The following is a 57,671-nucleotide window of genomic DNA, read 5'->3' on the forward strand; positions in this document are numbered from 1 at the left end:
CGATAACCGCCAGGGCGCGTTCACGGCTGAGATCAATCTCAGCGGCGCGCCCTCTGTCCTGGAGGTGGGCGATCGGGTTGTCGCCATCAACGGACAGCAACTTGCGCCGGACGGCATCCCACCCTTCCCGCCCGACCTGCGCGCGGGGCAAACGGTGCGTTACACCATCGAGCGCGGCGAGCAGACGCTGGATGTGGACGCGCCTTTACTGCAACTCGATGCCTTAGCCCTGTGGCGCAGCCTGGTGGGACAATTCCGTCTCGAGCCGCGCGAGATGGTCGTATCGCTGGTGGCGTTGCTGGTGGTTGCCTTGGCCTTCTTTCTGCGGCCGGGCAACCTCGGCGCCCGTTACCTGCTGCTTATTTTTGGCTACTATTTTGCCTTAGCCTGGTTCAGTTTCACGGTCTCCTCGCTCTATCGATTCACTTTCCCGGCCGGCGCACAAGCAATCACCCAGATGATGGGCCTCTCCTGGGCGTGGTTCTTCTTCGCAACGCTGATCCAGTTGCCGCTGGCGTTCCCGGTCATCAAGGCGCCGCTGCGTCGCTTCCCCCGCCTGCTACCCGCGCTTTTGTACGGCATTGCCTTCGTCGTCTGCCTTGGGGGCAGCTATCAAACCGTCGTGATCAGCGGTTCGCTGTCGCCCGCTCTGTTCCTGCTGTTCATGCTCTACCTGGTCCTGACGGTGGTCTCCATCTTCGGCTCGCTCATCCACAACTGGCGGACCTTGGTTGAACCGGTGGCGCGGGCGCAGTTGCGCTGGCTGACCCTGGGGATGGGGCTCGGGCTGGGCGTTCCCTTCCTGGGGATGATCGGGGTGTTGGTGACCGGGGGCGACTTCGGCGGCGCCAACCTCAATTGGATGCTGTGGCTGATCCTCCTGTTGCCCGTGTGCATCGCCATCGCCATCACCCGCTATCGCCTGTTCGACATTGACGTCATCATCCGCAAGACGCTGGTTTACGCTGTGCTTAGCGCGCTCTTGGGTCTGGTCTACTTCGGCAGCGTGGTGCTGTTGCAACGGCTGTTCGGGACGCTGACCGGCGTCGAGCAATCGCCGCTGGCGGTGGTGGTCTCGACGCTGGCGATCGCTGCGCTCTTTACGCCCCTGCGCCGCCGTATCCAGGATGGCATTGACCGTCGTTTCTTCCGCAAGAAGTACGACGCCGCCCAGGTGCTGGCCCAGTTCGCGCTCACCGCCCGCGACGAGGTGTCGTTAGAAGCGCTCACGGCCGAATTGACACGCGTGGTGCAGGAGACGATGCAACCGGAGAAGGTCAGTTTGTGGTTGCAGCCGACAGAAAAACCCCGGAGAAACAGCTATGGAGAATAATGCTCCTTACATTTTGAAGGGCAACCAACTCGCCTGGGCACGCTTGACCTGGATGGTGATTGCGCTGGCGATGTTTGGCGTTGTGATGGCAAGCTGGCCACCTTACGTCCGGCTATTAAATATGGTTTGCGAAACGTGCCAGATGACTCCCGTTTATGCGAAAATTTTGCAGGCCAGCGGAATCAGCGTGGAACAGTGGGTAATTTTCCAGATCATCCCTAATATAATACGTGTGATGTGAAATGAGGACTGGACACCACTACCAAAGTTGGGTAAAGTAACGCTGTGATGAAAGTAGCGTTATCTAGGGTAGAGGAGGTGTTTGATGTCCATGTCTATTTGCACGGCAGAGTTGATGCTTGTTACCTACTGTCTGGTCGACGACTGGTATCAGCGCAAAGGCGCACGTCTGCTAGGTCGCACCGTCGGGTCAAAGCCGGAATTCAGCGATAGTGAGGTGCTGACCTGATGCTGGCGATTGACATTTTTCGAGTTCACCAGCGAACGACGTTTTGTCTGCTTCATTCGGGCAGATCACTTGGCGTTGTTTCCCAAGTTGCTCACCCAGAGCCAGTACAATCGTCGTGCGCGCAGTCTGCAATGCTTTGCTCAACGAGTTGCGCAAAGAGTGGGCGACCGAACTGGGGGTGCAGTTCGAGCGGCACTTTCTGCTCGACACCACACCCGTCATCGCCATGGGCTATCGGCGGGACAAGAGCCACAGTGACTTTCGCGGTTCAGCCGAGTACGGCTATTGTGCAGCCCGTCGGTTGAGTAACTCGGCTACAAGTTGGTCATGTTGACCACACTCAATGGCACGCCCTATGCCTTTGAACTCGTGCCCGCCAACACCGATGAGCGCGAGGCTGCCGACGAAATCCTCGATTCACTCCCACCAGACAGCAACGTCTGGTCCGACAAAGGCTTCATCGGTGAAGAGTGGCAAGCCGACTGGTCTCGGCAAGGTGTCCATGTCTGGACGACCAAGCGCGAAAACCAAAAGGTCCAGAATCCCCGCGAATTCGACCGCCTGCTGAACAGCGTCCGTGAACGCATCGAAGGTGCTTTTGACATCTTGAAAGAAGGGGGGCGTTCGGTTGAGCATACGCTCGCCCATACCGTCAAGGGACTCTGCTCTCGCATTATTGCCAAGATCGCTGGTGGCATCCTTCGGTTGTACTTGCGCCGCTTCTTTGCCATTGATGTCCTGACCTACACCGTCAACGCATAGCATTTCACATCACACGTATAATAGTTTTTCTGGGGTGGATGGGGATGGGGACAGTAATTTTCCTGGTCAAATCCAATGACCGGCGTGCTTTGCTGTTCTCTGTGCTGTTGATCATCATCGGGGCCAGTTTTGGGGGAACCATGGGCCTCCTGGCCGATCACATTCCTGCATGGGTTTGGGTGAATAACATCTTCAACTATGCAAGTTTCCCTTGTTTGGTCAGCTTGATCTATCTTTTCCCCAATACCGCTTTCAAGCCACGCGGCCTGGCCTGGCTTTTTGGGCTTATTGTGTGTTCTTTTTATTCCCATCCCATTCGCGAATTCTAATTTTCCAATTGCCTATAACTTCATCTTCGGTTTGTCTTTTGTGGTTTCTTGCATCGTCGTACCCGTCTATCGCTACCGGCGGGTGATGACATTCAACGAACGCCAGCAGACGAAATGGGTGATATTCGGCATTGTGCTGGCGATGGCAGGCATCGCAACGACCCTAGCGCTTGTGGCAAATGGGCCAATTTCTTGTGATCCTCTTGGTGGACCCAAACTCTATTGCGACATCGTGCAGGGTATTGGTTATAGTCTCTCGCCTTTGATGATTCCCATTTTTATCGGGATTGGAATTTTGCGCTCGCGTTTGTGGGACGTTGACATCCTCATCCGCCGCACCTTGCAATACACCCTGCTGACCGGCCTGTTGGCACTTTGTGTATTTCGGGGGATCGTGATCCTCCAGGGAATTCTCGGCCCCTTGACGGGGTCCGCGAGTTCTCCCATCGTCACCGTGGTCACCACGCTGGGGATTGCCGCGTTGTTCACCCCCCTCCGCCATCGCGTGCAGGACTTCATCGACCGCCGCTTCTTCCGCAAGAAGTACGACAGCCAGAGGGTGCTGGCGCAATTCGCTCAGACGGCGCGCGATGAGACCGATCTCGACGCGCTGACCGCGGAGTTGACGCACGTGGTGCAGGAGACGTTGCAGCCGGAGCGGGTGAGCGTGTGGTTGACTCCTTCTGGTCATAAATCGGAGACGGTGTAACGATGATGAACCGAATACCGGGCCGTCGAGACACTGACCGCATCCTCGGCAAACTCGTGCTTGGGCTAATGTTGGCGTATTGGCTTTGGATGTTGTTTGACCTGGTCACTCACCCCGTTACCGCGGGGCCCAATGCGGGTGGTCCTGGTTTTCGCTGGCTCTCGGCACTGACCGGTATCACCACCGTCCTGACAGCTCTTTTTGTGATGCGGCGCGTGCCAGGCAACCTGGTAGGTCCCTTGCTGCTTTTGTGGGGAGTTGGTGCGACCGGCTGGTCGTTGCGCTCGGAATGGGTGAATGTGCAGGTTGGAACCCTGGCATCCACGGCCTTTGGAATAATCTTCTTCTGCATCTCCTGCCCGGCGGCTATCTTGTTGCTATTGTTGTTTCCCGATGGCAAACCATACCCGTCACGGCTGGCACGCTGGCTTCCACTCATGACCGGTCTGGTGGTCGTAGCCGGCATATTTTACTTGTTTGGCTATTATAAACCAGACTCGCCGGGCAACATTCCCAATCTTCTCTACATCCCCTCGCTGAGGGGCACAGGGCTAATGATTTACCTGGTGGCGTATCTGGCGGTAATGACCATCGCTCTGGTCACCCTGCTCTTGCGCTATCGCTCCGGCGACGAGCGCCTGCGGCTGCAGATCCGTTGGCTAGGCTGGTTACTTGGAGTAGGCATCCTGCTTGGTGTTATCCCGTTCGAGAGATTGTTCGGGCCGCAAGTTGCCTACTGGGTAATTCTGATCACCTATATCTTCTGGCAGTCCTTCCTGGCCTTAGGGATCGGTATAGCCGTTCTGCGCCACAACCTGTGGGGAGTTGACGTCGTCATCCGAAAAACGCTGGTCTACGCAGTGTTGACGGCGCTGCTGGCGCTGGTTTACTTCGGCAGCGTGGTGCTCCTCCAGCGGCTGGTCGGGACGCTGACGAGCGTCGAACAATCGCCGCTGGCGGTGGTGGTCTCGACGCTCGCGATCGCCGCGCTGTTTACGCCCCTGCGCCGCCGCATTCAGGACGCGATTGACCGGCGCTTCTTCCGCAAGAAGTACAACGCCCAGCAAGTGCTGGCGCAGTTCGCCATCACCGCGCGCGACGAGACCGATCTCGACGCGCTGACCGCGGAGCTGGCGCGTGTGGTGCAGGAGACGCTGCAGCCGGAGCGGGTGAGCGTTTGGCTGAGAGAAACAAAAAGCCCGAAGGCTGGTTGAAGCCATTCGGGCTGAGAAGGAGCATGATCAGTTTGCACGATCAGGCCAACTGTGGAACCTGCCGGATGTCGGCGTCCCAGTGAATCTGCTGTACGATGCGCACCCGTTTCTGCATCTTGATGTGGATGCGTTCACTGCCAGGCGGCAACGGCGTGGCCTCCGCCAGAGCCAGGTTGGCTTTGTTGAATTCCGGATCATCCACATCGAGCAAGACCAGCGTCGCTTTGTCCGGAATCCTGTCAAGAATCTCGGGATGATCGAAAATGTATCGGTTGAACTGTTCGCTCAACTCGAAGATCTTGTCAGCCATTGTTTGAGCGTTCATTCTGTTTTCCATTGCCAATACCTTTGCATGTAAAAGCGGTAGTTCGTTCGGAGATCCCGCAGCGCAAAGTTGACCGCTTCTTCGTTGTCGGCGAACATCATGGGCGGTGTCTTGACCTGAGAGCCATCGGGCTTAAGATCATCCCGATGCACAAATTGATGCGCATTGTCATAGCGCACGATCGGAGTCCAGTCTTGACCGATCAACGTCTCCAACTGCACAGTAAACCGCAATATCCGGCCACGATCTTTCAGGTATCGGACGCGCGGCGCTGTGGCGTCGGGCAAGGGAATAAAGAACTCGCGTTCGTCCATAATGTGAAAATTATACTACAGCGCGCGGTAATCACCAAGACGCTCAAACCTCGGCCGGGGAATCGGGGTTCCGCCGTCACGGCCCGCGACGAGGCCAACCTGGACGCGTTGACGGGGGAACTGGCCCGCGTGGTGCAGGAGACGCTGCAGCCGGAGAAAGTCAGTGTATGGTTGAAGGAGTCGGCCCCGGTTCAGGGACGACGATAAATGTCGTGGGTGCCGATGTTGCGAAAGACGTAGATGAGTTCCCCGGTCTGAGGATCTTGTTCGATGTGGAAAGTGAAGACGTACTGGAGTGAAATTTCGCCTTACTTCATTGCTGGTCCAGAAAAGCAATCATATCGTCAACCCGATCAAAGGTCTGCACGCGGCCCTCGGCGATGGCCAGGTTTGCGGCGCGCTCCTTTTCCTGCCACTCCGGCGTCCAGAAATAGGTCTGCTCGGCTGCCATGCGCAGGGCATCCAGGATCACTTTCTGGGCGGAAGCGCCTGGCGCCGTGCTGCTTGCCAGCTTTGCCAGCGCCTCGCGGACGCTGTCTGCTTGATCGGGCGGCACAGCCACGACCAACTGTGGCCGTCGGACGTTGGCAGTGTCCAACCGAACGTTTGGCTGGTAACGATAGGACATGCGATCTCACTCCTTTCTCGCACTTCGGGTTCGTACAATCGCAGTGTCATTATAGCATGAAAAGCTAAACGCCGGCCGCGCCGAGCTTATCTTTCAGCAGCGCGAATTTACGGCGAAACATTTCGGGGTCGGCGGTGGGCTGGTAGAATTCGTAATCGGGGAGGATCTGCGCCAGGTAGGCCTCGAGCGTAGACAAGCTGATCAGTTCGGTTTTGACCATGCGCACAACATCGTCGAAGTCCTTTTCGTTGCCACGGTGTACCTTGGCCAGGGCGATGGAGTAGAAATCGAAGTGAAAGACATCCAACGATCCGTACCGGCCGACGAATTGGCAGCGCTCCTGAAATCCCGCCGGAAGCGGGATGAACTGCTCGGGCGATGCCAATTCGACCAGGATGCCCATCTCCCGGCTCACGGTGCGCAAGCAGCGGATGAACTCAGCGTGATGCTCATGGGCAGTGGAGAACTGGACGTCAATGTCGAAGGTGCTTGTCTTGCCCGCGACCAGCAGCAGCGAACTTCCGCCCACCAGGTAAAGCCTGGCATGGAAATGGAAGCAGCGGCCAAGCCGCTGCAAGAAGGCTTCCAACACTTGCGCATTAACCAATGGCTCAGCCATGATGTCTCTGCTCCAGGTTGAGCTGCTGCAAAAAGAGGTTCATCGTTGATTCGTAGACGCTTAGCCAATCGAGGCCGGTCTTGTCCGTGTAGAGCCTGGCAAGGCCGCGCAGTCCCGCCTCGCCAAAGCGATCGTCGGGACCTGGCAGACCATAATGCGCTCGTCCGAAGTAGTCGGGCAGCAGCGGAAAGCCGCCAAGGTGCATGCGCAAGGTGCTCAGCCAGAACCGTTGAAGATAGACCGCCGCTGTGTAGAAATGGCGCAGCACGTTAGCAGCCAACGGCGGCAGACGGTCAACCAGCCCTGGCGTCTGATCAGCCAGCTCAGGTTGGCGCAGAAACAGCGGAATAAGCGCTTCTCGCAGGCGCGGGTCTGGATGGTCGGCCAGATGTGCGATTAAAGATGTGGATTCGACAGCGCTGTAGGGCGCAGCCGGTTCGGCAACCGCGATGTGACGCACACCATGCGCCCTGAGCGCCCCGATCAAGGGCGCGTCTGGCTGGGTGGAGATCGCTGGTTCGGGTGCTGCGAGAGTCATCGTGGTCACCTTTGGATTGAACAACTGCATACAGATTCTGGCGACAGTATATCATTGATTCCCCCTGCATGAAAGCGCACGGCGGTGAGCTGCAGGAAAGAAAAGTCCGTGTTTCGTAACGCTTGCCGTAACGATCTCAGGACGGTCATCCGCTACACTTAAGCTGTCACGTTGTCACAAGGAAGACGGAGCAATTATGCGCAATCTATTTCGTAAACAGTCTCAGGGAGAGGCGACCTTGCCCATCCCCGCCGAGGCGCCGGCCGAGCCGGCCCCGGTGGCAGCCCAGATCCTGCCGCTGGATTTCGCGCCCAACGACCCGCTGAGCGCGTACTTGCTGAGCACCGGCGGCGCGGTGGACCTCGATCGGCTTAAGCTGGACTCGCCCGCGCTGCGTGCGCTGCGCGAGGCCGGGGTCAGGCTGATCGCACCGCTGGCCGGCCAGGGTGAGTTGATCGGCCTGCTGAACCTGGGCCCGCGGCGCAGCGAGCAGGAGTACACGGCCGACGACCGCCAGCTCCTCGCCGACCTGGCGACCCAGGCCGCGCCGGCCGTGCGCGTGGCCCAGCTCGTCCGCCAGCAGCAGATCGAGACGCAGGCCCGTGAGCGGCTGGAACAGGAGCTGCGCGTCGCCCGCGTCGTCCAGCAGACCCTTCTCCCGAAGGAACTGCCCGAGCTGGATGGCTGGCAGGTGGCGGCCTACTGGCAGCCGGCCCAGGCGGTCAGCGGCGACTTCTATGACTTCATCGCCTTGCCCGACGGCAACCTGGGTGTGGTCGAGGCCGACGTGACTGGCAAGGGCGTGCCCGCGGCGCTCGTCATGGCGGCCACGCGCGGTATTCTGCGCGTCGCGGCCGAACAGGATCCCACCTCTCCCGGCAAAGTCCTGGCGCACGTCAACGACCTGCTCTGCCCCGACCTCCCGCCCAGCATGTTCGTGACGTGCCTCTACGGCGTGCTCAATCCCGCGACTGGGCGCTTCGTTTTCGCCAACGCCGGCCACAACCTGCCCACCAAGCGCACTGCGGATGCGGTCGTTGAGCTGCGCGCCACCGGCATGCCACTGGGGCTGCTGCCGGAAATGACCTATGACGAGCACGAGGCGCTGTTGGAGCCTGGCGAGATCATCCTGATCTACTCCGACGGCCTGGTCGAGGCGCACAACCCGCAGGGCGAGATGTTCAGCTTCCCGCGGCTGCGCACCCTGGCTGGCGGTCTGGGCAGCGGCGCTGACCTCATCGAGCAGTTGCGCGGCGCCCTGGCCGACTTCACCGGCCCCGGCTGGGAACAAGAGGACGACGTGACGTTCGTGACGCTGGAGCGCACCTCCCCCCCTCTCCCTTGCAGGGAGAGGGGGTCGGGGGGTGAGGTCCTCGCTGACTTCACGGTCGCCAGCACAACCGACAACGAACGCGAGGCGATGGAACGGGTCGTAGCCGCAGTCGCAGGGCTGGGCTTGTCCGCGGATCGGCTGGAGCGGCTCAAGACCGCGGTGGGCGAGGCGACGATGAACGCCATGGAGCACGGCAACCGTTACGACCCGGAGAAACCGGTCGCTATTCAAGTACGCGCCGATGCCGACGAGCTGATCGTCAGCATCAGCGATCACGGCGGCGGCCAGCCGATTCCCGAGGTTGACACGCCCGACCTGGAGGCCAAGCTGGCGGGGCTGCAATCACCGCGCGGCTGGGGTCTCTTCCTCATCCGCAGCATGGTGGACGACATGCGCGTGACCGAGGACGGCGTCCATCACACCGTCGAACTGGTGATGAACCGATGAAAATCCTTGAGACCGATCGGCTGATTCTCAGGCATCAGACGCCGGCCGACCTTGAGAGCCTGTGGGCGCTGTATTGCGACCCGGATGTGCGCAAATACATCCCTGATGCGCCTCGCACTCGCGATGAAGCGCGCAAGGAACTTGAGTGGCACATGAATGGACATCCACGACGTCCTGAATTGGGACTCTGGGCGACCATTCATAAGGAAACGGGCCGATTCATCGGCCGCTGCGGCCTGCTGCCCTGGACAATTGACCAGCGTGAAGAAGTAGAAGTGGCCTATTTGCTGGCCCAAGCGTATTGGGGGCAAGGATTGGGAACCGAAACCGCGCAGGCGATCGCTCGCTACGGCTTCGAAGAGCTGCACCTGTCGCGGCTGATCTGCATGATAGAACCGGAGAATCACGCTTCGGTCAAAGTAGCCCGGAATATCGGGATGGTCCTGGAGAAAGAAATGGAAGATGAACTGGGGCCATATTTGTTGTTTTCCACTGCGAAAGGAGATCGCAATGCCAGCCAAACCATTTCAAGCTAGTACCCGACACCAGCCCGATGCAGAGATCATTGACCTGCGCGGGGAGATCAACGCCGCGGCCGAAGCGGGCCTGAGCGCCGCCTACACCGAGGCCGAAGGCCGCAACCCGCCAACCATCGTGCTGAACTTCGGCGAGGTCAGCTACATCAACAGCACGGGCATCGCGCTGATCGTCGGCCTGCTGGCCCGTGCCCGCAAAGCCAAGCGCCGCCTGCTCGTCTTCGGCCTCAGCCCGCACTACCAGGAGATCTTCCAGATCACCCGCCTGGCCGATTTCATGACGGTCTTCCAGGACGAGGCCAGCGCGCTCGCCGGGGGCAGATAGCAGATAGCAGATAGCAGATCGGCGAATGAGCGAATCAACGAATAGCAAATTGCGCCGCACGCCACACGCAACACGAGGAGGTCCCATGTCTCTCATTAAACTCGATATCACAACTCGCAAGATCAATACCAAGACCAGCATCCTGGACATCCGGGGCGAGGTCACCGGCACGGCCGAGAGCATCCTGATGGAGGCCTACACGCGGGCCACGGCGGCCGGCGCCCACGCGGTCATCTTGAACTTCGACGGGCTGGAGTACATGAACAGCTCCGGCATCGGCCTGCTCGTGACGCTGCTGATCCGCATCCAGCGCCAGAAGCAGCGGCTGCTCGCCTTCGGGCTGAGCGACCACTACCGGCAGATCTTCGACCTGACCCAACTCGACAAGGCCATCGGCATCCACCCGACAGAAGCCGCCGCGCTGGCCGCCGCCGGATGACAGGTACGCAGTGCGCAATACACTAAGGAGATCACATGTCCGAATCAACTAACCAACCAGCCGCCCAACTGCCGTCCCGCGACGCGGCCAACTGGGCCAAGCCGGTAGACGGGCTTCGGGTCGGCGACATTTCGCCGGAAGCCACCAATCTGAACGTCGAGGGCAAGCAGCTCTCCGGCCCCCTCGCGGGATTCGGCCAGATGTGGCAGAAGACCTATCGCATCCGCCTCAGCGGCGCGGACGTCACGCCTGAGCAGGTCATCAAGCTCTGGAAGGAGAACTTCGCCACGTTCTGGCCCAAGGGCAACCGCTTCTTCGGCGGTGTGGGGATCGAGCCTGGCCAGGTGGCTGTGCTCAACCTTGCCGGCCCCGGCGGGATGAACGCGCCCGGCGGCGGGCCGCTCATCTCCACCGGCATCATGGTCATCTACGCCGACGACGAGTCCTTCTCGTTCATGACGCCGCAGGGTCACATGTTCGCCGGCATGATCACGTTCAGCGCGGAGCGGGAGACAAATCCTGACAGCGAAGCCGAGCAGACCGCCCTGACCACCTGCGCTCAAGTGCAAGCCCTGGTGCGCGCCAGCGATCCCATCTATGAGATCGGGTTCCGCCTGGGGCTGCTGAAGGAGGAGGACATCTTCTGGAAGTACACGCTCACTGCGCTGGCCGACTTTTTCGGCGTACACGGTGAGGAGCCTGACCTGAAGATCGTGCTCGTAGATCCAAAGGTGCAGTGGGCGCAAGCGAAGAACGTGTGGCATAATTCGGCGGTGCGCACCGGGCTTTACACACTGGCCGCGCCCGTGCGCTGGCTCCGCAGTCAGGCGAATTAGCATCTGGGGCGCTGCATGGCTTCGAAACAATCCTACGATGCCGTCATCGTCGGCTCAGGCCCCAACGGCCTGGCGGCCGCCATCACCCTGGCGACCGCCGGCCGCCGCGTCCTGGTGATCGAGGGCAGCGAGACGATCGGGGGGGGCACGCGCTCCGCAGCGCTGACGCTGCCGGGCTTCGTGCATGACGTCTGTTCCGCGATCCATCCGCTGGGCGTAGCCTCACCGTTTTTCCGCGATCTGCCGCTGGCAAAACACGGCCTGGCGTGGGTTTTCCCGCCCGCGGCCATCGCACATCCCCTGGATGACGGCAGCGCGGTCCTGGTCGAACGGTCGGTCGAGACCACCGCCGCGCAGCTCGGCCCTGATGCGGGCGCCTATCGGCGGCTGATAGGGCCGCTGGCCGCGGACTGGCGCAACGTGCTCGCGGAGCTGCTCGGCCCACTGCGCTTCCCGCGGCATCCGATCAGCCTCGTGCGCTTCGGCCTGCCGGCCCTGTTGCCCGCCGCAAGCCTGACCCGGCTGTTGTTCCGCGGCGAGCGCGCCCGCGCCCTGTTCGCGGGGATGGCCGCGCACCCGATCATGCCGCTGGAATGGCCGGCGACCGCTGCATTCGGGCTGATGCTGGGCACCCTGGCGCACGCGGTCGGTTGGCCCATGGCGCGCGGCGGCTCGCAGCGGATCGCCGACAGCCTGGCCGCGCACCTGCGCAGCCTGGGGGGGGAGATCGTGACGGGGCAGTGGGTGGCGCGCATGGATGACTTGCCGCCTGCGGCCGCGACCCTCTTCGACGTCACGCCGCGCCAACTGGAGAGCATCGCGGGCGACCGCCTGCCTGCGTCCTACCGGCGCAAGCTCCGTGGCTACCGTTATGGTCCAGGCGTCTTCAAGGTGGACTATGCGCTCGACGGGCCGGCGCCGTGGCAGGCAGCAGAATGTCTGCGGGCCGGCACCGTTCACCTCGGCGGCACGCTGGACGAGATCGCCGCGTCCGAACGCGCGATCTGGCGCGGGGAACACGCCGCCCATCCCTATGTCCTCTTCGTGCAGCAGACCCCCTTCGATCCGACGCGCGCCCCCGCGGGCAAGCACACAGCCTGGGCCTACTGTCACGTGCCGCATGGCTCAACCGTGGACATGACCGGCGCGATCGAGGCGCAGATCGAACGCTTTGCGCCCGGCTTTCGGGACCGCATCCTGGCCCGCAGCACGCGCAACGCCGCGGAGATGGCCGCGTACAACCCCAACTACATCGGCGGCGACATCAACGGCGGCGTGCAGGACCTGCGCCAGCTCTTCACGCGGCCCGTAGCCAGCCTGAATCCCTACACGACACCGGCCAGCGGCATCTACCTCTGTTCCTCGTCCACCCCACCCGGCGGCGGCGTGCATGGCATGTGCGGTTACTTCGCCGCGCAGGCCGCGCTCAGAACCAGGTAACCAAGTGAGGGAATAGCATGATCAGGGTTCAAGAGATTCGTGAGGCGATTCAGCGCGCACGTGAACGACTTCCCCGGAACAAGCTAATCGGGAAGCGTCAGTCCGGACCACGTCCCCCCCTCACAAACGCCACCACGCTGCCCCATGACACGGTCTGCCCCAACAACTGTCGCTCGATCAGGGCGCGCACGTAGGCCAACGCGTCGCCATCCATCTGCTGCGCCAGGCGCTGCATGTAGCTGGGGCGCCCGCCATCCTCGCTCTCGGCAAACCAATGCGCCAGCAGCGCGGGGGTGATGCGCACCGCGCTCGTTTCGGCGACCGTCTCCACGCTCACCTCGTACAGGCCGGCCGCCAGCGCCATGTGCCGCAAATCCTCCGCCTGCCAGTTGACCAGGGCATCGTCCGCATCCGCGTAGATCGCCTCTTCCGCGGCCTGCCAGGCCTGCGCGAGGTCACCGGGCAGGCCGCTGCGGTCCAGCAGCGCGTAGATGCGCTGCGTGGCCGCGGGCACGGTCTGCGCCAGGGCCAGGCGACCGCCGGGCCGCAGGAACGCCAGCAGGCTGTGGAACACGGCCGTCTTGTCAGGCTGCGCGGTCAGCGCGCTGCGCCCCACAATCACGTCGAAGCGCGTGGCGGCATCCACCGTCGCCACCAACGCCGGCAGATCGTTGACTGCGCCGGTCAGGATCACCGGCCGTTCTGCCTGATCGAGTTGGGTTGCCATCTGCTGCAGGGCCTGGGCCTCGCGTGCCGTTGAGGCCAGCGCCCACACGCCGCCGACCGGCGCACGGCGCACGGCCTCCCAGGTGAGCAGCCCATTGCCCGCGTTGAGGTCCAACACCAGGCTGTGCCGTTCGATCTGCGCCAGCGCCATCACGCGCTCGCGCAGCCGTGCCAACTGCTCGCCCAGGTTGCTCAGGGTGCGCTGCAGCCACAGGTTGGACGCGGGCGGTCCCTGGTAAGTCCGATCTCCGCCCCAGGTGTCGCGGCCTGGCGCCGGCGCGGCCTCCTCGCCTTCGAGCATGGCGGCCAACTGCGCCTCGCGGCGGCGCGCCACGTCATCCCGAATCTGGCGCTCATAGCCCAGGCTGCCCGGCTGGTAGAAGACGCGGCCTTGCAGGCTGGTCGGCAGATACTGCTGCGCGACCCAATGATCGCGGTAAGCGTGCGGATAGAGATAGCCCTTGCCATGCCCCATGTCTTCGGCGTCGCGGCTGGCGTCCTTGAGATGATCGGGCGCCTCGGCCTCCCGCTCCCCCTCCACCACGCCCAGCGCATCGAAGAAGGCGAAGGCGCTGTTGCTCTTGGGCGCGGTCGCCAGGTAAAGGCAGGCGGTCGCCAGGTGAAAGCGCCCCTCCGGCAGTCCCACGTAATCGAACGCCTGCGCCGCGGCCACCACCACCTGCAAGGCGTGCGGATCGGCCAGGCCCACATCTTCGCCGGCAAAGATCAACATGCGCCGAAAGATGAAGCGCGGGTCTTCGCCCGCGTAAACCATTTTCGCCATCCAGTAGAGCGCGGCGTCCGCATCGGACCCGCGCAAGGACTTGATGAACGCGCTGATCGTGTCGAAATGGGCGTCGCCATCCTTGTCGTAGAGCACCGCGCGGCGCTGAATGGACTCTGCGGCGATGTCACGTGTGATGTGGATCAACGGCCGCTCGGTGTCCGGCGCCGCCTCGGCGCCGGGCTGGGTGGTTTCCACGGCCAACTCCAGCGCGTTGAGCACGCTGCGCGCATCGCCATTGGCCACGCTGACCAGGTGATCGAGCGCGTCGTCATCGAGCAGCACGCCCAGCGCGCCATAGCCCCGCACCGGATCAGCCAGCGCCTGCCGCGCGACCGCGCGCAGATCGTCCTCCGTCAGGCTGCGCAGTTGAAAGATGCGGCTGCGGCTGACCAGCGCCTTGTTGACCTCGAAGTAGGGATTTTCCGTGGTCGCGCCGATCAGGATGACGGTGCCGTTCTCCACCCAGGGCAGGAGCGCATCCTGCTGCGCCTTGTTGAAGCGATGAACTTCGTCCACGAACAGGATCGTCTTCTGACCATGCAGCCCGCGGCGCTCCTGCGCCACCGCCACCGCGTCGCGAATGTCCTTGACCCCGGCCAGCACCGCGTTGATGGCGATGAAATGGGCGCGCGTGGTGTTGGCGATGATGCGTGCGAGGGTGGTCTTGCCGCTGCCGGGCGGTCCCCAAAAGATGACCGACGACAACTGGTCGGCCTGAATCGCGCGGCGCAGCAGCCGGCCCGGCCCCACGATATGCTCCTGGCCGATGAACTCGTCCAGCGTGCGCGGGCGCATGCGCGCGGCCAGCGGCGCCTCGGCATCAGTCGCCTGCTGCCGGCGCAGATCGAACAGGGTCGTGCTGGTGGTTGATGCGGGCATGACAGCCTCTGGTCGAAAAAAAACGTAATGTCACGGGGCGCCGCTCATTGTAGCGCAAAGCCGCCCGCGCGCCAAGCGCGAACCAGGCGCGTCGCATCTCTTGACTGAGATTTGCGCCAGGACAAGGATGCGATTAACCACGCGCCTCACACATGGGCTTCACACGGCCTTCATTTGGCTAGGGCATAATAGGCGTGCCGAGGCATTGATCTGGCTCAGAGCGCCAATCTCGCCAGGCGAAACAGAATCACAACGATGTCGAAAGGAATGGGCTTGTATGAAAAGCAAACGAGTAATGACAATGATCGCCGTGGTGTTGGCCCTGAGCCTGGTGGCCGTCTTTGCCACCGGCGCGCTGGCGCAAAGCGGAACGGTGTGGAATATGATGCGGGGCGTGATGGGCGGCGCGGTTGATGCCGAATCTATGCAGGCCATGTTTGCCCAGATGCACCCCAACGGCGCCATGCCCGTCGGCATGAACGCGATGATGGGGCAGATGTGGAACCAGGACGGCACGGTCAATGCCGAAGCCATGCAGGCCATGCATGCGCAAATGCAGAATGGCGAGGCCATGTCGGCCATGCATGCGCAAATGCAGAATGGCGGGGCCATGTCGGCCATGCATGCGCAAATGCACAATGGCGAGGCCATGCCGGCGGACTGTACCGAGATGATGAACGACCCTGAGCATCAGGCGCTCATGCAGGAGCACATGGCCAATCCCCAGATGATGCAGATGATGCATGGGCCTGACGGTTTCGATCCCCAGGCTTGCCAGGACTTCATGGCTGCCAACCCTGGTGTAGCGCCGGCCGAAGTGCATGCGCAGTGCCTGGACGCCATGCAAAATCTGGCCCCTGCCGAGTCAACCGTTAAGTAACAGCGCACTCACCCCTGTGTCCTGCTGGTGCAGGCATGAAACCGGGTTTCACCACCGTCGCCACCGAACCGGATTGCGGTTCGGGCAGGCCGCTACGGTGTTGAAACCCGGTTCTTGTTTGTAATCCACTCCCCTGCTGTGCTATACTGCAAGCGGGAACTGACTTCACTCCTCCGCCGAAAGAAACAGGCGCAGCTCGTGCCCGCTTGCAGTAAACAATGGGCGCGCTGCCATGCCGCTCGACTAAGGAGCCGTCACGAAACAAGTGTTACACCTGCGCCCCTTTGGCAAGCGTGAGAGTTGCGACCATTATTTCACCTACTGTTATTTCATGACGGCTCCTAACTCATGCAAACGATTGTCATCATCGAAGACGAACGTGACATTGCCCATGTCCTGCGCAGCTATCTGACCCAGGCCGGTTTCCGCGCCCTGGTTGCGCACGATGGGCGCCTGGGGCTTGACCTGACGCGACGGGAGAAGCCCGCGCTGGTCATTCTTGACCTGATGTTGCCGGGCCTGGATGGCCTGGATATCTGCCGCGCCTTGCGTCGCGACCCTGATCCTGCCATCAGCGAGACCGCCATTTTGATCCTGACCGCGCGCGTCGAAGAAACGGACCGCCTGATTGGCCTGGAATTGGGCGCCGATGATTACGTCAGCAAGCCCTTCAGCCCGCGTGAAGTCGTCGCCCGTGTGCGCACGATTTTGCGTCGCACCCAGCCCCGGCCAGACGCCGCGCCGGCTCGCCCCCTGGTCATCGGCGACGTGCGCCTGGATCCCACCCGCCGTGACGTGAGCGTGGCCGGCGCCGCCGTCGAATTGACCCCCACTGAATTCGATCTGCTCTACCTGCTGATGAATGATGCCGGGCGCCCCTTCACACGCATGGAGTTGCTGGAGAAACTGCAAGGGGACGCGTACGAGGGCTACGAGCGCACAATTGACGTACACGTCAAGAACCTGCGCCGTAAACTGGGCGACGCCAGCCGCAATCCCCGCTTTCTCTTGACCATACTCAACTACGGCTATAAATTTGCCGATCACTGACGGTTTAGCGCCTTCCGCATGGGGTCAATTCTGACAATGCATTCACTGGCAACCAAACTCCTGCTGACCTTCATGGCCGTGATCGTCCTCAGCCTGACCGCAGTGACCATCACTGCCAACCGGGTAACGCAGCGCGAGTTCGAACACCTGCTTTTTCGCGGGCAGATGGTCACGCCGGCCGAGATTCAGACCCTCCTCAGCAGCCACTACCAACACATCGGCTCCTGGGACGGTGTACAAGCCCTGGTCATCGCCGAAGGCAGCAGCGCGGCGGGGGGGCACATGGGCCTAATGGGCAACTCACGCGTGCGGGTCGTGGACAGCACCAGCGGCCTCATCGTGGGCGACAGCCTGGGGGAAACGATCGGCCAATCGCCGGCCCTGGGCGCCTTACGCTTGGGGCTGCCGTTGCAGGTGGATGGTCGCGTCGTCGGCACGTTGCTCATCGAGGGGGTCATGTCCATGCCGATGCCGGGCACGCCCGATGCCAACGTGGTGAGTCGGGTCAGGCAAGGCGTGCTCGTCGCAGCCCTGTTCGCGGGGCTGGCGGCGCTCTTGCTCAGCCTGCTCTTCGTGCGCCAAATCACACGGCCGCTCAATCAATTGGCTGCCGCCTCTCAGTCTGTGGCCCAGGGCGACCTCGGCGCCCGCGTGCCCGTGCATGGTGACGATGAACTGGCGCAAGTCGGGGCCGCGTTCAATCGCATGGCCGAAAGCCTGCAAACCCAGGAAACCCTGCGCCGCAACCTGGTGAGCGATGTCGCGCATGAGTTACGCACCCCGTTGAGCGTCATTCAGGGCCAGGTGGAAGCGCTGCAAGATGGCGTCTTTCCCCTCACCCTCGCCGCCCTGACGCCCATCGAGACCAACACGCACCTGCTGACCCGCCTGGTAGAAGACCTGCATACTCTGGCCAGCGCTGAAGCCGGTCAACTGCCGCTCGATCGGCAGCCGCTGGCCCTCGAGGAACTGGCCGCTGACGTCGTTGGCGGTCTGCAAGCGCAGGCTGCCGCCGCAGGCATCGTGCTGCGCATGGATGTCGCGCCGGCGCTGCCGCTCATCGCCGGCGACGCCCAGCGCTTGCGCCAGGTCATTCTTAACTTGCTCAGCAACGCCCTGCGCCACACGCCGGCCGGCGGCGCCATCACCGTGCGCGTGCGTCCCGTGGCTGCGCCGACCGCCGCGGTCATGCTTTCGGTCGTGGACAGCGGCCCTGGCATCGCGGCAGAAGATTTGCCCCACCTGTTCGAACGTTTCTACCGCAGCGACCACTCCCGCAGCCGGGACAGCGGCGGCAGTGGGCTGGGCCTGACCATTGCTCGCCATCTGGCCCGCGGGCATGGCGGCGAGCTGGTGGCCGAAAGCCCGCTGAGCGCCGTCGGCGGCGCCGCTTTTCATCTGACCATTCCGCTGGCGAGTTAGGGAGGTTGCCGATCACAATGCACGAGATGACGATTCAAGAACTACAGGCGCGCATGGCGGCAGGGACGCTCACAAGCCGCGGCCTGGTGGAGATGTACCTGGCGCGCATCGCGGCCATTGACCGCCAGGGGCCAACCCTCAACGCGATCATCGAGATCAACCCGGACGCCCTGGCCATCGCGGCCGCGCTGGACGCTGAACGCAGGCAAAGCGGCGCCCGCGGCCCGCTGCACGGCATCCCCATCCTGCTCAAGGACAACATTGACACAGGCGATCAGATGCAGACCACGGCCGGCTCGTTGGCGCTGGTCGGTCCGCCCGCACCGGCCGACGCCCCTCTCGTCAGCCAACTGCGCCAGGCCGGCGCGGTCATCCTGGGCAAGACCAACCTGAGCGAATGGGCCAACTTCCGCTCGTCCCACTCCACCAGCGGCTGGAGCAGCCGCGGCGGGCAGACGCGTAATCCCTACGCATTGGATCGCAACCCGTCCGGCTCCAGTTCCGGCTCAGCCGTGGCGGTGACGGCCAACCTGTGCGCGGTGGCCGTGGGCACCGAAACAGACGGCTCGATCACCTCGCCCGCGTCGGTCAACGGCGTGGTAGGCATCAAGCCCACCGTGGGGCTGGTCAGCCGCCGCGGCATCATCCCCATTGCGCACAGCCAGGACACGGCCGGCCCCCTGGCGCGCTGCGTGGCCGACGCGGCCATCCTGTTGGGCAGCCTGACCGCCCCCGATCCTGGGGACCCCGCCACGCTCGACCGCGCCGGCCCCGTCTTCCAGGACTACACGCCGTTTCTGGACCGCGGCGGTCTGGCCGGCGCGCGCATTGGCGTGGCGCGCAACTTCTTCGGCTTCAATGAACGGGTGGATCGCCTGCTGGAGACCTGTCTGGAGGTGCTGCGGCGTGAGGGCGCCGAGGTGGTGGACCCCGCGCCGGTGTTGACGGCCGGCCAGTTCGAGGAAAGCGAAGCGCTGGTGCTCCTGGTCGAGTTCAAGGCCGATTTGAACGCCTACCTCGCGCAGCGCGGCCCGACGACGCCCGTGCAATCGCTGGCCGAGATCATCGAGTTCAACGAACGCCACGCGGAGCAGACCATGCCCTTTTTCGGGCAGGATTTGCTGCACAGAGCGCAAGCGCAAGGGCCGTTGACAGGTCATACCTACCAACAGGCCCTGGCGATCAATCAACAGATGGCGCGTGACGAGGGCATTGATGCCACCCTGCGCACGCATCGCCTGGATGCCATCGTGGCCGCCACCTGCACGTTGGCCTGGCTCACCGACCCGATCAATGGCGATCATTACCAGGGTAGTTGCACCTCGCCAGCAGCCGTGGCCGGGTATCCGCACATCACCGTGCCGGCCGGGCTGATCAGCGGCCTGCCCATTGGCCTCTCGTTCTTTGGCGGCGCGTATCAGGAGCCGACCCTGATCCGCCTGGCCTACGCCTTCGAGCAGGCGACGTTGGCGCGGAGGAGGCCGGAGATTGGAGATTGGAGTAAGATTGATGAGGTTTGTGTTGTCTGCGCGGCCGCCGTTTAGCCTGGCGGCGGTGGTCAATTCGCACGGTTGGGTGCAATTGGCGCCGTTCAGCCATGACAAGGAAACGGATGGCTTCGATTATGTGCTGGAACTGAGCAGCGGCCGGGCGATTGATCTGTGCGTCCGGCCGGCGGGCGCGAGCGATGTGCAAGTGGACACCTCGGCCACGCTGACGCAGGTTGAGCAGGAGGACCTGACCGGCCGCGTCACCTGGATGTTGGGGCTGGATCAGGACCTGACGCCGTTCTACGAACGGGCGCGCTTGGAGCCGAAGCTGGCGCACGTCGCCGCGGAGGGGCGAGGGCGCATCCTGCGTTCGGCGACGCTGTTCGAGGATGCCATCAAGACGATGTGTACGGTCAACACCACCTGGGGCGGCACGAAGCGCATGGTGCGCGGCCTGGTGGAGAACTACGGCGCGACGCTGGCCGGCGCCGCGCAGCGGGCTTTTCCCAGCGCGGCGCGGTTGGCCGCGGCCAGCGAGCAAGAGTTACGCGCCGACGCCAGACTGGGCTTCCGCGCGCCCTACGTGCTGGGGCTGGCGCGGGCGGCAGCCGCGGGCGACGTTGACCTGGAGACGCTCAAGCACTCTCCCGCGTCAACGCTGGAGGTGCGCAAGCAGTTGCTCGCCATCAAGGGCATCGGCGACTACGCGGCCGCCAATCTGCTCATGATCCTGGGGCGCGGCGATTTCATCCCCGTGGATTCGTGGGCGTTGAAGGTGGTGTCGAAGGAATGGCACAACGGTCAGCCCATCGGCCGGCCCCAAGTGGAAGCGGCCTTTGCGACCTGGGGTGAGTGGAAGGGCCTGGCGTACTGGTTCTGGAATTACGCCTGATTGGTGTGCAACCTTGCGAGCCTGTAGGTCCGGCCTCCTGGCCGGACGGCGCTGGAAGAGGAAAGCAAGCTCTGCAACAGACGGCATCGTCACGCCGGAGACGTGACCTACGGCTGGAGCTTGTCACGCGATAGAGACGGCGGCGTCACGCCGGAGACGTGACCTACGGTTCAAGCTGCGGCGGCCAGGCCATGCAGCGCGGCCCGCGCAGCAAGGCGCTGATATCGCGTTCGGGGCGGGGCGCCGGGCCAAACAGGTCCTGAATGACCGCCTGGCGATCCTGCAGCAGCCAGAGGGTGTTGTTGACGCCATGTGCAAGTACGTCCAGGTTGTAGCCGCCTTCAAGAGCAAAGACGATCTTGCCTGCGCACAGTTCAGCGGCCATGTCCAGCAGTTCGCTGACCAGGTGCGCGTAACCGGTCAGGGATAAGGTCATGCCGGCCAGCGGATCGTCCCAATGCGCATCGTAGCCGGCCGACACCAGGATGAGCTGCGGCTGGAAACGTCGCGCCAGCGGCCACAGAATCTGCGCGTAGATCGCGGCGTAGCCCTGGTCGCCCACGCCTGGCGGCAGCGGCACGTTGGCGGTCGTACCTATGCCGGCGCCAGCGCCTGTCTCATTGATGGCGCCGCTGCCGGGATAGTACGGGTACTGATGCGTGGAGAAGAAGAGGACGCCTGCATCGTGGTAAAAAATATCCTGCGTACCATTGCCATGATGCACGTCGAAGTCCACAATCAGGATACGACTCAGGTTGCGCTCCACCTGCGCCGTGGCCGCGGCCAGGGCCACGTTGCTGTAGAGACAAAAGCCCATGGCCTCCGCGGCGGTGGCATGATGCCCCGGCGGTCGCAGCAAGGCAAAGCCGTTGCCGGCCTGACCATCGAGCACGGCCAGGGTCAGATTGACTAAACCGCCGGCCGCCAATCGAGCGGCCAGGGCGGAGCCAGGGCGCACGTAGGTGTCTGGATCGAGATAACCGCCGCCTTGCTGGGCCAGGGTCTCGATGCGCTGTACATGCTGCTGTGGATGAACGCGCAGCAGGCGCTCGTCACTCAACGGTGTGCAGGGCACGGCCTGCACCTGACGCAAACAGCCGGTCTGCGTCAGCAGGGCCAGTGTGCTCTCCAGACGATGACGATTTTCGGGGTGCCCCGGCAAATCATGGCTGCGTTCGGCCGCGTCGTAACAATAGGCTGTGGTTGGCATAGTCTCCCGTCCGCATCGCAGGGGGCAAATTCATTGGCTGCCTGAACTTTAGCACAACTCTTTATTCCAGGAAAAATGGAGAACCCATGTTTCAATCTGTCGAAAAACCACGCACCGTCACCGTCAACCGCCAGGCAGGTCTGCTGGTGATTGACTGGCAGGACAGTCATCACAGCGAGTATCCCCTCAGCGGCATCCGGGCGGTCTGTCCGTGCGTCTCGTGCCGCGGCGGCCATGCCGAGATGGCTAAGCCAATCGCCCGTGCCCAGTTGTTTGCTCAGCCCAACGGCTCCAGCGAGGTGCAAGGCGCTGAGTTCGTCGGCGCCTACGCCATCAGCTTTACCTGGGCCGACGGCCACAACACCGGCATCTACACCTGGAGTCTGCTGCGCAGTTTGTGCCCCTGTGCAGCGTGTGATTAGGGGCGCGAGCCGCAAGCTCATGCCCGCGGCGCAGATGGCCCGCCCTCACCTTGACCGCTGCCCTCCCTCGCTCGTCATACTCGGTGAGAGGTGCATGAGCAACAACCGTGAAGGCCGTGTCCATGCCAGGTAGATCAGGCCAGCTTACCCAAGCCCAGGCGCTCAGTTCCAGCAGCGACCTCGATCAGCGCTTCGAGGCGTTGTTTCGCGACCTGCGCCAGCCGGTGCTGAACTATCTTTTTCGCCTGCTGGGCGACGCCGAGCAAGCCGAGGATGTCTCCCAGGATTCGTTCGTGAAAATCTATCGTGCGCTGTCCGGTCTGCCGGCCGATGCCAACGCACGCGCCTGGGTCTACCGTATTGCCACCAACGCGGCCTACGACGCCCTGCGGCGCCGGCGCTTGATCCGCTGGCTGCCCCTGCTGCGTCAGGCCGATGAGGATGACGGCTATGAGCGCCGCGAAATCGGGCTACCTGAGGCGGCCAATGAGATGGCGCAGTTGGAACAGCACCTCGACGTTCAGGCCGCGCTGAACCGTCTGCCGACGGACCTGCGGACGCCTCTGCTGCTCTACAGCTACCAGGGGCTGAACACGGCCGAAATCGCCGAGATCATGCAGATTTCACGTTCGGCGGTCAAGATGCGGCTGCAGCGAGCGCGCCAGCTACTTGGGGAGCACTATACCAGGGAAAGCCTGGTCAGAGAGGAGGTCCAGCCGTGAATGCCCACCACGTGTTGGAAATGGTGACCGTCTACCGCGAACTCACGGTGGCCGAGCGCCGCCATGTGCAAGAGCATGTGGCCGACTGCACACCCTGCGCGCTGGCTCTGACGCAGGCGCAGCGCGTCGACGCGCTGCTGCAAACTCTGCCACTGCTGCGCAGTACGCCCGCGCAGGATGCCGCCCTGCGCCGGCGGCTATACGCTGGCCGCCCCATCGCTCCCCGCACCTCGGCCGGCTGGTATTGGCGCCCGCAGATGGCCTGGCTGGTCATCGTGATCGTCATCGCCGCTCTGATCGGCAGCACCGGCGCGGTCGCCGGCCAGAGTCTGCCAGACATGCCGCTCTACCCACTCAAACTGGCGGGCGAACAGGCCCGCGGCTGGCTCATTTGGGACGCGACCGGGCAGGCGGAATGGCAACTGGCCCGCGCCCGCACGCGCCTGGACGAGATCAACCTGCTGGTGGCGCAAGGACGCCTGCCTTCCGAGCAGACCCTGGCGCGCTTGCAGCAGCAGTTGGCCTCGGTTCTTGCCAGCACAAGCCGCACACCGCTATCCGACACCGTGCGCCTGTTACAGCAGGCCGACACCCTCACCGGCGACGCCCTCACGCAGGTGGAGGCCTGGCCGCAGCAGGCGCCGGATGACCTGGCCGAGCTGCGCGCCAGCCTGCGCCAGCAACAGCGGGTGATTGCCGCGGGCCTGGCCGCGCCAGAGCAGTTCCGCCAAACGCCCACGCCGGCACCCACAGCGACGCCCACGAGCAGCGCGGGCCAGCGTGCTGCGGCAACCACCGCCCCGCACGACTTGCCTGCCCCGGTTTGTCCTCCAGCCTGCAGCCCAACGCCAACCGCCAGCCCGCTGCCGACAACTCTCCCACCGCCCGCCGCGACGGCTACGCCGTCGGCGCCGCCCACGGCCACGCCCAGCGCGCCTCCGACAGCCACGCCAACAGCGACCCCGCCGCCCAGCGCCACTCCATCGCCAACGCCGTCCGCTACGCCAACGCGGCCGCACATCCTGCCGCCGCGGCCCTCCGGCACGCCACGGCCGCGGCCCACATTACCGCGACCGCCGCAGCGCACCGCGACAGCTTCGCCGGCAGGCACCGCCACGGACGGTCCGGCCCCGACCGCCACCCCCACGGGCAATCACACCCTACCGCCGGCGACGCGTACGCCGCGACCACCGCCGCCCCGCTGGACGCCGCCGCGCCTACCGCCGCGCTCTACCGCCACTCCGGCGGCTTCCCCCGTGCAGCTCGCTACGGAGACGCCAACGGCCGCGCCCCCGGCAACCCCGACCCCAGAAGCTGCACCGGACGATACGGTCACCCCGTTGCCCTCGCCATCGCCAACGCCCGCCGGTGGGGCGTCCGGGCGACGCCGGCCGTAGCGCACACCTCCGGCTTGCACGTTGGCGCACCGAAGCATGATATGCCGCGGACAGCGCCGTCACGCCGGAGACGTGACCTACGGTTGAAGCATGACCTACGGTTGAAGTTAGCCGGACGATGTCACGCCGCGACGCCCACTGATACATCAAACCCGCTCAAGCGGGTTGCGCCGGTGGGAACCCGTCTTGACAGATTCTGGTGGTTCAGACCGTGAATTCATTCACGGGCGGGCGTTGGCGCGCAACCTTGCGAAGGCCCGCCGGGCAAGGGGCTTTTGTGGGTGAGATCGTTTTCGGCTTGCCCAACGCCGGATGGTGCAGCCAGCCTTCGCAAGGGGTGACGGGCGTCACGCCGGGGGCTGCCGGATGAATCCGGCGTTATGGTGGACGCCGATTCTAAAAACCGGGTTGACCGCGCAGCCCAGTGCATCGTCATACTGACCAGAAGCCGCCAACATCGCCTCTGCGCCGATTCGACCCGCAGCGTCGCCAGATCGAATCGAGGCTGTTTCGAAAACCGCTTCCCCACTTCTATTTTTCGGAGGATTCGCACATGAAAAAGACGTTTGTATTCCTGTTCCTGGTTCTGCTCCTGGCCTTGAGCGCCATCCCGGCGCTGGCTGAGGAGCCGACACCGCCGATGCCGCCGTCCCGCTTCACTCTGTGGGGCACTGTCACCGCCGTTGACGCCACCAACCACACCTTCAGTGTCAACGTGCTGATCTATCGCGGCGGTCGAGGCGCACCGCCCACCACGGCCACCCTGCACACCAACCAGCGCACCCGCTTCGCCATCCACACCGACACCGGCAACGTCCCCGGCGCCTTTGCCGATGTGGCGGTCGGCCAGACGCTCATGGTCAATGGCGTGCGCGCCCAGGGCAACTTCCATGCCCAGATGGTCTTGATCAACGCGCCGCTGCCGCCGCAGCTCTTCGCCATCGGCGGCAAGATCACCGCGCTGGACGGCACAGCCCACACCCTGACCCTGGAAGTGGTACGCGCCATGCCGCCTTCCCTGGGCATCCTGCCCGGCGACAGCGTGGTGATTACCACGGACGCCAACACGCACTTCTGTGCGGCCACGCCAGGACAGCCCTGCACGCCCATCACCTTTGCCGACCTGGCCGTGGATGACCATGTCATGACCAACGGCGCGGTGGTGAACAGCGCCTTCCTGGCCCGCCAGGTGACCAAACTGCCGCCCCCGCCGCAGTAATCTGCCGCAAGCGGAACAAACAAACGGGCCGAGTTTCTGATGAAACTCGGCCCGTTTTTGTCTGCCTTACATGACTCCCACTCATTCAGGCCACCGCATACTGCGTGAATGGTCGAACCTCAGGAGATTGGAAACCCAAGACGATCTGTTTCTTGGGGTTCTAACTGGCCGGTGCGCCGAAGAGGGAGCCGATGAAGTATCCGGCCAGCGCGGACGCGATGCCGATCACCATCATCTGCAGGCCGCTGCGGGCCGGCACCCCTACCGTGATGCGGGCCTTGAAATAGCCTACGGCAAACAGCGCCAGCGCCGACAGCACGAGGGCAACGATCATCCCCTGCGCCGGCGCCAGGAAAAAGAAGGGAGAGAGCGGGATCAGGGAGCCGATGACGGCCGAGAAGCCGACCCACAGCGCGGTCTTCAGCAGCCCCTTGTTCTTCACCGGCTGCAGTTCCAGCTCGTGCGCCATCATGATGTCAACCCAGTGTGCTTCATGCTGGCTGACATGCTCCACCACTTTGTCCAGCAGCTCGCCCTCGAAACTCCAGCCCTGGAAAATCTCGCGAATCTCCTGGCGCTCCAGATCGGGCATTTCTTTGATCTCGCGCCGCTCGCGCGCCATCTGCGCATGATAGAAATCGGCATTGGCCAGTGACGAGGTGTACGCGACCGCGCCCATGGAGATGGACTCCGCAAAAGTAGCCGCCAACCCGCCCGCAATGATGATGCGGATGTCCTGCGAAGCGGCGGCAACACCCAGGATGACGCCCAGCGTGTTGACCAGGCCATCCTGTCCCCCCAAAATAATCTCACTCAAACGCGCGCCCAGGCCGTGACTTTCACGTGCCGGGACTAACGCACTGCCTGCTGCTGCCATACCAACCTCCTACAAACTGGTCAAATACGGATAGAAATAGAATTTCATCATTCACGCCCCAGCACTGCCCGATCGAGTGGAGCCAGGTGCGCCAGCATCTCTACTGGCAACTCCTGCCCCAGACGCTGGGTGAACAGTTCCTGCCAGATGTACTCGCGCGCCACAAACACCAGGTGGGGGTTGGTGGTCCAGGCCGCGCTGGCTGCTTCTGTCGTACCGCCGATCAAGGCGGCCTGCCGATCCGCCACCACGATGACGATGCCGCGGCCCACCCGATGCACCGCGGTCTCGGCCTGCGGGTGATGGCGCACCTCTCCGACCGTCAGCGTATTTTCGCCAAACAACAACGCATGAACCGCAACCCCCCGCTGCTGCGCGGCCGTTAGGGCGCCCTGCAGCGGGGCCAGCGTGCGATCGTGCAAACCGACATAGAGTTCGGCGCTGGCTGCATCAATCATGGCCTGCGCCCGCTGCACGATCTGCGCATCGCCGCTGATGTTCCAGATCTGGGCCGGCTCGGCCGGCACGGCCAGGGCGGTCAGGTCCGCGGCCAGACCATCCACGCAGGTCTCGAACTGCTGTCGCATCTGCGCCACCAATTCGTGCGGCGGCAGCGGCGCATAGCGCACCCCTTTCGCGTCCTCGGGCAGCGTCAGGATGGCGCCGCGCTGCGCCAGGCGTCCCAGCGCTTCGTATACCATGCTGCGCGGCACGCCTGACGCCTTGCTCAACTGATAGCCGCTGGCCGCGTGATGTTGCAGCAGCGCCAGATAGACGCGGGCTTCATATTCGGTAAATCCCAGGGCGCCCAACTGGCGCTGCAGTCGCTCACTCATGTTCATCATCTATAGTAGTTCACTTCCAAACTACTACAAGTATCTCATACCCAGGGCGAATTGTCAACTGTTGGCAGTTCAACCAATCGGTAGTAAAATAAGCGCTATCTTGCGCATGATGTTCCCCGTGGATGATCCTGCCGAGCAGCAGAGACGCCGCTTGCAGCAGCAAAGAATCAGCTTGAACGAAAGGAACCAACCGTGCAAACCAGAGCCTTCGCACCACGAGGACACCGCACCATCAGTGGGAGCATCTCGCTTCTGCTCAGCGTCCTTGCCGCCAGTCTCCTCATCCTGGCCGCCGCCGTTTTGGCTTCTGCCAACGCCCACACCGAGGCTCCAGAGGCCAACGACCTGCGCGTCAGCCAGGTCTACGGCGGCGGCGGCAACGCCGGCGCCACGTATACGAACGATTTTATCGAGTTGTTCAATGCGGGCGCCGGCTCGATCAATCTGAGCGGTTGGAGCGTTCAGTACGCTTCGGCCACCGGCACATCCTGGCAGGTCACCAACCTGAGCGGGAGCCTGGTCGCAGGGCATTACTACCTGATCCAGGAAGCGCAAGGCGCCGGCGGCACCACGCCCTTGCCAACGCCGGACGCCACCGGCACAATTGCGATGAGTGGCTCTACCGGCAAGGTGGCCCTGGTCAATAGCACGACGGCGCTCACTGGCGCTTGTCCAACCGGTGCCAGCATCATTGACTTTGTTGGTTACGGTCCTACGGCCAACTGCTACGAAGGGGCTGGTCCGACGGCGGTCTTGAGCAATACCACCGCAGCCCTGCGTAATGGCAACGGTTGTACGGATACTGACAACAATAGTGCCGACTTTACTGCAGGCGCGCCCACCCCGCGTAACACGGCTTCAGCGATCAACACCTGCGGGCCGGACACCACACCGCCCACCGTGCTCAGCACGATCCCCATCAGCAACGCCACCAATGTGCTGCTCAACAGCACGGTGCAGGTCACGTTCAGCGAAGCCGTGAGCAACGTCACCAGCAGCACCTTCACCGTGGTCAGCGCCGGCGGCCCGGTCACCGGTACAATCAGCGGCAGCGGCGCCAACCGCACCTTCACGCCGGGCGCGCTGCTGGCGCCAACCACCCTTTTCACCGCCACGCTGACCACCGCCATCACCGACCTGGCCGGCAACCCCATGCTGAGCAACTATGTCTGGAGCTTTACGAGCGGCGCGGTGTCCGTGTGCGGCGCGCCGGCCACGCTGATCAGCGCCATCCAGGGCAGCGGCACGGCCAGCCCGCTCGTGGGGACAACGCTGACGATCGAGGGCGTGGTCAAGGGTGATTTCCAGTCTACGACGACCGAGCTGAGCGGATTCTTCGTGCAAGAGGAAGACAGCGAAAGCGACGGCAATCCGGCCACGTCTGAGGGCATCTTCGTCTACGACAACGGCTTTGGCGTGGATGTCAGCGTCGGTCAAGTGGTGCGCGTGACTGGAACCGTGGCCGAATACTACACGCTGACCGAGTTGAACGCGGTCGGCGCGGTCAGCCCTTGTCCGGGCAGCCCCACAACCACGCCGGCCGCAATCACCCTGCCGGTCAGCAGCCTGACCGACTGGGAGCGCAACGAGGGCATGGCGGTCCAAATTCCATCCACCCTCTACGTCACCGAGCACTACGACCTGGGCCAATACGGCCAGGTATCGCTTTCGGTCAGCGATCGCCTGTATCAGCCGACCGCGCTGGTCGCGCCCGGCGGTGTCGGCAGCCCGCGTGACCTGCTGCAGGACTTGAACAATCGCAGTCGCATCCAGTTGGATGACGCCAACCTGCAGCAAAACCGGGACCCCATCGTCTACCCGCCACCCGCGCTGACGGCCGCGAACACGCTGCGCACCGGCGACACCGTGAGCGGCCTGACCGGCGTGCTGTTTTACTACGGTTCCGCGTACATGATCGAGCCGACACTGCCGCTGAGCATCACGCACAGCAACCCGCGCAGCGCAGCCCCTGCGGCCGTGGGCGGCAACGTGCGCGTCGCCAGCTTCAACGTGTTGAACTACTTCAACGGTGACGGCCTGGGCGGCGGCTTCCCCACCTCGCGCGGGGCCGACACCCTGGCGGAGTTCAACCGCCAGCGCGCCAAGACCATCGCCGCCATCGTGGGCCTGAACGCGGATGTCATCGGCCTGATGGAAATGGAAAACGACGGCTACGGCGCCACCAGCGCCATTCAAGATCTGGTCAACGGGCTGAACGCGGCCACGACGCCCGGCGCCTACGCCTTCATCAACCCCGGCGTCGCCACCTTTGGCGGCGACGAGATCGCGGTTGGGATCATCTACCGTCCGGCAAAGGCCACGCCGGCGGGCGCCGCCGTCACCCTGAGCACCGGCGCGTTCGATCAAAGCCCGGCTGTGCGGCGCAACCGCCAGCCGATGGTGCAGACCTTCGCGGATGCCACCTATGGCGAGAAGTTCACCGTGGTTGTCAATCACCTCAAGTCCAAAGGCTCCGCCTGCAACACACCCGTCGGCGTCTTTCCGCCCGACCCGGACACCGGCGATGGGCAGGGTAACTGCAACATCACCCGCACGATGGCCGCCAACGAATTGACCGCCTGGCTGGCGACCGACCCCACCGCCAGCGGCGATCAGGACTTCCTCATCATGGGCGACCTGAACGCGTACACCAAAGAGGACCCGATCACGGCCATCACCGGCGCCGGTTACACCAACCTGGTGGCGAGCGGCCTGGGCGCCCATGCCTATTCCTACGTGTTCGACGGGCAGAGCGGCTATCTGGACCATGCGCTGTCCACCGCGCACCTGGCCGCCGCGATCTCTGCTGTAGACGAGTGGCACATCAACGCCGACGAGCCGCGTTCGCTCGACTACAACCAGGAATTCAAGACCCCCGGCCAGATCATCAGCCTCTACGCACCAGACGCCTATCGCTCATCGGATCATGACCCGGTGGTCGTGGGCATCAAGTCATGCGCGTGGTACGATACCAACTGCAGTTGCGGCGGCGCCAGCGACATCACCGACGTGATCTTCACGGCCAACGACTGGGGCAAGACCAGCGGCTTTGCTCCGCGCAACGATGTGGCCGGCGGGGCCGGCGCGTTCCCCGCGCCCGATGGCATGGTCAACATCCAGGATGTGCAAGCCGTCGCCAGCCGCTTCACCGGCGCGACCTGCTCATGACCAGCAGTTCCAACGGTCTTACTTGGACGACCGGCACGTCGGGAACATAGTACACTTGACGGCGGGAGGAGACTCACAAATGATTGGCCAACTTAAAGTCAAGAACTACCGTAGCCTGGCCGATGTCACGGTCAGCTTCGATGTGTTGACCGTTCTGGTGGGGCTGAATGGTTCCGGCAAAAGCAACCTGGTAGATGTGCTGCGGTTCGTTTCCGAGGCGCTCACGCATGGGCTGGACTCCGCTGTGATCAAGCGTCATGGCATGAGCGCGCTGCGTCGTTGGTCGGGCAAAGGCCGGCCTTACGATGTGGAGATCGGGCTTTCGGTAAGCGGCAATGGAACCTTAGCCGCCGACTACCAATTCACACTCGGCAGCGAACTGCGGGGCGGGTACCGCGTCAAGTCCGAGCGCTGTGAAGTGCGCGACCTATCCGGCCAGTCCTCGAAGCTGATCAGCAAGTTCGAAACCCTCAATGGCGAGTGGGGCGCGTCACCGCTAGAGACTGCGCCAGCCCTTCAACAAACCGCGCTGGCGCTGCCGCTGCTGACAGGACTCGAGCCGTTCCGGCAGGTGTATGACCTGCTCACGAGCATGAGTTTCTACAACATCGTACCCAATGATTTGACGGAGCCGCAAAAACCAGCGAATGTTCACCCCTTGACCGAACGGGGCGATAACCTCGCCAGCCTACTCAGAGAACTGAGGCGGAGCCACTCCACCGTTTCCAAGGAGCTTGAAAGCGCCTTGAACAGCGTCATGGGCGATGTCCTGGGCTATCAAGTCGCTCAGGTGGGCGGGTACCTGGTGACGAAGCTGCGTCACACCGGCGCAGGCAAAGACCAGCAACCGTTGTTCGAGTTGTCCCAAGAATCTGATGGCACCTTGCGTATGCTTGGTATTTTGTCGGCGCTCTACCAAACACCCCCCCGGGGATTGATTGCACTGGAGGAGCCGGAACTAACCATACATCCTGGGGCGATGAGCCTGTTGTGGGAGGAGATTCTTGAGGCAACTCGACGGCGTGATGGACAAATGCAGGTTGTCCTGACAACGCACAGCCCCGATCTGCTCGACATGTGTGAAGCCGACCAGATTCGAGTCGTAGAAAAAATCAACGGCATCACACACGTCGGGCCGGTGGCGGAAGACCAAAAGCAGATCATCCAGCAGAAATTGTTCGCCCCTGGGCAGTTGCTGCAGGCCCAGGGCCTGATTCGAAGAGCTGATTGCTGCGCGCGCGATATCTCAGCCAACGGTGACGCCTCGGCCAGGCGCAGGAGCGTTGAGTGTAAGCCATGAGGCTTATCTATGAACTGACTCGCCCCCTGGCGATCCGCTCCTGTAGATGCGGCGGCCATTGGGAGGGGTCTTCCGAGGGATAGATGCGCAGCTCCGGCCCGTTCATCCGCAGCAGGTCCGCGGTGCGGCAGTGAAGAAGGCGGCGCGCCGCGGCCAGACCGCTGGCGGTGACTCCCGCCACGCCGTGACTCAATGTGCTTGCGCCCACCATCAGCAGCCCCTCGATCTCAGTGCGGATCGGAAACGCGCCTGGGCCCACCTGGCTGCGGCTCTTGGCGATGCCGTACAGATTGCCGGCCGTGGCGTTGATGTAATGCTCGTTGGTCAGGGGCGTGCCCAGGCTCCAGTAGACCACATGCTTGCTCAGGCCGGGAATGCGCCGCTCCAACCCCTGGATCATGCGCCAGGAAAAATCCTCCTTCAGCGCCAGGTAATCCGTGGAGCGCTGGCCCGTGGTGTCGCCGGCCCACTGCTTGAACGCATCATAGCCCACAAAAGTGAAAGCCTCGCAGGTGTGATGGCCGCCATGCATCTTGGAGGGGTCCTTCAAGGTGGTGACGGTGAGGAACATGGCCGGGGGCGTCTCCGCTTCCAACACCGCCGCGGTCAGGCCCTGACGATAGAGCCGATCCACGTCCGCATGATCGTAGAACCAGAAGTTGCCCGAATCCAGCCCGGCCGCGGCCAGGTCCATGTCCACCGCAAAGAAGAGGCTCAGCGCCGACCCGGAATAGACGACGCGGTCGAGTTTGCGGCGCAGACCGCTGCTGAGGTGTTCCCGGCCCACGAGTTGACCAAAGGTCACTTCGGGGTCCGCGTTGCTGATCACGGTGGGGGCGCGCAGCTCAGTGCCATCGGCCAGCCTCACGCCCACCGCGCGGCGGCCCTCCAGCAGGATGCGGCTGACCGCGGTGTTCAGGCGAATCTCGCCGCCGGCCCGCTTCAAGGCCCGCACAAAGGCGCGGGGAATGGCAAAACCACCGCCGCGCGGATAGTAGCCGCCGTCCAGATAGTGGCTGGCGACGCCGGCATGGATAAAAGCCGACACCTGCGAAGGCGGCAGCCCGTGATCGCCCGACTGCCCGGCCAGGATCGCCTTGAGCAAAGGGTCGGACACGTAATGGTCAATCAAATCCTGACCGCTGCGCCGGCTCCACTGCAGCACCGAGGCCGCCGGCCCGGCCGCGGCCAGCGCGCTGCCCACGCTGCGCACCCGCCCCAGGCGGGCGAGATCGTCCATGAGCGCGGGCAGGGCATTCAGGTAGCCTTCGATGCCCCGCGCCTCGCGCGGGAAGCGCTGCTTGAGGCGTTCGGCGAAGCGATCCTTGCCCTTGGGAATATCGAACCGCTCCTCCCCCACCACGATGTGGTCGTAGCCATCCGGGTTGAGCTCACAGAACTCCAGGTCTTGCGAGACGCCCAAGCCCTGGTAGACCTGGCGCAGCCCGCCGCCCGGCTGCAAATCACCGAGGTAGTGTACGCCGGGGCTGAAGCGATAGCCCTGCAGCGTGAACGAATGGCACCAACCGCCGGGCACCTCGTGCCGCTCGCAGACCAGCACCTTCAACCCGGCCTGGGCCAGGGGCAGCGCCGCGGCCAGCCCCCCGGCGCCGGAACCGATCACAATTACATCATAGTCGTTGTTATCGTCGTTGTTCATCGTCGTTGTTCATCGTCGTTGTTCATCGTCAATGCTCATGGTTTCACTTGGAGTCACTTCTGGGTGAGCGCAACACGTTGGGGACAAGGATAAAATAAGCCAACCTAGCATAGTTGGTACATAATGGCACCTTGCACGAAACACAACCAAGGAAAGGTTGGCTCAGATGCAAGATACCACAAGAGACGGATATTATCAACTAGCGCTAGTACAACCAGCCTGTGACGCTCTCGAATCTGTCAATCTGTCAATCTGTCCAACCTATGTTATAATCTGCCCGCTCGATCAAGTCCGCGCATTTTCTGAGATGATGTAGTGACCAATAAATCACCGATACCGGCGTCAGCCGCCGCGGCGCGTTGGCGGCGCCCTGGTTGTTTGTTGCTGCTGACCCTGGCGGCTCTCCTGGCCCTCTGGCTGGGATGGACAGGTTGGCAAGTTTATGGCTATGCACGCCGTTTACAGGCCAGTGTCAGCAGCCTGCAGGCCCTGGCTGCCCCCAATGCCCTTGACACCATTCAGCCGGCCGATCTCCTGGCCCTGCAGCCGCAGATCGCGGCGCTGGATGATGACATCCAGGGACTGGCGCGGACGGTGCGGCCGTTCATGTTCATCACGCCCGCGCTAGGCTGGCTGCCCAGGGTGGGGCCAGAAGCGACGCAGGCGCGGCCCCTGCTCGACCTGGCGACCCACACCAGCGCAGCGGGGCGCCTGGCGTTCGACAGCCTGATGCCGGTGCTCAGCGCCTGGCAGGACAAACAAGCGCCCGGCAGCCTGACCGAGCGCATTATTCCGGTGCTGGCCGCGGCCGCGCCCCAGTTCGAACAGGTTGCAGCCCGGCTGCAGCAGGCGGCGGCCGCGCGCAGCCAGATCAACACAACCGGCTTTTCAACGCGGCCGCAGGGCCTGCTCGACCGCTTCGACGCCGCGCTGCCGTTGCTGCAAACACTCGTGCGCGGCGCAACGCTGGCGCCCGCCCTGCTGGGCGCCGATGCGCCGCGCAGCTATCTCCTGGTGGCGCAGAACAACGATGAACTGCGCGCCACCGGCGGCTTCATCAGCGGCATCGGCATTCTGCATCTCGACAAGGGCCAAATCTCGGCCGATCTGCAAGACGCGTACAGTGTGGACAACTGGGCGATTCCGCACCCGGACGCGCCCGCGCCGCTGGCGCGCTTCATGCAAGCCGATGTGCTGGCGCTGCGCGATGCCAACTGGTCGCCCGATTTTCCCACCAGTGCGCGGGTCATCCAGGGGCTTTACCAACTGAACAAGAACGTGGCCGCCGATGGGGTCATCGCCTTCGATCTGAACTTCGTGCAGGCGCTGGTTGGCGCCTTGGAGCCGTTGAACATGCCGGGCTATCAGCGACCGCTGACCGGCGGCAACGTCATTACCGCCATGCGCACCATCTGGGCGCAGCCGCTTGACTCGGAGGCTTCCGTCACGCCCACCAGCGGCGGCGGCAGCGATTGGTGGAAGCACCGCAAAGATTTCATGGGCGATCTGATGCGCGCCACGCTGGATAAAGCCCAGGGCGGCGACATTCGCCCGGAGTCCCTGCTCTTCGCCATCAAAGAGGCCCTCGATCGGCGCCATCTGCTGATCTCGGTCAACGATCCGAGTGTGCAAGCCTTACTCGATCAGAGCGGCTGGAACGGCGCCTTGCAGCCCGGCAGCGGCGACTTCCTCGCCCTGGTAGACAGCAACCTGGGTTGGAATAAGGTCAATGGCCGCGTGGAGCAAACCCTGACCTACACCGTTACCCTGCCGGCCAACGGTCCGGCCCAGGCCGAACTGGTGGTGCAGTATCACCACCCATCCACGACCGCGCTCACGTCGTGTATTCACGAGGCGCGCTACGGCAACACCTACGAAGACATGATGGATCGCTGCTATTTCAACTATGTGCGCCTGTTGGTGCCTGAAGGAGCCGTACTGCGCACAGCCGATGGTCTGGAGTCGGGCACGCTGGGCACAGCGCCAGGCGAACGGGGAACTACCGAGATGCACGGTTACTTCGTCATGCTCCCTGGCAGCACCCATACCGTACGTTTTGTGTACGATCTGCCGCAGCAGGTGTTCCAGCAGGGCCGCTACACCCTGCGAATTCAGAAGCAGCCTGGCACGCGGGCCTGGCCTTTGCAGGTGACTGTCAAGCTGCCCGCTGACGGTCCGTGGCAGGCCACCCCAACCGACGCACAGGTGCAAGCGGGCCTGGTGACCTGGCAAACCACCCTCGCGCAAGATCGGTCGCTGGTGGTGAATTAACCAGGCTTCCGTAACGGCAAGCCTTGCGCACCAACTTGAACAGGATGAACAGAATGAACAGGATGAACAGGATTTTCGCCCTGCGCTGGGCGCAGCATTCGGCACGGAGAACCAAATATCCTCTCTTTTTTGTGCTGCTCCTGCTGACCATGTTGCTCGCCGGCTGCACGGCGCAGGCCGCGCCGATCATCATTCAGTGGTCCACAGAGACTGAGGTCAATACCGCCGGCTTCAATGTCTACCGCAGCGACAGCCGGGACGGTGAGTACGACCAGATCAACGACCAACTCATTCCCAGTTCGCCTGACCCGCTGCTGGGCGGCCGCTATGCCTTTACCGACGCGCAGGTCGAAGCAGAGAAGACCTATTATTACAAACTCGAAGAATTGGAGAGCACCGGCAATCGCATCACCTATGATCGCATCGTGGAGGCCACCGCGTACGCCCAGGGTTTCTTGGGCCTCAGCTACACCGTGTGGGCAGGAGCCGTCGTGGCCGTGATCGCCCTGTTCGGCATCAGCATGGCCCTGAGCCGCCGCCGACGGACGCACGACGATGCCACTGTTTAGCCAGGCAGGCGAGCCTCATTCTGAACAAAAGAGGAAACAACACCCATGATCAACTGGTCGAACTGGACGCAACAGCAGAAATTGCTGGCCGTGGCCGGCATCATTCTGCTGCTGGCGGCACTCATCTATACGGAAACCATCGAAGCCCGCTCCATCATGGCGCGCCTGCTGATCGTGCTGATTGCCTTTCCCCTGCACGAACTGGCGCATGCGGTGGCGGCCGATCGCCTGGGCGACCCCACCCCGCGGCAGTATGGACGCATCACCCTCAACCCGCTGGCCCACATTGACCCCATGGGCAGCCTGTTGATGCTCCTGTTCGGCTTTGGCTGGGCCACCACGCCGGTCAATCCAAACCTGCTGCGCGGCAATCGCCAGGTTGGCTCCATCATCGTGTCAGCGGCCGGTCCATTGTCCAATCTATTCCTGGCCGCGTTGATTGCCATCCCGTTTCGCGCCGAAATCTACTCAGCCTCGCTGTTCTGGGAGATTCTCTATTACTTCGGCATCATCAACCTGTTCCTGTTTGTGTTCAACCTGCTGCCCATTCCGCCGCTGGACGGTTTCAACATCCTGGCGAACCTGCTGCCGACGTCCATGCGCAATCCGCTCATGGTGCTATCGCAGTACGGCTCCCTGCTGCTCCTGCTAGTGCTGATCCTGCCTGGCGACCTTTTTTGGGGCCTCATCAACCCACCGGTGAATTTTCTAAGTGAACTACTCTTCGGTTTCTGATCCCCATCGTGCAGACCCCGCGCCCGGCAGTTGGCCGCGGCGTGCGGCACGCGCCCGCTATCGGATCGCCCAGTTCCGGTCGGCCCTGCAAGCCCAGGTGACGCCGTCCGAGCTGGACATGGCGCGCGGGATTTTGCCGGCGCCGGCGTGGGCGCTCTTTGCCGCCATGCCGCGGCCGGACCAACGGCACAGCCTGAACGTCCTGCTTGCCTTGCAGGCCCAGGGCTATCGTCCCCCGGCCGATCGCGATTTACTGGCGGCCGCCCTATTGCACGATGCGGCCAAATCCGGTCATTTGCGCTTGTGGCATCGCGTGGCGCTGGTCCTGCTCAATCTGACACCGCCAGGGCGGCGCCTCTTGCGTTGGCTGGCGCGACCCGCGACGCCCGCTCACTGGCGTTACTCTTTTTACGTGATCGTTCACCATGCGGCGCTGGGCGCCGCACAGGTGTTGGCCGCCGGCTGTTCGACCACAACGGCCTGGCTCATCGAACACCACCAGGCGCCCCTGGTCACCCATGCGGCAGCGCGCAGTCAACACGACGCGTGGCTGCTGGCTTTGCAGAAAGCAGATAACGAATCATGACTCAGCAAACGAACGCTTCGCCTTCATCAGCTTCATCAGTTTCATCAGTTTCATCAGTTTCATCAGTTTCATCAGCTTCATCGCCATTGGCATCCTCGCCCCAGGTCACCATCGTGGGCCTGGGACTGATCGGCATTTCGATCGGCCTGGCCCTCAAGCAGAGCGTCGGCCAACAGTCTTTTCTGATTGTCGGCCACGACAAGAACATCGCCGCGGCCGAGTATGCACGCAAGGTCAAGGCGGTTGATCGCACCGACTCGAACCTGGTATCCGCCATCGCGGCCGCCGACCTGGTCATCCTCGACCTGCCCTTGCCGGAGATTCGGCCCACGCTGGCCGCCATCGCCGCGGCACTGAAACCAGGCTGCGTCGTCACCGATACTGCCAACCTCAAGCGACCGGTGCTGCAGGCGGCCGCCGAGTTGCTGCCGGTGCACGTATTCTTTGTGGGCGGCCACCCGGTCATCACCGCCGCCGACACCAGTTTCTACAAAGCCACCGCCACCCTCTTTGCCAAACGCCCCTACTGCCTGACGATCGCGCCGGCGACAGCGGCCGCCGCGGCCCAGGTCGTTTCCGATCTGGCGGAGCGCCTGGGCGCCGCGGTCCTCTACCTCGACCCGGCCGAGCACGACGGCGTGATGGCCGGTGTTGAGACGCTGCCGGCGATCATGGCAGCGGCCCTGTTGGCCACAGCACGCCAGGGCGCCTGGAAAGAGGAGATCAAAATGGCCGGCGCGCAGCTCGAAACCTCGACACGGCTGACCGCCGAAAGCGCCTCGCTGCTGGCGCAGGCCACTGCCGGCAACCGTGACAACGTCTTGTCCTGCTTGAACGCCCTGGGCCAGCAGTTGGACACCTGGCGCGACCTCGTCTCCAGTGGTGAGACCGCCGCGCTCGAAGAGGCCTTCAGCCGCGCATTGGCCGTGCGTGGAGACTGGATGCTCGACCGCACCCGGCCCGCGCTCGGTGTGGAAACAGCGGCGTTGCCTGCGCACCCCAATATCTGGATGCGCATGTTGGGCCTGGGCGGCCGCCAACTGCGCGGGGAAGATGAGAGGACGTCCCAAAAGGATTAGATCTGCTGATTTGGAGATGCTTCAACGCAGAGACGCCAGGGCGCAAAGGCTCTTGGGGCTAAAAATTGAGCAAACAATGGAGTTCTTATTCAGTGCCTAGTATTTCTGTTTGTATGCCTGCGTATAACGAAGAGCAAAACCTGCCCGGTATGATTGCGGATGTCATCAGTGTGATGCGCGGCCGCGGGGATGAATTCGAAATCGTCGTCACCAACGACGGCAGCAAGGACCGCACCGGCGCCGTGTTGCAGGAATTGGCGCAAACCTACCCTGAATTGCGTCCCGTGGAGCATCCGGTCAACCGCGGCTACGGCGCCGCTGTCTTCACCGCGATCACCAGTGCGCGCAAAGACCTGGTTTTCTTCACCGACTCCGATCGCCAGTTCAAGCTGGATGAGTTGGACCGCCTGCTGCCGCACATCGCCGGTGCGGACATGGTCGTCGGCTACCGCGCACCGCGACGTGACCCACCGCTGCGCGTCCTGTTTGGCAAGGGTTGGAGCGCCCTGGTGACCCTCCTCTTCGGCTACACCGCGCGCGACATTGACTGCGCGTTCAAGCTGTTCCGCCGCGAGGTGATCGAAAAGGTTGGCCCCCAGATCCAATCGCGCGGCGCCACCTTCAGCGCCGAATTCCTGGTGCGCACCAAGCGCGACGGGTTCCGCATCAAGGAGGTACCCGTCAGTCACCTGCCACGCACGGCTGGCAACCCCACGGGCGCCAAACTGCACGTCATCCTGCGCGCGTTTCGCGAGCTGTGGCAGTTCCGCCGTGAGCTGTGGCGCGAGGCCTGAGCGCGGCGCGCGGCACGCCATCATCCTACCGGGTGTTGATGATTGCACCCACCGGCTTTTTTGCTGACTACGGCTGTCACGTGCGCATTCAGGGCCACGCGCAGGCGCTGCAGGCGTGTGGCCACCAGGTGCGCATCGTCACCTATCCTGGTGGCCGTGAGGTGCCCGGCTTGACCATCGTGCGCCCGCCGTGGCCCCCTGGCGCGCGCGGCCGCGACATGCCGGTCGGTTCCTCCTGGCGCAAACTTGCGCTCGACCTGCTGCTGGCCTCCGCGGTCTGGCAAACGGCCGGGCGCTGGCAACCGCACCTGGTTCATGCCTACCTGCACGAAGGCGCCCTGCTCGGCGCCCTGTTGTCTGCCCGTCAGCGCCTGCCGCTCGTGTTCGATTTCCAGGGCAGTCTCGTTGGCGAGATGCTCGATCATCGCTTCCTGGCGCCGCACTCGCCGCTGCTGCCCGCCTGGCAACGCCTGGAGCGCTGGATTGATCAGCAGCCCGCGGCCATTCTCGCCAGTTCGCAGCACGCCCACGACCTGCTTGTGACCACCTTCGGCGTACCCGCCGCCCGTGTCACCACCCTGCCGGACAGTGTGGATCCGGCCCAATTTCGCCCTGCATCCATGTTTGCAGCGCACGAGTTGGCCGCGCTGCGCGCCCAGCTTGGCCTGCCCTCCGGCCGTCCGCTGGTCGTCTACCTCGGTCTGCTGGCGCCTTACCAGGGCATTGACTTGCTCCTACAGGCCGCGCGGGCGCTGCAGCGTTCCCCGCCAACCGCAGCCGGCCGGCCATTCTTCCTCATCATGGGCTTCCCGTTTGTGGAGCACTACCGGCGCCTGGCGCAGCGCCTGGGCCTGGCCGCGGACGTGCTCTTCACCGGCATGGTGCCCTTTGCCGACGCCCCGCGCCATGTGGCCCTGGGCGATGTCGCGGTCGCGCCCAAGCTCTCGGCCACGGAGGGCAGCGGAAAACTGTTGACCTACATGGCGAGCGCACTGCCGGTGGTTGCGTTCGACACTCCCGTGCATCGCGAATACCTGGGTGATCTCGGTTTCTACGCAGCGCCTGCCGACAGCCACGCCTTGGCCGCGGCCCTGACCGCAGCGCTGCACGATCCACTTGCCGCCCGCACCCGCGGCGCAGCCCTGCGCGCCCGCGCCGTGCAACACTACACCTGGCCCCACGCCGCCGCCGCCATCGAAGAAATCTACCACCGCGTCAGCCTCCTGGCTGAACAACGTCGTCACGCCGGAGGCAACTAAACGCCTCGTTGGTTCACTTTGCGATCCCCGATCTCCACTTCATCTCCTGGTTTTTACCACAGAGAACAAAAAACGCAGAGAGTTGCCTTTGCGTCTATCTGCCGTTTCTTTGTGTTCTCTGTGCTCTTTGTGGTTGATGTCGCGCCTTCGTGGACCTTCGCCTCTGATCTCCAACGCCTTCGCGCCTTCGTATCCCTTCGCGCCTTCGTATCCCTTCGCGCCTTCGCGCTCCAAACGCCTTCGCGCTCCAAACGCCTTCCACTTTCCACTTTGCGCCATCCCTGCCAGGGTGTTATAATCGCCGTTGTGCCGCAGCCCTTTTGGGCTGCCCAATCTGAATCGCAACCCCTCGGGTGATATGTCCCGATCGAGTGAGTCATGACCCAAGAACTGAATCTCGCGAATCTTTTGCAGACCCTGAGCCGTCGCTGGCTGTTGATTGCCCTGGTGCTATCGGTAACCGTCGGCGCCACGTTGCTCTATGGCCTGCTGCGGCCGCCCACCTACCAGGCACGCGCCGTGCTGCGGGTGCGCGTTCCGCAGTTTCAATGGAACATTGACCCCGCGGTGCAGCGCATCATTGACACGAAGCGCGATTGGCGCCGCGAGTTCATGCTGCTCGGCCAGACCAAAACCGTGGCCGAACGCGCCGTGGCCGGACTGAACCTGACGGTGAACAGCGACCTGTTGGCACGCGTCACCCTGCGCGCCGAATCCACCGATAGTATTCTGCTGGACGCTTCCGGGCCGACGGCCACTGACGCCGCACAGTTGGCGAACGCCTGGGCCGATGCCTTGCAAAAGGTGGTGGCCGAACAGTACGGCACCGAGCTGATGTACCAGGAAATCGCCGATCTGGGCCAGGAATTCAAGACCCGCATGGACAGCAGCCAGCAGGCGCTTGAAGCGTTCAAGGCCGAGACAGGACAGGGGGTGGGCAGCGCCGAAACGTTCGAAGCGGGCGGCCTGGAGCCAGACCAGAAGGAACTCGACGCCCGTGCCGGCCTACTGGCCGATTACCGGGTGGCGCTCGATGCCGCCAACCGCCTGTTGACCCAGATTGACGAAGCCCAGGCCGGTCAACGCGCGCCGACCGCCATCGCCTGGGAAATGTTGGCGAACGGCATCATGCAGGCACGCGCCGATCTGCAAGGCGCGCCGCCGGCTTTCAGCGACCTGGCCGCGTGGAAAACCCGGCTGCAAGCCGAGGCCGTCACCCTGCAAGAATCGGTGGACTGGTTCAACAGCGATGTCCTGAAGCTGCAAGCCAAGCTGGCGACCGAGGACTCGCAGCTCTACTGGCTGACGCAGCAGCGCAACCTGGCGGCCGATCCCTACCTGGCCGTGCGGCGTCAACTGCACGAGATCGAGTACCAGACGCCCATTGATCCACTTTCGGTTGAAATCCTGGAGCAAGCCGCAGCCGAGACCGCTTCCCGTTCCTGGTCTGTCCTGCTGCGCCTGGTCATCGCCGCTGTGGCCGGTCTGATTGCCGGTGTTTGGCTGGCGCTGCTGTGGGACTTTGTCTTTGCGCGGCAACCGCAGGCGCTGGGTGCCCGCGCCGCGCGCTAGCCCGGGCCTGCGCTGGCTGTTGATTTGGGCCGGCCTGCACGCGCTGGCTTACGGTCTGCTGACGCCGTTGTGGCAGGCGCCCGATGAACCGGCCCATGTGGAGATGGCCTGTTTGCTGGCGCAGCGCAGCGACCTGCGCGCCGGCGATGCGGACCCTGCGCTGCAGCAGCGCTTGATTGCGGCGCTGGCGGACGCCGATTTTTGGCGCCTGGTACGCCAGCCGACGCCTGACCCTCTGCCCAGTCGTTTTGCGGATGATCCATTCTTGCGCAACGCCGGTCGGCAGGTGGGCGATGAATCCCCCATTTACTATTGGCTGCCGGCGCTAATCTGCCGCCTGCCCCTGGCCCTGCCTGTCCAGGTTCGCCTGATGCGGCTGGTGTCGGGGCTATTTTTTGTCATGGCCGTGCTGGCGATGTGGTGGGCCACCGGGCCGCTCTGGCGACAGGCGCCCGGCGCCCGCCTGGCCGCGACCGCTGCGGTGGCCGGCCTGCCGATGCTGGCCTTCCTGGCCGGCGGCGTCAACAACGACAGCCTGGCCGTGCTCGCCGGCACGTTGATGTTCGGCAGCCTGCTGCGCTGGGTCTTGCCTGCCCGCGCCGAATGGCGCCCGGCCCTGGCGCTGCTGGCCGCGGCGTTGTTCGCGGCCTGGGTGAAGAAGACAGCGCTCTTTGCACTGCCCCTGGCGCTGATTGCCGTCGCCTGGCGTTGCGGCGTGCGCGGCACGCGTCGTCAGCGCAGCGCCTTGATCGGGCTGACCGCGCTGCTTGGTCTGCTGGCGCTGCTGCCCAGCCGGCAACCAACCGCCTGGGGCGGGCGCGGACAGCCCTGGGGCGCGGGCCTGACGCCGGCCGCGGCGCACAGCGGGCGCTGGGGCATGGCCGTGCGCGACGACACGGCGCAGGGTTGGGGACGTCTCACCCAGGCGCAGATGACCGGAGGCCTGGCCGGCCAAACCATCGGCTTTGGCGCCTGGGTGCGCAGTCCCGACGGCCGGCAGGTGGCCCGCCTGACCATCAAAGATGATGCGGGCCTCGACCGGCTGGTGGCGCCGGTGACCGCCGAGTGGACCTGGCTGGTCGTGACGCGTACCCTCAGCGTCACCACGACCCAGGTGCTGCTGGGCATTGCGCCTGGCGCCGGTGAGTTGCCGAGCGAGACCGGCACGCTGTGGGTGGATGACGCGGGCGTGCAGGGCGCGCCGGGCCTGGTCAACGACGATTTCGAGCAGGCCGTCACCTGGGGCAGTCTGCTGGCGCAGCCGCTCCTGCGACCGCTGCAAGGCGTTTGGGCGACCAGTGCGGACGCCGGCCCGGCCAGCGCGGCGCAGATCGTGCTCTACCTGGCCCTGCTCTTCCCCGGCTTTTGGGGGAATTTTGGCTGGCTGCAGGCGCCGCTACCGCTGCCGGTTTACGTGGGCCTGGCGCTGGTGTGCCTGCTGGCGCTCTTGGGCCTGGGCGGCCTGTGGCGGCAGCGCCGCACCAATCGTTTGGCCGCCGCGGCCATCGGCTGGAGCGCGGCGGCGGTCATCTTGTCGTTTACGCTGGCGACCGCGCCGATGTGGTTCTTCGCCTGGCAGCCGCAGGGGCGCTATCTGCTGCCGGCGCTGGCGCCCTGGATGATCTTGCTGGTCAGCGGCCTGCGCTTCTGGAGCCAGCGCTGGCGTCTGCCGCGGGCCAGACTGTGGTTCATGGTCGGTTTTGGCCTGCTCGACCTGGTGGCGCTGTGGGTCAATTTATAGCAAATTGAGGTTTGTTGTGACATTATTACCGGATGAGGTTCTGAGCTAAGCATGGCCGTCATTGATCAACGCCCGCGGCGCATTGCCGTCAATTCAGGCTATCTGCTGATCGCCTACATCGTAGAGGCCTTGCTCAGCATCATCGTTCTCTCGCTGGCCGCGCGCTACCTGAGCCAGGCCGGGTTTGGTCGCTACGGCTACGTCATCTCGTTCATCGAACTGTTCATCATGCTCACCGAGCTGAGCAACTCGCGTGTGCTGGTGCGCGAGATAGCCAGCGATCAGGCTCACGCACGCCAGCACCTGGCCGGGGTGTGGACCTTGCGCTGGGTGCTTTCGCTGGTGATGGTCGTTGCTGTGCTGATCGCGGCGCAGGGTCATTATGCGAACCCCCAGTTGTGGTGGGCCATTCTCTTTTTTGCGGTCGGCCAGGTTTTCTCCAACCTGACCGAGGTGTTCACCGCCGTCTTCCGCGCCTACCAGCAGATGCAATACCAGGCCTTCACCGTCATCTTTGGCCAGGCGCTCATCGTGCTCTTTACTTTCGTCGCCATCGGGCTGGACTGGGGATTGGCCGGGTTGTTTGGGGCGCGTCTTGTCGCCAACCTGCTGCGCCTGGTGGCCGGCTGGTATCTCAGCCGCAGGCGGTTCATCAGAGAAGCGGTCAGTACCGACTGGCGCAGCATGTGGTATCTGCTGAAGGAGTCTTTTCCGCTCGGTATCAACATGTTCGTGCGTCGTTTCATCTGGCGCGGCGGCATCGTCATGCTGACCACCATCCTCAATGCGCAGGCGCCGGGGCAAGGCGATCTGGCTGCCGGCCTGCTCTATGGCCCGATTCGCCTGGTGGAGCAGATGCGCATCGTGCCGGCGGCCCTCATCGGCGCTATTCTACCGGTTTTTGCTCAGCAGGCGCGCCTGCAGCCGCAGAAGTTTAGAAAGACACTCGCGCAGAGCCTCAAGCTCTTCATCGCGATCAGTCTCTTGCTGGCGGTGCTGATGACCACCCTGGCGCAGCAGATTACCGACCTGGTGTTGGGGCGCGGTCTGGCCGGCGCCTCCGCCATTCTGGCCGTCTTCGGCTGGATCATCCTTTTCACCTTCTCCAATCAGTTCTACGAAGCCGCGCTGTTAGCCGTTGGCCGCCAGTGGGTGGTGGCAATCGGCCTCGGCATCGGCTTTGCCCTGGGCGCCGCCGCCACCTGGTTCTACCTGGTGCCCATGTTTGCCGCGGTGGGCGTGGCCTACGGCATCATGCTCTCCGAAGGCGTCGTCTTCGTCATCAGCACGATCGCCCTGCTGCCTTACCTGGACAAGCGGGAGATGGGCCTGGTCACGCTCAAGATCGCCCTGGCCGGCGCCATGACCGGCGCTTCTCTCTCATTCTTCCAGCACGGGTCCATGTTCTTCACGGCTCCTCTCGGCGCGCTGGTCTACATCGTGACGCTGCTCGTGCTGCGCACCTTCAGCCCCCAGGAACTGGAAGCCGCCGTCGCCATGGTGACGTTCCACAAGCGCCTGCGCTGGATTCGCCGCCGGCTGTTCAAGCTCGATGCGCAGGGGATGATGCAGGGGGGAGAGGTCAGAGATCAGGGATCAGAGATCAGAGATCAGGTGTTCGTGGAAGGCGAACAATCTCCGGTCTCCGGTCTCCAATCTCCGGTCTCCGGTCCCCAATCTCCGGTCTCCGGTCCCCAATCTCCGGTCTCCGGTCCCCAATCTCCGGTCTCCGGTCCCCAATCTCCGGTCTCCGTCCTCGTCATCGGCCTGGACGGGGCGACGTGGGATTTGCTCAATCCGATGATCGCGGCCGGGTGGCTGCCGAACCTGGCGCGGCTGGTGGCTGAAGGAACCAGCGCGCCGCTGCGGTCTACGCTGCCGCCGTTGACCGCGCCGGCCTGGAGCAGTTTCATGACCGGGCTGAATCCGGGTCGGCATGGCGTTTTTGCCTTTCAGCGCGCGCTCAACCGTGACCTGGAGCGCACTTTTGTCAACGCCACCGCCATTCAGGCGCCGCTGCTGTGGGAACGGCTGAGCGGCCACGGCCTGCGCGTGGGCGTGCTCAACGTGCCGCTGACCTACCCTGTGCGTCCGGTCAACGGCTGGCTGGTCAGCGGCATGATGACGCCATCCGAAGAGAGCGACTTTACCTATCCGCCTGAGTTGGCGCCCCTGCTGCGCGCCCGCCATTATGTCATTGACCTGCGCGTGCTCAAGCAGGAACGAGATTACCGGGCGCCAGAGCAGCGCCTGGCCCTGGTCAACGACCTGCGCCGCACGCTGGAGGATCGTCAGGCTGCGCTGGAAGAGGTGCTTCTGCCCCAGGGCGGCGATTTCATCATGGTGGTGTACGAGACGCCAGACCGCTTGCAGCATTGGACCTGGCGCTACCTTGACGATCTGCTGAGCCTGTCCGGGCCGCAACCGTTCGAGCGCACGCCGATTCATGACGCGGTGGAGGAGGCTTACCGGGCCGTTGATGCCGCGCTTGGGCGCACCCTGGCGAGGGCTGCCGGGCCGGAGACGCGGGTCTTCATGCTGTCGGATCATGGTTTTGGCTCGCGTCACACCCGCGTGCATGTAGATCAATGGCTGGCGAACCAGGGCTGGCTGACTTATGCCAGCGGCAAGGCCGATGTGCGCAAGCAGTTGAAGCAGTACATGGGCTGGATCAAGCGTTTTCTGCCGCGCGGTCTGCTGTTGCGCGGACGCCGCGCGTTTGCCGTCAACCGCATCATTGATTGGGCGCACACGCGGGCCTACTCCGGCGTCGCCTCCGAGTACGCTATCTACATCAACCGCCGCGACCGTGAACCCTACGGCATCGTGGCCGACGCCGATGTGGCTGCCCTGCGCCGCGAGATCAAGGCGCGCCTGCTCGAGCTGGTTGATCCGCGGCAGGGGCAGCGCGTGGTTCGGGCGGTGTACGATCGCGAGGAGTTCTATCAAGGGCCGTTCACCGACCAGGCCCCGGACATCGTCTACGAGCTGGCGCCCGGCTATGAGCCAACGTCGGAAGTGTCGCCGGGGCGCCTCTTCACCGACGTGACCGCCGAGGGCGAGGGTATGCACCAGCCGGACGGCATCTTCCTGGCCTGGGGGCCGGACATTGCAGCGCAGCGGCTAGGCCCTGAGCTGGGACTGGCCGACCTGACGCCCACCATTTTGTACAGCCTGGGCCTGCCCGTGCCGCAGGGGCTGGATGGCCGTGTGGTGAGGGAGATTTTCACCGCGGCGTACCAGGCCGAACATCCCATCAACCTGGGCGCGGAGACCGAGACGGCAATCGAACCGCGCCAGCAGGTCTATTCTGCGGGCGATGAAGCGCTGATCGCAGAAAAACTAAAAAGTCTAGGATACCTGGACTAATGTGGAGGCGTGGTATGAGTACTTCAAGCGATAACGGTCAGGTGACTCCTCAGGCAACAGGTGTTCGTATTGCCGGCAATCTACTACGGATTGGCCTGAATGACGGGCGTGAGTTGAAGGTATGGGTAGACCAGGCGCCCTGGTTGAAATGGTTGTCTGGTGCCACTCCCGATCAACAAGAGCGCTGGTCAATTGAGCCGCAAGGATTCGCTGTTTATTGGGAAGACCTGGATGACGGCGTTGAGATAAGCCATTTACTGGAGATGGCATCCGCAAATAACGCAACCATCGAACTTTCATTGCCTCCTGGAAGCCGATTCGACCCGTTTCTTGTCGGGCCTGGCGAAGCGCTCTCATCAGCGGCGCTGGAGAGCCGGGCGCGTGAGGCTGAGTATGAGCGACATGTTTCGTCTTGATGCCGGGCGTGTGCAGACCGGACGCCTGCGCCGCCTGGGCCGCTTGGCCGGGCCGCTGGCGCGCTACCAGCGCTGGAATTGGGCCTGGCGCCTGGAGATCGCCCTGCGCTACCAGCCGATCGCCGACGCGCTGGCTGACCGGCCGGCGGGGCTGCGCATCCTGGATGTCGGCTGCGGCAGCAAGGGCGGCGTCACGTCCTATGTACCTCGTCCGGCGTTCGGCGTGGATGTCACCTTCGACCGCGAACGCCTGCAAGACCACCCCCTGCTGACCGCGGTCGTGGCTTCGGGCGCGGCCCTGCCCTTTGCCGATGACAGCCTGGATGTCGTGCTTTGCCTGGATACGCTGGAACATCTGACGCCCGCTGACCGCCGCGCGGTGGTGATGGAGATGGCGCGCGTGGTGGCCGCGAACGGCCTGCTGATCGTGGGCGCGCCGTGCGGCGAAGCGGCGCGCGCGGCCGAGGAGGAAATTGCGCTGGCATTCACCCGCCAGACCGGCCGCGTTCATCCGAAGCTGGGCGAGCACCTGGAGCACGCCATGTGGTCCGCGGCCGACTTGCAGGCGCTGGTTGAAGAGGCCGCCGCCGCGCATTTCGACGCGTTTCGGCTGCGCGTCGTGCCCAATGTCAACATCCAGGCCTGGCTCTTCTTACGGCGGCTGTTCGACCTGGGACGGCCGCTGCCAGGACTGACCCATGTGCAGCGCCTCGCCTTGCAGCCAGTTTATCCCTGGCTGGCGTCGCGCCTGCATCAGGCGCCGACCTACCGGAAGATCGTTTTCTGCCAGCCTGGCCGCTGATGGCCTGGCGGCTGACCTTTGATTGTGCAAACGATGAATAGCTTAACTTTGTCAACAACTGCAAGCAGCGCCCGTCGGGTCGTCGTGATCGGACTCGACGGCGCCACCTTTGATCTGATTCAACCCTGGGTCGCGCAAGGCCATTTGCCCACGTTGGCCCGACTGCTGCGCACAAGCGCCTGGGCGCCGCTGGAATCGGTGCTGCACCCTTTCACCGCGCAGGCCTGGACTTCGATGGTCACCGGCGCCAACCAGGGTAAGCATCGCATCTTTGATTTTTGGGAGCGCGACTTCAGCACCTACGGCTTTCGCCTGACCAATGCCAGCTTCCGCGCCTTGCCCGCGCTGTGGACGCTGCTCAGCCAGGCGGGGCGCCGAGTCATCGTGCTCAACGTGCCCATGACCTATCCGCCGGAAAAGGTCAACGGCGTGCTGGTCTCCGGCTGGGATACGCCGGGCATGGGCGCGGCCTTCACCTACCCGTTGGCGCTCAAGGCCGAGTTGCCCGCGCTTTCCGGCGGGCAGCCCTACGTGATCGTGCCGGACGACTGGAAATACAGCACGGCTCAGCGCGGGGACATGGTCATGGCCGAGCTGCTGCGCGAGATTGACGTGCGCTTTACCGTTGTCACCAACCTGATGGCGCGTGAGCCGTGGGACTTGACCTTCTTCGTGGTCAGCGCGCTCGATGGCGCGGCCCATTTCCTGTGGAAATACCACGACCCCAGCCATCCGCTCTACGATCCGGCGGTCAACGCACAGATGTTCACTGAAGACCCGCTGCTGCAAGTTTACCAGCGCGCCGATCAACGCCTGGGCGAATTCCTGGCAACCCTGCCCCCCGATGTGCATGTGCTGGTCGTCTCCGACCACGGCGAGGGCGCGCTGGAGGATGTCGAGATTCATCTGAACCTGTGGCTGGCGCAGCAGGGCTTGCTGACGCTGCGCACGCGGGGCAGCCACCGTTCGCCGGGCGGCACGCTCAAATGGCTGGCCGCCAAGTTGGTGGATCGTGGCAAACACGCGCTGTACGGCCGCGTGTCGTTCAGCACCTTGTCCCGGCTGCGCCATCTGTGGCCGGACAAGCTGCGCGTCACGCTGGGCGAAGAGTCGTTTTTCCCTGGGGTGGACTGGGCGCACACGCTGGCCTATTCGGAAGAGGTGCGCGGCAATATCTGGATCAACCTCAAGGGGCGTGATCCGCAGGGCGTTGTCACGCCGGGCGCCGAGTATGAGGCTCTGCGCTCGCGCATCATCAGCGAGCTGCAAGACCTGCGCGATCCAGCCACGGGTCAGCGCCTGGTACACCGCGTCTGGCGCCGCGAGGAGCGCTTCAGCGGGCCGTTCAGCGAACGCCTGCCCGACCTGCTGGTGGAGGCCGCGTACCCTGACCTGTTCCGTCCCCGCGGCGCCTATACCGGCCGCGAACCGGTGCGTCATCTGACTGTGGAGGAGATGAGCCGCCGGCGCATCACCGGCTGTCACCGCGCCAACGGCATCTTTTTTGCCCACGGGCCGGCCGTGCAACCGGATCTGCCCCTGGCGCCGGCCAGCATCCTGGATGTAGCGCCCACCGTGCTCTACCTGCTGGGCGAGCCGGTGCCAGGCTGGATGGATGGCCGCGTGCTGACGGAGATGCTGACGCCGGCAGCGCTGGCTGCACAACCGGTCGAAACCAGGCCACAGGCGCCACCGCCGGTCAACCCCGCTGACAGCGCCGGCGGCGCAGTGCAAGGCTACGACGAAGCCGAAGCCCAGGAAGTGACCGACCGCCTGGCGGGATTGGGGTATCTGTGAGGGGTCTCCGGTCTCCGGTCTCCGATCTCCAATCTCCGGTGTGAGGGATGAAGAGTGATCAAAGCATACCGATCTGAAGCGCCGCTCTTTTACATTGGCGGGCTGGTGCTGGCGATGGGGCTGGCAGGGTTGATGCTGGTTTCGCCGTTCGCGGGGCTGGCGTTGGTGTTTGCCGCGCTGATGATTACGCTGGCCTGGCTGCGGCCGTTCTATCTGCTGGTGCTGCTGATCCTGGGCTTGCCGTTTCACGTCTTCGCCAGCCGCGCAATGGTCGGCTTGTTCAACGTGTCGCAGGGCGCCGTGGAACTGTTCGCCTTCTGGAAAGAAGGCGTGATGGCGCTGCTGATCGGCGTCCTGCTCCTGCGGCGCCTGTTCGGCCAGGATCGCTTCAAGGTCAGGCTCTATCCGTTCGATCTGGGCCTGGCGTGCATTGCGTTGCTGATGGGCGCGTATATCCTGGTCGGCCCGCTCTTGAACGTGGGCATCTATGGCTTCCGCAACTACCTGGAACCGCTGGTGATCTTCTATCTCCTGCGCACCGTGCCGGTCAGCCCGCGGCAGTTGCGCTTCCTGGTGCTGGCGATGCTCGCTGTCTTGGTCGTGATGGCGCTGGTAGGCATCTACCAGGTGGCCTTCTGGAATTTCAATGACCTTTACAACTGGGGCTTTCGCGAGGCCGACGGTACCATCCCAAATGCGTTCTATACCGCCGAGGTGGAACGCCAGCCACACTTGCGCGCCATTGGCACCGTGACCAGCCCCAACGAGCTGGGCTTGATGTTGGTGCTGGCCATTGCCCTCGCCCTGGTGTTCGCCCTGCAGTCGCAGCGCCCCCTGTGGCAGCGCGCCGCCTTGCTGACGATCAGCGCGGTCTGCGGCGTGGCGGTGCTCCTCACCTACTCGCGCAGTTCACTGGTGGGCCTGCTGAGCATGGTGGCCGCGCTGGCCGTGCTGGAAATCGGCCTGCGCAACCTGGCGCCGGCGCTGCGCTATGCCTTGCGCAGTCCTGGCACGATCCTTGCGCTCATCGCCCTCGCGGCGCTCCTGGTCATCGGCGCCGAACGGGTGGGTTTGGCGGCGCGCATCACCCGCGGCATCAACCTGAACGACCCCTCAGCCGTCGGCCACCTGGCCTCGTACGAGGCTTCGATCCCCTTCATCCTCGATCATCCCCTCGGCATCGGCACCGGCATGGCCGGCCCGCGCGCGCTCAAGTTTTCGGACAAGATCAAAATCGAGCACGTGGAAAGCTCATGGCTGCAGATGATGATGGAGATTGGCATTCCCGGCGCCTTGTTTACCCTGACCATCTATCTCATGATGGTCTGGACCCTGCGCGCCGAACGCCGGCGTTGGGGCGGCGCGTACGATTCGTCAGTCCTGGCGCGGGCGCTGCCTGGCATGAGCCATCCGGCTGTCGTTGCCGCGGACAACCGCGGCCCAACAGCGCCGGCGCTCGATCCCTTCTTCGCCGCGGTCAGCATCGCCGGCCAGGCCACCTGGCTGGGCGCGATGGTGGCCTTCACCTTCTTGCCCCTCATGCAGGAGCTGCAGTTGATGGGCTATTTGTGGATTGTGGCCGCCATCCCGCTGGTGGCGGTGCGCGAACGGTGAGCGCGGCCATGCCTGACACGAGCGCGATCGCAACCGTCATTCTCAACTGGAATGGCCGTGACACCACGCTGACCTGCGTGCAAACCCTGCTCGACTGCGGCCAGTCGGCGGCCAGCGTGATCGTCGTGGACAACGGCTCGACCGATGACTCGGTGGCCGCGCTGCGGGCGCGCTTTCCCAGCCTGACCGTGTTGGCCGCTGGCGAAAACCTGGGCTTTGCCCGCGGCAACAACCTGGGCGTGCGTCATGCGCTGAGCACCCTGGCGCCGGAACTGATCTTCCTGCTCAACAACGACGCCCTCATCAACACCGATACGCTGCCGCGCCTGCACGCGGCCCTGGCCCTCGATGCGCAGGCCGGCGCGGCCGTGCCCAAGATCTACTTTGGCGATGGCCGGCGCCTGTGGTATGCCGGCGGTCACATGGATTGGGGGATCGGCACGGGCGTGCATCAGCACAAGGGCGCGTCCGACCACGGTCAGGCGGACACCGCGGGTGTGGTTGACTTTGCGCCGGGCTGTGCGCTGCTCCTGCGCCGCGAGGTCATCGAACCAGCGGGCGTGTTCGATGAGCGCTATTTCTTCATGGGCGAGGATGTGGACCTCAGCCTGCGCCTGACGCGGGCCGGGCGTCCGCTGCGCTACGTGCCCGGCGCGACCGTCGTACACCAGGTTGGCGCCAGTTCATCACGCCAGGGCCAGCCCTTCATCTGGTATCACATGACCCGCAACCGCCTGCTGACCGTCAGCAAACACGCGACGCCAGGGCAGAAACTGCGCTTTTTCAGCTATTGGCCGCTGCTGTGGGCTTTCAAGGCCGGCCAATTCGCCCTGGCTGGCAACCCCGCCATTGCCCAGGCCATCGGCCGCGGCGTGCGCGACTTCCAGCGCGGGACGTTCGGGCGGGGATGAAGGAATAAGGAATGCTTGACGCTTCTCTTGAGCGGTGATAGAATCGAGCCAGAAACGCTGATCGGCTGTACTTCCAGGAGATTTCGACATGACTGTGCGAACACTTGACCGCGTACCACGACCTTCCCCATCGCCCCTGCGCCCTTTGCGGGGGCCGGCAATGATACCGCCGCTGAATGCCGGCGATCGTTTGACGCGACCGGAATTCGAGCGCCGTTACCAGGCCCATCCCGAACTCAACAAGGCTGAACTCATCGAAGGAGTCGTCCATATGCCATCGCCTGTTCATTTCGCTCTACACGGCAAACCCCATGTGGCTATTATTGCCTGGCTGGCGCTCTACTGTGCCGCAACCCCCGGTGTGGTCGGCGCCGACAATACGACGGTGCGGCTGGACTACGAGAATGTCGTTCAGCCTGACGCGCTCTTGCGCCTGGAGTCGGCCCTGGGCGGCCGCTCGCACGTGACCGAAGATGACTATCTCGCCGGCCCCCCGGAACTGGTGGTGGAGATTGCCGCCAGCAGCGCTTCGTACGATTTGCACAACAAACACCGCGTCTACGCGGCCAACGCCGTGCCCGAATACCTGGTGGCTCAGGCCTACGAACAGCGTGTAGACTGGTTCATATTGCGCGAAGGCGTCTACGAGCCGTTGCAGCCCGACGCCGATGGCATCCTGCGCAGCGAGGTGTTTCCAGGACTCTGGTTGCCCGCGGATGCGCTGTGGGCCGGCGACCTGGCGACGATGCTGGCAGTCGTGCAGCAGGGCCTGGCTTCCCCGGAGCATGCAAGTTACGTCGCCGGCCTGCGTGCGCGCCAACCCAGGCCATAATCTGCAAGTTTTCCAGCACTGAGTCTGTATTCCTCCCGAGAAACAACAATGACCACTACACGTCGTACAACTGGCAATGATGCGGGCAAAGTCATTATCACGCCTGCCTTCGACGAACCCTTGCCGGAGTTCAATGAACTAATCATGTCATCTTCACCAAACCGTATTCTGATCATCGGCCTCGACGCGGCCACATTCTGGTTGATTGACCCCTGGATGCAGGAGCAGAAGCTGCCCACCCTGGCCCGTATCCAGGCGCAAGGCGCACGCGCGGAGCTGCGTTCCAGCATCCCCTACGTCAGCGGGCCGGCCTGGGTCTCCTTTGCCACCGGCAAAAACCCCGGCAAGCATGGCTACTTCGATTTTGCGCGGCGCAAGCCCGGCGACTATGGCGTCGAACTGGTCAACGCCGCCCATGTCATGGCGCCCACCCTCTGGCAGCTCCTGAGTGAGGCCGGTCAGCGCGTGGCGGTTATGAACTGCCCGGTAACCTATCCACCCAAACCGGTCAACGGTGTGCTGGTCGGCGACATGCTGACGCCCAGCCCCAAGAGCCAGTTCACCTACCCGCCGGAGTTGCGCGAGGAGCTGTACGCGGCCGTGCCCGACTATCTGATCGAATCGGCCGAGGCCAGCGCCGACCGCGTGGCGACTAAAGCGACAGTCGCGGCCAATGTGCGCCAGGGCACCACCAACCGTGCGCTGGCGACGCGCTTTCTGATGGAAAAAGTACCGGATTGGGACTTCATGCACGTGGTCTACTCCGAGACCGACCGCATCATGACCTACCTCTGGGATGACATGGACTCCAGCCATCCCCGACACGACCCCGCGCTGGCCGGCCGCTTTGGCGGCGAGATCGAGCACCACTACCGCCAGGCAGACGCCATCCTGGGCGACCTGCTGCGTGATGTGGTGGAGCCTGGCGGCAACACCCTCCTCTTCGTCATGTCCGATCACGGCTTTGGCGGCGTTCATCGCTTTTTCTATCCCAACGTCTGGCTGCAGCAGGAAGGCTACCTGGCGCTCAAGGGCGGGCGCGGCAGCGCGGGCGCGCAGGCCATCCGCGGCGTGCGCAGCCTGCTCAAGTCGCTGGGCCTGGCCCACCTGGCGCGCCAGACCCTGCGCCGCCTGCTGCCCGGTTGGGGCACGGCCGGCAAACTGCGCGAATTCGCCTTCACCAGCTCCGTGGACTGGAGCCAGACGCGCGCGTTCTGGGCGTCGGACAACGGCGTCACCCTCAACGTGCGCGGGCGTGAGCCGGCCGGCATCGTCGCGCCCGGCGCGGAATATGAGGCGCTGCGCGAGGAGATCAAGGCCCGGCTGCTGGCCCTGCGCGAACCGCAGACGGGCGAGCGGGTCGTGGCGGAAGTCTGGAAGCGCGAAGAAATTTACAGCGGCCCGTATGTGGACTGGAGCCCGGACCTGCGCGTCATCTGGCAAGAGTACCCGGAGCAGAAGCGCACCTATTTCAGCGCCGGCGAACCGTGGGCCGACGCGGCCTTTGCCTACGCCGGGCAGACCGGCGACCACGCACGCGACGGCATTCTCTACGCATTTGGCCCCGGCGTGCGGCAAGGCGTGCGCCTGCCGCGGCTGAGCATCATGGACCTGGCGCCAACGGTTCTCTGGCTGCGCGGCCTGCCCGTGCCGGAGGACATGGACGGCCGCGTCCTGACCGACCTGTTCGAGTCAGACTTCGTCGCCAGCCATCCCGTGCTGCACGGCGCGGCCACCGGCAGCCTGACGCCCGCGGCCGCCGCTGAACTTTCGGCCGAGGACGAAGAAGCCCTCGCCGACCGCCTGCGCGGCCTGGGTTACATCGGATGAAACCCCAATCTCCGCTCTCCGCTCTCCGCTCTCCGCTCTCCAATCTCCAATCTCCGGTCTCAGGTCTCAGGTCTCCTCTGACCATCGCCATTGATGCGCACATGGTCGGTGAGCGCGAGACCGGCAATGAGACCTACACCCTCAGCCTGATCCGGGCGCTGCTGGCCCTGCCGTCGGAAGAGCGCCGCGGGATGGATTTCGTGCTCTACGCGACGCAGCCGGAGCGCCTGCGCCTGCGTCTGAATCCCAACCCTGCCGCGCCGATTCGCCGCATCTGGCCCGCATCATCGCTGCTGCGCATTCCCTTCGCCATGCCCGCGGCCACCCTGGCTGACCGCGCGAGCCTGCTGCACGTCAACTACGTCGCGCCGCCTGTCGGTAGCTGCCCACACGTCGTCACCGTGCATGACATCTCGTATGACCTCTACCCGGCCTTTTTCTCCCCGCGCGACCGCTGGATGCTCAAGACGCTGGTGCCGTTGACGATGCGCCGCGCCGCGGCCATCATCACCGTGTCGCGGCACGCCAAGCAGGAGATCATGGCACGCTACGGCCTGCCCGCGGACAAAATTGCCGTCACCTACGAGGCGGCCGGCGAGCAGTTCCGGCCTGTGACCGATGCGGCTGCGCGCCTGGCGCTGCGCCAACGGCTCGGCCTGCCGGCCCAGGCGCCCTATTTCCTGGCCCTGGGCAACTTGCAGCCGCGCAAGAACATCGGCCGCCTGCTCGAAGCCTTTGCCCTGGCGCGCCAAAGCGCTGAACTGGCCGCCACCTGCCTGGTGATCGCGGGCAAGGCGCTCTGGCGCGAATCGGAGATTTACGCCACCGTGCAACAGGCCGGTCTGACGGACGCGGTCCATTTTCCAGGCTATGTGGATGACGCCGACCTACCGGCGCTCTACAGCGACGCCCTGGCCTTCGTCTATCCGTCGCTCTACGAAGGCTTTGGCCTGCCGCCCCTGGAAGCGATGGCCTGCGGCACGCCGGTCATCTGCGCCAACGCGGCCTCGCTGCCCGAAGTGGTGGGCGACGCCGCGCTGACCGTCCCCCCGACGGATGTGGGCGCGCTGGCGCACGCGCTGCGCCAGGTCGCCGGTGCGCCTGAGCTGCGCCAGCAGTTGCGCCAGCGGGGATACGCGCGCGCCGCGCAGTTTACCTGGCGCCGCTGCGCGCAGGAGACGCTGGAAATCTACCGGCGGGCCAGGACGGGCTAACGAACCATGGACGATGACAGGAATCAACATTCGGCCTGTGGCCTGGCCGCCGTGACGCGGCGTGACTTTCTCAAGCTGGGCGCGGTGGTGGCGGTGGACAGCCTGCTGCTGGGGCGGCTGTTTGCCGCCGCGCGCGTGCTGGCGCTGCCGCTGGATGCCACGCCCACGCCCACGCCCGCGCCGCCGCCCTCACCTACCCCGCTGCCCAACTTCGATGGCGAGGGTCGCATCACGATCGAGCCAAACCAGGGCCTGGTGGTCATGCACCACTACACCCTGCGCATCACGTTCATCATCGGGCCGCACGGCATGAAAGCTGGGGGCCGTTTTCGCTTCGTCATCCCGCCTGGCTTGCCCGCCAATGCCTGGTGGTCACCCCCGCAGGTGAACGAGCCGCAAGGGGCTGGCTTCACGACGGTCAGTTGGCAGAGCCACGCGCCGGCGCGGGTCAAACTGGAACAGATCTCACGCGGGCTGCACATCCTGTTGGCTGCTGGTGAGCTGCAAGCCAACGACACGATCACGCTGACCTACGGCGATACGCGGCGCGGTTCACCGGGCGCGCGGGTACAGCGCACAGCCGCCGCGGGCGTGGCCTTCCACGTGGCGTCCGATGTGGATGGCAACGATAAATTTCGCCTGCTCAGCGCCGTACCCACCATCACCACCGTGCCGGGCGCGCCGGTCGAGATCTACCTGGCCGCGCCTTCGCAGGCGCGCACCGGTCAGCCGTTCACT

54 protein-coding genes and 1 pseudogene (1 of these 55 running past the window's edge) are annotated in these 57,671 nt (G+C 64.1%); 44 read left to right on the forward strand and 11 right to left on the reverse strand.

What is annotated here, in order from left to right; genetic code table 11:
• From IPM84_00005 to IPM84_00035, 7 genes and pseudogenes are all read left to right on the forward strand, one after another.
• On the forward strand, positions 1–1,333 hold a 1,333-nt coding region (locus IPM84_00005), incomplete at its 5' end, for a hypothetical protein (GenBank protein ID MBK9091180.1).
• The gene (locus IPM84_00010) at positions 1,323–1,574 is read left to right on the forward strand and encodes a hypothetical protein (protein MBK9091181.1); all 252 of its coding nucleotides are present in this window, start codon (positions 1,323–1,325) and stop codon (positions 1,572–1,574) included. The genes IPM84_00005 and IPM84_00010, both read left to right, overlap by 11 nt.
• An 84-nt stretch (positions 1,575–1,658) precedes the next feature.
• On the forward strand, positions 1,659–1,802 hold the full coding sequence (locus IPM84_00015) for a hypothetical protein (GenBank protein ID MBK9091182.1): 144 nt from the start codon (positions 1,659–1,661) through the stop codon (positions 1,800–1,802).
• A 136-nt stretch (positions 1,803–1,938) separates the two neighbouring features.
• Positions 1,939–2,564 (forward strand): annotated as a pseudogene (locus tag IPM84_00020) (IS982 family transposase).
• A gap of 44 nt (positions 2,565–2,608) precedes the next feature.
• Positions 2,609–2,893, forward strand: coding sequence for a hypothetical protein (locus tag IPM84_00025; protein MBK9091183.1), 285 nt, complete (start codon positions 2,609–2,611; stop codon positions 2,891–2,893).
• Between the two features lie 85 nt (positions 2,894–2,978).
• On the forward strand, positions 2,979–3,602 hold the full coding sequence (locus IPM84_00030) for a hypothetical protein (GenBank protein MBK9091184.1): 624 nt from the start codon (positions 2,979–2,981) through the stop codon (positions 3,600–3,602).
• A gap of 2 nt (positions 3,603–3,604) precedes the next feature.
• Complete coding sequence (locus IPM84_00035) at positions 3,605–4,816, forward strand: hypothetical protein (protein MBK9091185.1); 1,212 nt, start codon at positions 3,605–3,607, stop codon at positions 4,814–4,816.
• Positions 4,817–4,856: 40 nt separating this feature from the next.
• Here IPM84_00035 and IPM84_00040 read toward each other — a convergent pair whose 3' ends face one another.
• On the reverse strand, positions 4,857–5,141 hold the full coding sequence (locus IPM84_00040; GenBank protein MBK9091186.1) for a hypothetical protein: 285 nt from the start codon (positions 5,139–5,141) through the stop codon (positions 4,857–4,859).
• Positions 5,138–5,320 carry a hypothetical protein gene (locus IPM84_00045; GenBank protein ID MBK9091187.1) on the reverse strand — a complete coding sequence of 61 codons (183 nt, stop codon included), beginning with the start codon at positions 5,318–5,320 and terminating at the stop codon, positions 5,138–5,140. Before IPM84_00045 ends, IPM84_00040 begins: the two co-directional genes overlap by 4 nt.
• 15 nt (positions 5,321–5,335) lie before the next feature.
• On the opposite strand from IPM84_00045, the gene IPM84_00050 reads away from it, so the two are divergent.
• Positions 5,336–5,662, forward strand: coding sequence for a hypothetical protein (locus IPM84_00050; GenBank protein MBK9091188.1), 327 nt, complete (start codon positions 5,336–5,338; stop codon positions 5,660–5,662).
• 106 nt (positions 5,663–5,768) lie between these two features.
• Here IPM84_00050 and IPM84_00055 read toward each other — a convergent pair whose 3' ends face one another.
• From IPM84_00055 to IPM84_00065, 3 genes are all read right to left on the reverse strand, one after another.
• Positions 5,769–6,083, reverse strand: a complete 315-nt coding sequence (locus IPM84_00055; GenBank protein ID MBK9091189.1) for a hypothetical protein — start codon at positions 6,081–6,083, stop codon at positions 5,769–5,771.
• Positions 6,084–6,147: 64 nt separating this feature from the next.
• Positions 6,148–6,702, reverse strand: a complete 555-nt coding sequence (locus IPM84_00060; protein ID MBK9091190.1) for a hypothetical protein — start codon at positions 6,700–6,702, stop codon at positions 6,148–6,150.
• Positions 6,695–7,240: a hypothetical protein gene (locus IPM84_00065; GenBank protein ID MBK9091191.1), complete on the reverse strand. Its 546-nt coding sequence runs from the start codon at positions 7,238–7,240 to the stop codon at positions 6,695–6,697. Before IPM84_00065 ends, IPM84_00060 begins: the two co-directional genes overlap by 8 nt.
• Before the next feature lie 196 nt (positions 7,241–7,436).
• Between IPM84_00065 and IPM84_00070 the strand changes: the two genes are divergently transcribed.
• The 6 genes from IPM84_00070 to IPM84_00095 all read left to right on the forward strand — a co-directional run bounded on the left by IPM84_00070 (position 7,437) and on the right by IPM84_00095 (position 12,596).
• Positions 7,437–9,020, forward strand: a complete 1,584-nt coding sequence (locus tag IPM84_00070) for a SpoIIE family protein phosphatase (GenBank protein ID MBK9091192.1) — start codon at positions 7,437–7,439, stop codon at positions 9,018–9,020.
• A complete protein-coding gene (locus IPM84_00075) occupies positions 9,017–9,556 on the forward strand; it encodes a GNAT family N-acetyltransferase (GenBank protein ID MBK9091193.1) in 540 nt (179 codons plus the stop codon). Before IPM84_00070 ends, IPM84_00075 begins: the two co-directional genes overlap by 4 nt.
• Positions 9,531–9,881, forward strand: a complete 351-nt coding sequence (locus tag IPM84_00080; protein ID MBK9091194.1) for an STAS domain-containing protein — start codon at positions 9,531–9,533, stop codon at positions 9,879–9,881. Before IPM84_00075 ends, IPM84_00080 begins: the two co-directional genes overlap by 26 nt.
• Positions 9,882–9,966: 85 nt before the next feature.
• A complete protein-coding gene (locus tag IPM84_00085; GenBank protein ID MBK9091195.1) occupies positions 9,967–10,320 on the forward strand; it encodes an STAS domain-containing protein in 354 nt (117 codons plus the stop codon).
• A gap of 35 nt (positions 10,321–10,355) precedes the next feature.
• The gene (locus IPM84_00090; GenBank protein ID MBK9091196.1) at positions 10,356–11,156 is read left to right on the forward strand and encodes a hypothetical protein; all 801 of its coding nucleotides are present in this window, start codon (positions 10,356–10,358) and stop codon (positions 11,154–11,156) included.
• 15 nt (positions 11,157–11,171) lie between these two features.
• Positions 11,172–12,596, forward strand: coding sequence for an NAD(P)/FAD-dependent oxidoreductase (locus tag IPM84_00095; protein ID MBK9091197.1), 1,425 nt, complete (start codon positions 11,172–11,174; stop codon positions 12,594–12,596).
• A gap of 97 nt (positions 12,597–12,693) precedes the next feature.
• On the opposite strand, the gene IPM84_00100 is transcribed toward IPM84_00095, so the two are convergent.
• Positions 12,694–14,988 carry an AAA family ATPase gene (locus IPM84_00100; protein MBK9091198.1) on the reverse strand — a complete coding sequence of 765 codons (2,295 nt, stop codon included), beginning with the start codon at positions 14,986–14,988 and terminating at the stop codon, positions 12,694–12,696.
• 277 nt (positions 14,989–15,265) lie between these two features.
• Here IPM84_00100 and IPM84_00105 point away from each other — a divergent pair, with 277 nt between their 5' ends.
• The 5 genes from IPM84_00105 (at position 15,266) to IPM84_00125 (ending at position 20,722) form a co-directional block, all read left to right on the forward strand.
• Positions 15,266–15,868 (forward strand): hypothetical protein, encoded by a 603-nt coding sequence (locus tag IPM84_00105; GenBank protein MBK9091199.1) that lies wholly within the window; start codon positions 15,266–15,268, stop codon positions 15,866–15,868.
• A gap of 348 nt (positions 15,869–16,216) precedes the next feature.
• Positions 16,217–16,918, forward strand: coding sequence for a response regulator transcription factor (locus IPM84_00110; GenBank protein ID MBK9091200.1), 702 nt, complete (start codon positions 16,217–16,219; stop codon positions 16,916–16,918).
• A 36-nt stretch (positions 16,919–16,954) separates the two neighbouring features.
• Positions 16,955–18,340 carry a HAMP domain-containing protein gene (locus IPM84_00115; protein MBK9091201.1) on the forward strand — a complete coding sequence of 462 codons (1,386 nt, stop codon included), beginning with the start codon at positions 16,955–16,957 and terminating at the stop codon, positions 18,338–18,340.
• Between the two features lie 17 nt (positions 18,341–18,357).
• A complete protein-coding gene (locus IPM84_00120; GenBank protein MBK9091202.1) occupies positions 18,358–19,884 on the forward strand; it encodes an amidase in 1,527 nt (508 codons plus the stop codon).
• Complete coding sequence (locus IPM84_00125; protein ID MBK9091203.1) at positions 19,850–20,722, forward strand: hypothetical protein; 873 nt, start codon at positions 19,850–19,852, stop codon at positions 20,720–20,722. The genes IPM84_00120 and IPM84_00125 overlap by 35 nt, the downstream gene beginning before the upstream one ends.
• A 163-nt stretch (positions 20,723–20,885) precedes the next feature.
• Here the strand turns inward: IPM84_00125 and IPM84_00130 are convergent, their stop codons facing one another.
• Positions 20,886–21,932: a histone deacetylase gene (locus IPM84_00130; protein ID MBK9091204.1), complete on the reverse strand. Its 1,047-nt coding sequence runs from the start codon at positions 21,930–21,932 to the stop codon at positions 20,886–20,888.
• Positions 21,933–22,018: 86 nt separating this feature from the next.
• Here IPM84_00130 and IPM84_00135 point away from each other — a divergent pair, with 86 nt between their 5' ends.
• The 4 genes from IPM84_00135 (at position 22,019) to IPM84_00150 (ending at position 25,692) form a co-directional block, all read left to right on the forward strand.
• On the forward strand, positions 22,019–22,354 hold the full coding sequence (locus IPM84_00135; GenBank protein MBK9091205.1) for a DUF971 domain-containing protein: 336 nt from the start codon (positions 22,019–22,021) through the stop codon (positions 22,352–22,354).
• Between the two features lie 122 nt (positions 22,355–22,476).
• On the forward strand, positions 22,477–23,076 hold the full coding sequence (locus IPM84_00140; GenBank protein ID MBK9091206.1) for an RNA polymerase sigma factor: 600 nt from the start codon (positions 22,477–22,479) through the stop codon (positions 23,074–23,076).
• Positions 23,073–24,473, forward strand: coding sequence for a hypothetical protein (locus IPM84_00145; GenBank protein MBK9091207.1), 1,401 nt, complete (start codon positions 23,073–23,075; stop codon positions 24,471–24,473). The genes IPM84_00140 and IPM84_00145 overlap by 4 nt, the downstream gene beginning before the upstream one ends.
• Before the next feature lie 553 nt (positions 24,474–25,026).
• Positions 25,027–25,692 (forward strand): hypothetical protein, encoded by a 666-nt coding sequence (locus IPM84_00150; protein ID MBK9091208.1) that lies wholly within the window; start codon positions 25,027–25,029, stop codon positions 25,690–25,692.
• Between the two features lie 85 nt (positions 25,693–25,777).
• Here IPM84_00150 and IPM84_00155 read toward each other — a convergent pair whose 3' ends face one another.
• From IPM84_00155 to IPM84_00165, 3 genes are read right to left on the reverse strand one after another with little or no spacing between them, the layout of a single operon-like run.
• Positions 25,778–25,837: a hypothetical protein gene (locus IPM84_00155; protein MBK9091209.1), complete on the reverse strand. Its 60-nt coding sequence runs from the start codon at positions 25,835–25,837 to the stop codon at positions 25,778–25,780.
• Positions 25,838–25,852: 15 nt separating this feature from the next.
• Complete coding sequence (locus IPM84_00160) at positions 25,853–26,569, reverse strand: VIT1/CCC1 transporter family protein (GenBank protein MBK9091210.1); 717 nt, start codon at positions 26,567–26,569, stop codon at positions 25,853–25,855.
• 47 nt (positions 26,570–26,616) lie between these two features.
• A complete protein-coding gene (locus IPM84_00165; GenBank protein MBK9091211.1) occupies positions 26,617–27,405 on the reverse strand; it encodes a TrmB family transcriptional regulator in 789 nt (262 codons plus the stop codon).
• 201 nt (positions 27,406–27,606) lie between these two features.
• Between IPM84_00165 and IPM84_00170 the strand changes: the two genes are divergently transcribed.
• Together IPM84_00170 and IPM84_00175 are read left to right on the forward strand one after the other, a co-directional pair.
• Entirely contained in the window at positions 27,607–30,582 is a 2,976-nt protein-coding gene (locus IPM84_00170) for an ExeM/NucH family extracellular endonuclease (protein MBK9091212.1), read from the forward strand.
• A 79-nt stretch (positions 30,583–30,661) separates the two neighbouring features.
• Positions 30,662–31,882 carry an AAA family ATPase gene (locus tag IPM84_00175; protein MBK9091213.1) on the forward strand — a complete coding sequence of 407 codons (1,221 nt, stop codon included), beginning with the start codon at positions 30,662–30,664 and terminating at the stop codon, positions 31,880–31,882.
• 7 nt (positions 31,883–31,889) lie between these two features.
• Here the strand turns inward: IPM84_00175 and IPM84_00180 are convergent, their stop codons facing one another.
• Positions 31,890–33,542, reverse strand: coding sequence for an NAD(P)/FAD-dependent oxidoreductase (locus IPM84_00180; protein ID MBK9091214.1), 1,653 nt, complete (start codon positions 33,540–33,542; stop codon positions 31,890–31,892).
• Positions 33,543–33,857: 315 nt separating this feature from the next.
• Between IPM84_00180 and IPM84_00185 the strand changes: the two genes are divergently transcribed.
• From IPM84_00185 to IPM84_00275, 19 genes are all read left to right on the forward strand, one after another.
• Positions 33,858–35,813, forward strand: a complete 1,956-nt coding sequence (locus IPM84_00185; protein MBK9091215.1) for a DUF4012 domain-containing protein — start codon at positions 33,858–33,860, stop codon at positions 35,811–35,813.
• 62 nt (positions 35,814–35,875) lie between these two features.
• Positions 35,876–36,382 carry a hypothetical protein gene (locus IPM84_00190; protein MBK9091216.1) on the forward strand — a complete coding sequence of 169 codons (507 nt, stop codon included), beginning with the start codon at positions 35,876–35,878 and terminating at the stop codon, positions 36,380–36,382.
• Positions 36,383–36,538: 156 nt separating this feature from the next.
• Positions 36,539–37,117 (forward strand): site-2 protease family protein, encoded by a 579-nt coding sequence (locus tag IPM84_00195; GenBank protein ID MBK9091217.1) that lies wholly within the window; start codon positions 36,539–36,541, stop codon positions 37,115–37,117.
• Entirely contained in the window at positions 37,095–37,703 is a 609-nt protein-coding gene (locus IPM84_00200) for a hypothetical protein (GenBank protein ID MBK9091218.1), read from the forward strand. The genes IPM84_00195 and IPM84_00200 overlap by 23 nt, the downstream gene beginning before the upstream one ends.
• Positions 37,704–37,789: 86 nt before the next feature.
• Entirely contained in the window at positions 37,790–38,782 is a 993-nt protein-coding gene (locus tag IPM84_00205; protein ID MBK9091219.1) for a prephenate dehydrogenase/arogenate dehydrogenase family protein, read from the forward strand.
• Positions 38,783–38,874: 92 nt separating this feature from the next.
• Positions 38,875–39,576: a glycosyltransferase family 2 protein gene (locus IPM84_00210; protein ID MBK9091220.1), complete on the forward strand. Its 702-nt coding sequence runs from the start codon at positions 38,875–38,877 to the stop codon at positions 39,574–39,576.
• Positions 39,561–40,835: a glycosyltransferase family 4 protein gene (locus IPM84_00215; protein MBK9091221.1), complete on the forward strand. Its 1,275-nt coding sequence runs from the start codon at positions 39,561–39,563 to the stop codon at positions 40,833–40,835. Before IPM84_00210 ends, IPM84_00215 begins: the two co-directional genes overlap by 16 nt.
• Before the next feature lie 378 nt (positions 40,836–41,213).
• Positions 41,214–42,407, forward strand: coding sequence for a hypothetical protein (locus IPM84_00220; protein ID MBK9091222.1), 1,194 nt, complete (start codon positions 41,214–41,216; stop codon positions 42,405–42,407).
• Positions 42,388–44,148, forward strand: coding sequence for a DUF2142 domain-containing protein (locus tag IPM84_00225; protein ID MBK9091223.1), 1,761 nt, complete (start codon positions 42,388–42,390; stop codon positions 44,146–44,148). The genes IPM84_00220 and IPM84_00225 overlap by 20 nt, the downstream gene beginning before the upstream one ends.
• Positions 44,149–44,199: 51 nt before the next feature.
• Entirely contained in the window at positions 44,200–47,517 is a 3,318-nt protein-coding gene (locus tag IPM84_00230) for an alkaline phosphatase family protein (GenBank protein ID MBK9091224.1), read from the forward strand.
• A gap of 14 nt (positions 47,518–47,531) precedes the next feature.
• Positions 47,532–47,933: a DUF2442 domain-containing protein gene (locus tag IPM84_00235; GenBank protein ID MBK9091225.1), complete on the forward strand. Its 402-nt coding sequence runs from the start codon at positions 47,532–47,534 to the stop codon at positions 47,931–47,933.
• A complete protein-coding gene (locus IPM84_00240; protein ID MBK9091226.1) occupies positions 47,911–48,735 on the forward strand; it encodes a class I SAM-dependent methyltransferase in 825 nt (274 codons plus the stop codon). The genes IPM84_00235 and IPM84_00240 overlap by 23 nt, the downstream gene beginning before the upstream one ends.
• A gap of 48 nt (positions 48,736–48,783) precedes the next feature.
• The gene (locus tag IPM84_00245; protein MBK9091227.1) at positions 48,784–50,532 is read left to right on the forward strand and encodes an alkaline phosphatase family protein; all 1,749 of its coding nucleotides are present in this window, start codon (positions 48,784–48,786) and stop codon (positions 50,530–50,532) included.
• Positions 50,533–50,586: 54 nt separating this feature from the next.
• Positions 50,587–52,146: an O-antigen ligase family protein gene (locus IPM84_00250; protein ID MBK9091228.1), complete on the forward strand. Its 1,560-nt coding sequence runs from the start codon at positions 50,587–50,589 to the stop codon at positions 52,144–52,146.
• Positions 52,147–52,154: 8 nt separating this feature from the next.
• The gene (locus IPM84_00255) at positions 52,155–53,057 is read left to right on the forward strand and encodes a glycosyltransferase family 2 protein (GenBank protein ID MBK9091229.1); all 903 of its coding nucleotides are present in this window, start codon (positions 52,155–52,157) and stop codon (positions 53,055–53,057) included.
• Between the two features lie 160 nt (positions 53,058–53,217).
• Positions 53,218–53,889 carry a Uma2 family endonuclease gene (locus IPM84_00260; protein MBK9091230.1) on the forward strand — a complete coding sequence of 224 codons (672 nt, stop codon included), beginning with the start codon at positions 53,218–53,220 and terminating at the stop codon, positions 53,887–53,889.
• A gap of 48 nt (positions 53,890–53,937) precedes the next feature.
• Entirely contained in the window at positions 53,938–55,719 is a 1,782-nt protein-coding gene (locus IPM84_00265) for an alkaline phosphatase family protein (protein ID MBK9091231.1), read from the forward strand.
• A gap of 101 nt (positions 55,720–55,820) precedes the next feature.
• Positions 55,821–56,933 carry a glycosyltransferase family 4 protein gene (locus IPM84_00270; GenBank protein MBK9091232.1) on the forward strand — a complete coding sequence of 371 codons (1,113 nt, stop codon included), beginning with the start codon at positions 55,821–55,823 and terminating at the stop codon, positions 56,931–56,933.
• Positions 56,934–56,939: 6 nt separating this feature from the next.
• Positions 56,940–57,671, forward strand: partial view of a CehA/McbA family metallohydrolase gene (locus tag IPM84_00275; GenBank protein MBK9091233.1) — the beginning only. The gene runs 1,290 nt beyond the window's last position; 732 of the gene's 2,022 nt are visible here — the first part of the coding sequence; the start codon lies at positions 56,940–56,942; the stop codon falls past the right edge of the window.

Source organism: Candidatus Amarolinea dominans, from assembly GCA_016719785.1.
GTDB lineage: Bacteria > Chloroflexota > Anaerolineae > SSC4 > Amarolineaceae > Amarolinea > Amarolinea dominans.

Excerpts from the sequence above, each read along its gene's own strand:
- IPM84_00065 (MBK9091191.1), bottom strand. The coding sequence starts at position 7,240 with ATGACTCTCGCAGCACCCGAACCAGCGATCTCCACCCAGCCAGACGCG.
- IPM84_00075 (MBK9091193.1), top strand. The coding sequence starts at position 9,017 with ATGAAAATCCTTGAGACCGATCGGCTGATTCTCAGGCATCAGACGCCG.
- IPM84_00150 (MBK9091208.1), top strand. The coding sequence starts at position 25,027 with ATGAAAAAGACGTTTGTATTCCTGTTCCTGGTTCTGCTCCTGGCCTTG.
- IPM84_00055 (MBK9091189.1), bottom strand. The coding sequence starts at position 6,083 with ATGTCCTATCGTTACCAGCCAAACGTTCGGTTGGACACTGCCAACGTC.
- IPM84_00105 (MBK9091199.1), top strand. The coding sequence starts at position 15,266 with ATGAAAAGCAAACGAGTAATGACAATGATCGCCGTGGTGTTGGCCCTG.
- IPM84_00270 (MBK9091232.1), top strand. The coding sequence starts at position 55,821 with ATGGTCGGTGAGCGCGAGACCGGCAATGAGACCTACACCCTCAGCCTG.
- IPM84_00240 (MBK9091226.1), top strand. The coding sequence starts at position 47,911 with ATGAGCGACATGTTTCGTCTTGATGCCGGGCGTGTGCAGACCGGACGC.
- IPM84_00115 (MBK9091201.1), top strand. The coding sequence starts at position 16,955 with ATGCATTCACTGGCAACCAAACTCCTGCTGACCTTCATGGCCGTGATC.
- IPM84_00255 (MBK9091229.1), top strand. The coding sequence starts at position 52,155 with ATGCCTGACACGAGCGCGATCGCAACCGTCATTCTCAACTGGAATGGC.
- IPM84_00260 (MBK9091230.1), top strand. The coding sequence starts at position 53,218 with ATGATACCGCCGCTGAATGCCGGCGATCGTTTGACGCGACCGGAATTC.
- IPM84_00010 (MBK9091181.1), top strand. The coding sequence starts at position 1,323 with ATGGAGAATAATGCTCCTTACATTTTGAAGGGCAACCAACTCGCCTGG.
- IPM84_00135 (MBK9091205.1), top strand. The coding sequence starts at position 22,019 with ATGTTTCAATCTGTCGAAAAACCACGCACCGTCACCGTCAACCGCCAG.
- IPM84_00130 (MBK9091204.1), bottom strand. The coding sequence starts at position 21,932 with ATGCCAACCACAGCCTATTGTTACGACGCGGCCGAACGCAGCCATGAT.
- IPM84_00175 (MBK9091213.1), top strand. The coding sequence starts at position 30,662 with ATGATTGGCCAACTTAAAGTCAAGAACTACCGTAGCCTGGCCGATGTC.
- IPM84_00030 (MBK9091184.1), top strand. The coding sequence starts at position 2,979 with ATGACATTCAACGAACGCCAGCAGACGAAATGGGTGATATTCGGCATT.
- IPM84_00160 (MBK9091210.1), bottom strand. The coding sequence starts at position 26,569 with ATGGCAGCAGCAGGCAGTGCGTTAGTCCCGGCACGTGAAAGTCACGGC.
- IPM84_00035 (MBK9091185.1), top strand. The coding sequence starts at position 3,605 with ATGATGAACCGAATACCGGGCCGTCGAGACACTGACCGCATCCTCGGC.
- IPM84_00125 (MBK9091203.1), top strand. The coding sequence starts at position 19,850 with ATGAGGTTTGTGTTGTCTGCGCGGCCGCCGTTTAGCCTGGCGGCGGTG.
- IPM84_00165 (MBK9091211.1), bottom strand. The coding sequence starts at position 27,405 with ATGAGTGAGCGACTGCAGCGCCAGTTGGGCGCCCTGGGATTTACCGAA.
- IPM84_00265 (MBK9091231.1), top strand. The coding sequence starts at position 53,938 with ATGACCACTACACGTCGTACAACTGGCAATGATGCGGGCAAAGTCATT.
- IPM84_00070 (MBK9091192.1), top strand. The coding sequence starts at position 7,437 with ATGCGCAATCTATTTCGTAAACAGTCTCAGGGAGAGGCGACCTTGCCC.
- IPM84_00080 (MBK9091194.1), top strand. The coding sequence starts at position 9,531 with ATGCCAGCCAAACCATTTCAAGCTAGTACCCGACACCAGCCCGATGCA.
- IPM84_00190 (MBK9091216.1), top strand. The coding sequence starts at position 35,876 with ATGAACAGGATTTTCGCCCTGCGCTGGGCGCAGCATTCGGCACGGAGA.
- IPM84_00180 (MBK9091214.1), bottom strand. The coding sequence starts at position 33,542 with ATGAACAACGACGATAACAACGACTATGATGTAATTGTGATCGGTTCC.
- IPM84_00100 (MBK9091198.1), bottom strand. The coding sequence starts at position 14,988 with ATGCCCGCATCAACCACCAGCACGACCCTGTTCGATCTGCGCCGGCAG.
- IPM84_00090 (MBK9091196.1), top strand. The coding sequence starts at position 10,356 with ATGTCCGAATCAACTAACCAACCAGCCGCCCAACTGCCGTCCCGCGAC.
- IPM84_00140 (MBK9091206.1), top strand. The coding sequence starts at position 22,477 with ATGCCAGGTAGATCAGGCCAGCTTACCCAAGCCCAGGCGCTCAGTTCC.
- IPM84_00110 (MBK9091200.1), top strand. The coding sequence starts at position 16,217 with ATGCAAACGATTGTCATCATCGAAGACGAACGTGACATTGCCCATGTC.
- IPM84_00025 (MBK9091183.1), top strand. The coding sequence starts at position 2,609 with ATGGGGACAGTAATTTTCCTGGTCAAATCCAATGACCGGCGTGCTTTG.
- IPM84_00230 (MBK9091224.1), top strand. The coding sequence starts at position 44,200 with ATGGCCGTCATTGATCAACGCCCGCGGCGCATTGCCGTCAATTCAGGC.
- IPM84_00060 (MBK9091190.1), bottom strand. The coding sequence starts at position 6,702 with ATGGCTGAGCCATTGGTTAATGCGCAAGTGTTGGAAGCCTTCTTGCAG.
- IPM84_00220 (MBK9091222.1), top strand. The coding sequence starts at position 41,214 with ATGACCCAAGAACTGAATCTCGCGAATCTTTTGCAGACCCTGAGCCGT.
- IPM84_00095 (MBK9091197.1), top strand. The coding sequence starts at position 11,172 with ATGGCTTCGAAACAATCCTACGATGCCGTCATCGTCGGCTCAGGCCCC.
- IPM84_00195 (MBK9091217.1), top strand. The coding sequence starts at position 36,539 with ATGGCGCGCCTGCTGATCGTGCTGATTGCCTTTCCCCTGCACGAACTG.
- IPM84_00120 (MBK9091202.1), top strand. The coding sequence starts at position 18,358 with ATGCACGAGATGACGATTCAAGAACTACAGGCGCGCATGGCGGCAGGG.
- IPM84_00040 (MBK9091186.1), bottom strand. The coding sequence starts at position 5,141 with ATGAACGCTCAAACAATGGCTGACAAGATCTTCGAGTTGAGCGAACAG.
- IPM84_00015 (MBK9091182.1), top strand. The coding sequence starts at position 1,659 with ATGTCCATGTCTATTTGCACGGCAGAGTTGATGCTTGTTACCTACTGT.
- IPM84_00235 (MBK9091225.1), top strand. The coding sequence starts at position 47,532 with ATGAGTACTTCAAGCGATAACGGTCAGGTGACTCCTCAGGCAACAGGT.
- IPM84_00085 (MBK9091195.1), top strand. The coding sequence starts at position 9,967 with ATGTCTCTCATTAAACTCGATATCACAACTCGCAAGATCAATACCAAG.